This window comes from Methylobacterium sp. J-043 (assembly GCF_022829505.1).
Taxonomy (GTDB): domain Bacteria; phylum Pseudomonadota; class Alphaproteobacteria; order Rhizobiales; family Beijerinckiaceae; genus Methylobacterium; species Methylobacterium extorquens_A.
The window spans coordinates 1-56,165 of sequence record NZ_JAKSYB010000049.1 but is presented as its reverse complement, the minus strand read 5'-3'; the positions used below and the strand labels follow the sequence as shown (position 1 = coordinate 56,165).

The 56,165-nt window shown below is 68.0% G+C and carries 52 protein-coding genes (1 of these 52 running past the window's edge); 25 read left to right on the top strand and 27 right to left on the bottom strand.

Features of this window, described 5'->3' with window-relative positions; all coding sequences use genetic code 11:
- The 6 genes from MKK50_RS13445 to MKK50_RS13420 form a co-directional block, all read left to right on the top strand.
- A protein-coding gene (locus tag MKK50_RS13445; protein ID WP_253373887.1) for a ribonuclease J crosses the window boundary here: on the top strand, positions 1-295 show its 3' end. 1,379 nt of this gene lie to the left of the window's left edge; only the last 295 of its 1,674 coding nucleotides appear in the window; the start codon falls outside the window, past its left edge; its stop codon occupies positions 293-295.
- Positions 296-441: 146 nt separating this feature from the next.
- Positions 442-846, top strand: a complete 405-nt coding sequence (mce, locus tag MKK50_RS13440; protein ID WP_003598176.1) for a methylmalonyl-CoA epimerase — start codon at positions 442-444, stop codon at positions 844-846.
- Between the two features lie 62 nt (positions 847-908).
- Complete coding sequence (locus tag MKK50_RS13435) at positions 909-1,250, top strand: DUF1467 family protein (protein ID WP_015821650.1); 342 nt, start codon at positions 909-911, stop codon at positions 1,248-1,250.
- Positions 1,251-1,724: 474 nt separating this feature from the next.
- Positions 1,725-3,050, top strand: coding sequence for a proline--tRNA ligase (gene proS / locus MKK50_RS13430; protein WP_499022926.1), 1,326 nt, complete (start codon positions 1,725-1,727; stop codon positions 3,048-3,050).
- 12 nt (positions 3,051-3,062) lie between these two features.
- Positions 3,063-4,382, top strand: a complete 1,320-nt coding sequence (locus MKK50_RS13425; protein WP_499022924.1) for a lipoprotein-releasing ABC transporter permease subunit — start codon at positions 3,063-3,065, stop codon at positions 4,380-4,382.
- 15 nt (positions 4,383-4,397) lie between these two features.
- A complete protein-coding gene (locus MKK50_RS13420; protein WP_499022922.1) occupies positions 4,398-5,108 on the top strand; it encodes an ABC transporter ATP-binding protein in 711 nt (236 codons plus the stop codon).
- Positions 5,109-5,474: 366 nt separating this feature from the next.
- Here MKK50_RS13420 and MKK50_RS13415 read toward each other — a convergent pair whose 3' ends face one another.
- Positions 5,475-6,107 (bottom strand): exopolysaccharide biosynthesis protein, encoded by a 633-nt coding sequence (locus MKK50_RS13415; protein WP_301288639.1) that lies wholly within the window; start codon positions 6,105-6,107, stop codon positions 5,475-5,477.
- 251 nt (positions 6,108-6,358) lie between these two features.
- Between MKK50_RS13415 and bcsS the strand changes: the two genes are divergently transcribed.
- Positions 6,359-7,120, top strand: coding sequence for a cellulose biosynthesis protein BcsS (bcsS, locus tag MKK50_RS13410; protein ID WP_499022920.1), 762 nt, complete (start codon positions 6,359-6,361; stop codon positions 7,118-7,120).
- Positions 7,121-7,173: 53 nt separating this feature from the next.
- Here the strand turns inward: bcsS and MKK50_RS13405 are convergent, their stop codons facing one another.
- Positions 7,174-7,908 (bottom strand): SDR family NAD(P)-dependent oxidoreductase, encoded by a 735-nt coding sequence (locus tag MKK50_RS13405; protein WP_253374123.1) that lies wholly within the window; start codon positions 7,906-7,908, stop codon positions 7,174-7,176.
- A 166-nt stretch (positions 7,909-8,074) separates the two neighbouring features.
- Between MKK50_RS13405 and MKK50_RS13400 the strand changes: the two genes are divergently transcribed.
- The 5 genes from MKK50_RS13400 (at position 8,075) to MKK50_RS13380 (ending at position 14,887) form a co-directional block, all read left to right on the top strand.
- Entirely contained in the window at positions 8,075-8,941 is an 867-nt protein-coding gene (locus MKK50_RS13400; RefSeq protein WP_499022918.1) for a methionyl-tRNA formyltransferase, read from the top strand.
- A 323-nt stretch (positions 8,942-9,264) separates the two neighbouring features.
- A complete protein-coding gene (locus MKK50_RS13395; protein WP_499022915.1) occupies positions 9,265-10,716 on the top strand; it encodes a class I SAM-dependent DNA methyltransferase in 1,452 nt (483 codons plus the stop codon).
- The gene (locus MKK50_RS13390; protein ID WP_499022913.1) at positions 10,713-11,963 is read left to right on the top strand and encodes a restriction endonuclease subunit S; all 1,251 of its coding nucleotides are present in this window, start codon (positions 10,713-10,715) and stop codon (positions 11,961-11,963) included. Before MKK50_RS13395 ends, MKK50_RS13390 begins: the two co-directional genes overlap by 4 nt.
- Positions 11,960-14,290 carry an EcoAI/FtnUII family type I restriction enzme subunit R gene (gene hsdR / locus MKK50_RS13385; protein ID WP_499022911.1) on the top strand — a complete coding sequence of 777 codons (2,331 nt, stop codon included), beginning with the start codon at positions 11,960-11,962 and terminating at the stop codon, positions 14,288-14,290. The genes MKK50_RS13390 and hsdR overlap by 4 nt, the downstream gene beginning before the upstream one ends.
- Before the next feature lie 426 nt (positions 14,291-14,716).
- Positions 14,717-14,887 (top strand): DUF2256 domain-containing protein, encoded by a 171-nt coding sequence (locus tag MKK50_RS13380; protein ID WP_253373894.1) that lies wholly within the window; start codon positions 14,717-14,719, stop codon positions 14,885-14,887.
- Here MKK50_RS13380 and MKK50_RS13375 read toward each other — a convergent pair.
- The 4 genes from MKK50_RS13375 to MKK50_RS13360 all read right to left on the bottom strand — a co-directional run bounded on the left by MKK50_RS13375 (position 14,884) and on the right by MKK50_RS13360 (position 17,586).
- Positions 14,884-15,477: a nucleotidyltransferase family protein gene (locus MKK50_RS13375; RefSeq protein WP_499022909.1), complete on the bottom strand. Its 594-nt coding sequence runs from the start codon at positions 15,475-15,477 to the stop codon at positions 14,884-14,886. The genes MKK50_RS13380 and MKK50_RS13375 overlap by 4 nt on opposite strands.
- Complete coding sequence (locus MKK50_RS13370) at positions 15,464-16,474, bottom strand: molybdopterin-binding protein (RefSeq protein WP_499022908.1); 1,011 nt, start codon at positions 16,472-16,474, stop codon at positions 15,464-15,466. The genes MKK50_RS13375 and MKK50_RS13370 overlap by 14 nt, the downstream gene beginning before the upstream one ends.
- 4 nt (positions 16,475-16,478) lie before the next feature.
- Positions 16,479-17,195, bottom strand: a complete 717-nt coding sequence (locus MKK50_RS13365; protein WP_499022906.1) for an XdhC family protein — start codon at positions 17,193-17,195, stop codon at positions 16,479-16,481.
- Positions 17,196-17,262: 67 nt separating this feature from the next.
- A complete protein-coding gene (locus tag MKK50_RS13360) occupies positions 17,263-17,586 on the bottom strand; it encodes an XdhC family protein (RefSeq protein WP_499022905.1) in 324 nt (107 codons plus the stop codon).
- A 181-nt stretch (positions 17,587-17,767) separates the two neighbouring features.
- On the opposite strand from MKK50_RS13360, the gene MKK50_RS13355 reads away from it, so the two are divergent.
- Both MKK50_RS13355 and infA read left to right on the top strand, forming a co-directional pair.
- Positions 17,768-18,880, top strand: a complete 1,113-nt coding sequence (locus tag MKK50_RS13355; RefSeq protein WP_499022901.1) for a branched-chain amino acid ABC transporter substrate-binding protein — start codon at positions 17,768-17,770, stop codon at positions 18,878-18,880.
- Positions 18,881-19,206: 326 nt separating this feature from the next.
- Positions 19,207-19,482: a translation initiation factor IF-1 gene (gene infA / locus MKK50_RS13350; protein ID WP_003600463.1), complete on the top strand. Its 276-nt coding sequence runs from the start codon at positions 19,207-19,209 to the stop codon at positions 19,480-19,482.
- A 64-nt stretch (positions 19,483-19,546) separates the two neighbouring features.
- Here the strand turns inward: infA and parC are convergent, their stop codons facing one another.
- Entirely contained in the window at positions 19,547-21,793 is a 2,247-nt protein-coding gene (gene parC / locus MKK50_RS13345; RefSeq protein WP_499022899.1) for a DNA topoisomerase IV subunit A, read from the bottom strand.
- 121 nt (positions 21,794-21,914) lie between these two features.
- Entirely contained in the window at positions 21,915-22,655 is a 741-nt protein-coding gene (gene recO, locus MKK50_RS13340) for a DNA repair protein RecO (protein WP_499022898.1), read from the bottom strand.
- A 130-nt stretch (positions 22,656-22,785) separates the two neighbouring features.
- Here recO and MKK50_RS13335 point away from each other — a divergent pair, with 130 nt between their 5' ends.
- The gene (locus tag MKK50_RS13335) at positions 22,786-23,178 is read left to right on the top strand and encodes a hypothetical protein (RefSeq protein ID WP_499022897.1); all 393 of its coding nucleotides are present in this window, start codon (positions 22,786-22,788) and stop codon (positions 23,176-23,178) included.
- A 44-nt stretch (positions 23,179-23,222) separates the two neighbouring features.
- On the top strand, positions 23,223-23,924 hold the full coding sequence (locus MKK50_RS13330; protein ID WP_499022895.1) for a gamma-glutamylcyclotransferase: 702 nt from the start codon (positions 23,223-23,225) through the stop codon (positions 23,922-23,924).
- 69 nt (positions 23,925-23,993) lie between these two features.
- Here MKK50_RS13330 and MKK50_RS13325 read toward each other — a convergent pair whose 3' ends face one another.
- The 5 genes from MKK50_RS13325 to MKK50_RS13305 all read right to left on the bottom strand — a co-directional run bounded on the left by MKK50_RS13325 (position 23,994) and on the right by MKK50_RS13305 (position 31,039).
- On the bottom strand, positions 23,994-24,779 hold the full coding sequence (locus MKK50_RS13325) for a lytic murein transglycosylase (RefSeq protein WP_253373904.1): 786 nt from the start codon (positions 24,777-24,779) through the stop codon (positions 23,994-23,996).
- A 240-nt stretch (positions 24,780-25,019) separates the two neighbouring features.
- A complete protein-coding gene (gene dnaE / locus MKK50_RS13320) occupies positions 25,020-28,541 on the bottom strand; it encodes a DNA polymerase III subunit alpha (protein WP_499022894.1) in 3,522 nt (1,173 codons plus the stop codon).
- Between the two features lie 562 nt (positions 28,542-29,103).
- The gene (locus MKK50_RS13315; RefSeq protein WP_253373906.1) at positions 29,104-29,991 is read right to left on the bottom strand and encodes a metal ABC transporter permease; all 888 of its coding nucleotides are present in this window, start codon (positions 29,989-29,991) and stop codon (positions 29,104-29,106) included.
- On the bottom strand, positions 29,988-30,911 hold the full coding sequence (gene aztA / locus MKK50_RS13310) for a zinc ABC transporter ATP-binding protein AztA (RefSeq protein WP_499022892.1): 924 nt from the start codon (positions 30,909-30,911) through the stop codon (positions 29,988-29,990). The genes MKK50_RS13315 and aztA overlap by 4 nt, the downstream gene beginning before the upstream one ends.
- Positions 30,908-31,039: a hypothetical protein gene (locus tag MKK50_RS13305; RefSeq protein ID WP_003600450.1), complete on the bottom strand. Its 132-nt coding sequence runs from the start codon at positions 31,037-31,039 to the stop codon at positions 30,908-30,910. The genes aztA and MKK50_RS13305 overlap by 4 nt, the downstream gene beginning before the upstream one ends.
- A 218-nt stretch (positions 31,040-31,257) precedes the next feature.
- Here MKK50_RS13305 and MKK50_RS13300 point away from each other — a divergent pair, with 218 nt between their 5' ends.
- Positions 31,258-31,830 (top strand): Fur family transcriptional regulator, encoded by a 573-nt coding sequence (locus tag MKK50_RS13300; RefSeq protein WP_499022891.1) that lies wholly within the window; start codon positions 31,258-31,260, stop codon positions 31,828-31,830.
- Positions 31,831-31,833: 3 nt separating this feature from the next.
- Here MKK50_RS13300 and MKK50_RS13295 read toward each other — a convergent pair whose 3' ends face one another.
- Complete coding sequence (locus MKK50_RS13295) at positions 31,834-33,339, bottom strand: sugar transferase (RefSeq protein ID WP_499022889.1); 1,506 nt, start codon at positions 33,337-33,339, stop codon at positions 31,834-31,836.
- A gap of 429 nt (positions 33,340-33,768) precedes the next feature.
- On the opposite strand from MKK50_RS13295, the gene MKK50_RS13290 reads away from it, so the two are divergent.
- Positions 33,769-35,016: an MFS transporter gene (locus MKK50_RS13290; protein ID WP_499022887.1), complete on the top strand. Its 1,248-nt coding sequence runs from the start codon at positions 33,769-33,771 to the stop codon at positions 35,014-35,016.
- 141 nt (positions 35,017-35,157) lie between these two features.
- Here the strand turns inward: MKK50_RS13290 and hmuQ are convergent, their stop codons facing one another.
- On the bottom strand, positions 35,158-35,493 hold the full coding sequence (gene hmuQ / locus MKK50_RS13285) for a heme-degrading protein HmuQ (protein ID WP_499022885.1): 336 nt from the start codon (positions 35,491-35,493) through the stop codon (positions 35,158-35,160).
- A 451-nt stretch (positions 35,494-35,944) separates the two neighbouring features.
- Here hmuQ and MKK50_RS13280 point away from each other — a divergent pair, with 451 nt between their 5' ends.
- Positions 35,945-36,370 (top strand): helix-turn-helix domain-containing protein, encoded by a 426-nt coding sequence (locus MKK50_RS13280; RefSeq protein ID WP_253373910.1) that lies wholly within the window; start codon positions 35,945-35,947, stop codon positions 36,368-36,370.
- A gap of 32 nt (positions 36,371-36,402) precedes the next feature.
- On the opposite strand, the gene MKK50_RS13275 is transcribed toward MKK50_RS13280, so the two are convergent.
- The 3 genes from MKK50_RS13275 to MKK50_RS13265 form a co-directional block, all read right to left on the bottom strand.
- Positions 36,403-37,728, bottom strand: a complete 1,326-nt coding sequence (locus MKK50_RS13275; RefSeq protein ID WP_499022884.1) for a cobyrinic acid a,c-diamide synthase CobB — start codon at positions 37,726-37,728, stop codon at positions 36,403-36,405.
- Positions 37,725-38,525 carry a precorrin-4 C(11)-methyltransferase gene (cobM, locus tag MKK50_RS13270; RefSeq protein WP_499022883.1) on the bottom strand — a complete coding sequence of 267 codons (801 nt, stop codon included), beginning with the start codon at positions 38,523-38,525 and terminating at the stop codon, positions 37,725-37,727. The genes MKK50_RS13275 and cobM overlap by 4 nt, the downstream gene beginning before the upstream one ends.
- Before the next feature lie 77 nt (positions 38,526-38,602).
- On the bottom strand, positions 38,603-39,043 hold the full coding sequence (locus tag MKK50_RS13265) for a PACE efflux transporter (protein WP_499022882.1): 441 nt from the start codon (positions 39,041-39,043) through the stop codon (positions 38,603-38,605).
- Positions 39,044-39,132: 89 nt separating this feature from the next.
- Between MKK50_RS13265 and MKK50_RS13260 the strand changes: the two genes are divergently transcribed.
- Positions 39,133-40,041: a LysR family transcriptional regulator gene (locus MKK50_RS13260; protein ID WP_499022880.1), complete on the top strand. Its 909-nt coding sequence runs from the start codon at positions 39,133-39,135 to the stop codon at positions 40,039-40,041.
- Between the two features lie 68 nt (positions 40,042-40,109).
- Here MKK50_RS13260 and MKK50_RS13255 read toward each other — a convergent pair whose 3' ends face one another.
- From MKK50_RS13255 to MKK50_RS13225, 7 genes are all read right to left on the bottom strand, one after another.
- Positions 40,110-41,201, bottom strand: a complete 1,092-nt coding sequence (locus tag MKK50_RS13255) for a GGDEF domain-containing protein (RefSeq protein ID WP_499022879.1) — start codon at positions 41,199-41,201, stop codon at positions 40,110-40,112.
- A gap of 87 nt (positions 41,202-41,288) precedes the next feature.
- Entirely contained in the window at positions 41,289-41,708 is a 420-nt protein-coding gene (locus tag MKK50_RS13250; protein ID WP_499022876.1) for a cobalamin biosynthesis protein, read from the bottom strand.
- Positions 41,687-42,922, bottom strand: a complete 1,236-nt coding sequence (gene cbiE, locus MKK50_RS13245) for a precorrin-6y C5,15-methyltransferase (decarboxylating) subunit CbiE (protein WP_499022874.1) — start codon at positions 42,920-42,922, stop codon at positions 41,687-41,689. Before cbiE ends, MKK50_RS13250 begins: the two co-directional genes overlap by 22 nt.
- 118 nt (positions 42,923-43,040) lie before the next feature.
- A complete protein-coding gene (oxlT, locus tag MKK50_RS13240) occupies positions 43,041-44,333 on the bottom strand; it encodes an oxalate/formate MFS antiporter (RefSeq protein ID WP_253374125.1) in 1,293 nt (430 codons plus the stop codon).
- Positions 44,334-44,387: 54 nt separating this feature from the next.
- Positions 44,388-45,233, bottom strand: a complete 846-nt coding sequence (locus MKK50_RS13235) for a class I SAM-dependent methyltransferase (RefSeq protein WP_499022872.1) — start codon at positions 45,231-45,233, stop codon at positions 44,388-44,390.
- An 11-nt stretch (positions 45,234-45,244) separates the two neighbouring features.
- Entirely contained in the window at positions 45,245-46,882 is a 1,638-nt protein-coding gene (locus MKK50_RS13230) for a dihydroxyacetone kinase subunit DhaK (protein WP_499022870.1), read from the bottom strand.
- 87 nt (positions 46,883-46,969) lie between these two features.
- Positions 46,970-48,565, bottom strand: coding sequence for a gamma-glutamyltransferase family protein (locus tag MKK50_RS13225; RefSeq protein WP_499022868.1), 1,596 nt, complete (start codon positions 48,563-48,565; stop codon positions 46,970-46,972).
- 315 nt (positions 48,566-48,880) lie between these two features.
- Here MKK50_RS13225 and MKK50_RS13220 point away from each other — a divergent pair, with 315 nt between their 5' ends.
- On the top strand, positions 48,881-49,195 hold the full coding sequence (locus tag MKK50_RS13220) for a hypothetical protein (RefSeq protein WP_499023186.1): 315 nt from the start codon (positions 48,881-48,883) through the stop codon (positions 49,193-49,195).
- A 154-nt stretch (positions 49,196-49,349) separates the two neighbouring features.
- Positions 49,350-51,230 (top strand): molecular chaperone HtpG, encoded by a 1,881-nt coding sequence (gene htpG / locus MKK50_RS13215; protein ID WP_499022866.1) that lies wholly within the window; start codon positions 49,350-49,352, stop codon positions 51,228-51,230.
- A 22-nt stretch (positions 51,231-51,252) separates the two neighbouring features.
- Here htpG and MKK50_RS13210 read toward each other — a convergent pair whose 3' ends face one another.
- Positions 51,253-51,525 carry a hypothetical protein gene (locus MKK50_RS13210; RefSeq protein ID WP_253373923.1) on the bottom strand — a complete coding sequence of 91 codons (273 nt, stop codon included), beginning with the start codon at positions 51,523-51,525 and terminating at the stop codon, positions 51,253-51,255.
- Between the two features lie 169 nt (positions 51,526-51,694).
- Here MKK50_RS13210 and MKK50_RS13205 point away from each other — a divergent pair, with 169 nt between their 5' ends.
- From MKK50_RS13205 to MKK50_RS13195, 3 genes are all read left to right on the top strand, one after another.
- A complete protein-coding gene (locus MKK50_RS13205; protein ID WP_499022864.1) occupies positions 51,695-51,994 on the top strand; it encodes a hypothetical protein in 300 nt (99 codons plus the stop codon).
- 32 nt (positions 51,995-52,026) lie between these two features.
- Positions 52,027-52,917: a tRNA glutamyl-Q(34) synthetase GluQRS gene (gluQRS, locus tag MKK50_RS13200; RefSeq protein ID WP_499022863.1), complete on the top strand. Its 891-nt coding sequence runs from the start codon at positions 52,027-52,029 to the stop codon at positions 52,915-52,917.
- Positions 52,918-52,983: 66 nt separating this feature from the next.
- Positions 52,984-53,493, top strand: a complete 510-nt coding sequence (locus MKK50_RS13195; protein WP_499022861.1) for a lysozyme inhibitor LprI family protein — start codon at positions 52,984-52,986, stop codon at positions 53,491-53,493.
- Positions 53,494-53,523: 30 nt separating this feature from the next.
- Here the strand turns inward: MKK50_RS13195 and MKK50_RS13190 are convergent, their stop codons facing one another.
- Complete coding sequence (locus MKK50_RS13190; RefSeq protein WP_499022859.1) at positions 53,524-55,629, bottom strand: M23 family metallopeptidase; 2,106 nt, start codon at positions 55,627-55,629, stop codon at positions 53,524-53,526.
- Positions 55,630-56,165 lie beyond the last annotated feature (536 nt).

The following is a 56,165-nucleotide window of genomic DNA, read 5'->3' as shown; positions in this document are numbered from 1 at the left end:
GCGCAAGCTCTCGCAGACCGGCATCGTCTCGGTGGCCATCGCCATCGACGAGCGCGGCGAGGTGATCGGCGATCCGGCGGTCGACATCATGGGCCTGCCCAATCGCGGCCGGAGCGGCGAGCCGCTGCTCGACACCGTGGTCGATACGGTCAACCGCACCCTCAACGGTCTGTCGCGCGGCAAGATGAAGGACTCGGAAGCCGTCGAGAACGCGGTCGACCGCGCCGTGCGCTCCGCCGTCAACGAGGCCTGGGGCAAGAAGCCCGCCTGTCACGTGCAGGTGGTGGAGGTTTGATCGCCCCGCGCCCGCATCGCTACGGCGAGCGGGCGCGGGGCGCCTGAAGGCGCGACCGCTCCGCAGAGAGAGGCGCAGGATCCAGTCATCAGGCCCGGCAAGGATGGCCGGGCCTGGGGTTCGAGAAGACAGGGAGGGAGGCAGCAATGATCGGACGGCTCAACCACGTCGCCATCGCGGTGAAGGATCTCGATGCGGCGACGGCGGTCTACCGCGACACGCTCGGCGCCAAGGTGACCGAGCCGCTGCCGCAGCCGGAGCACGGCGTGACGGTGGTGTTCGTGGAACTGCCCAACAGCAAGGTCGAGCTGATGTCGCCGCTCGGCGAGAACTCGACGATCCAGGGCTTCGTCGACAAGAACCCGGCCGGCGGCATCCACCATGTCTGCTACGAGGTCGAGGACATCATCGCCGCCCGCGACCAGATGAAGGCGGCCGGCGCCCGCGTGCTCGGCACCGGCGAGCCGAGGATCGGCGCCCACGGCAAGCCGGTGATCTTCCTCCACCCCAAGGACTTCCTGGGAACGCTGGTGGAGCTGGAGCAGGTCTGAGGGACAGTCCTCCGATCTCGATCGGTCGGGCGCTGGCCCGGCCGCTTCATGCCGTTTTGAAAATGATGACCCGCTTGTCCCTTCGCACCCTGACCGCCTCGACCCCACTGACCCTTCTGACGGTGGCAGCGCTGACCGCGCTGTTCGCGACGGTGGCCGTGAAGGGGTTCGAACTGACGGTGTTCGGTGCGCTGGCGCTCTACTTCGTGCTGTGGTGGACCTTCCTGTTCGCGATCCTGCCGCTGGGCAATGCCGCCGAGGCCGATCCGCAGCGGCTGGTGCCGGGCCAGGATCCGGGGGCGCCCGCGAGCCCGCGCCTGCGTGAGAAGGCGTTGCTGACGACGCTCCTGGCCGCCATCGCGTTCTTCGCGGCGCTGCTGATCTTCCCGCTCGCCCGCCTGTAAGGGCGACGGGGCGCTCCGACTCTGGCGTAGAGGGCTACCGAGCCCAAGAAGAGGCTTAGTCCAAAAACAAAAAGCAAGGCACGAGGCCTTGCTTTGGATAACCGAAGTGTTTTTCAGCCTGATTTATGTCGCGCATTGCTTGCGGCGCGTTGGCTGATTGTTCCTCCCAAGACCCGGACCGTGCGCTGCCTCGTGGGCTGCGACCATCACGGCGCTGCTTATAGGAAGAACATTTCCCTTTGTCATCAGGGGAGAGACGGTTCGCGGCGCTTTTTTGCAAGCGGCGCGTCAAGCAGCCTCCGCCGATCATCGAGAACGCTGCGCGCCGCTGCTTCGCCGGCTTCGTTCCGCCGCATTGCCAGCCGACCCTGTGTTCGCAGGGCGCTTGTGTTTTGCGGGGGCAATGTGTTGTGTGCCCTCGCACGCTGGCCTAGCTCCTCTCCGGCTGCGCCCGCCCGCTTCCAAGGTCGAACGATGCGTCTCTCCCGCTACTTCCTGCCGATCCTGCGCGAGACGCCGAAGGAAGCGGAGATCGTTTCGCACCGCCTGATGCTGCGGGCCGGCATGATCCGACAGGAGGCGGCCGGCATCTATGCGTGGCTGCCGTTGGGACTGCGCGTCCTCAACAAGATCTGCGACGTCATCCGCGCCGAGCAGGACCGTGCGGGCGCTATCGAGATCCTGATGCCGACGATCCAGGCGGCCGACCTCTGGCGCGAATCCGGCCGCTACGAGGCCTACGGCAAGGAGATGCTGCGTCTGAAGGACCGCCACGAGCGCGACCTGCTCTACGGCCCGACGGCGGAAGAGGTCGTCACCGAAATCTTCCGGGCCAGCACCCGTTCCTACAAGGATCTGCCGAAGAACCTCTACCAGATCTCGTGGAAGTTCCGCGACGAGGTGCGCCCGCGTTTCGGCACCATGCGCTCGCGCGAGTTCCTGATGAAGGACGGCTACTCGTTCGATCTCGATCAGGCCGCGGCGCGCCACTCCTACAACAAGGTCTTCGTCTCCTACCTCCGCACCTTCGAAAGGCTTGGCCTCAGGGCGATCCCGATGCGCGCCGACACCGGCCCCATCGGCGGCGATCTCAGCCACGAGTTCATCATCCTCGCCAAGACCGGTGAGAGCGAAGTCTTCTGCGACCAAGCCTATCTCGACATGCCGGTGCCGCCCCCGTCCGTCGATTTCGACGACGTGGCCGGGCTGCAAGGCGTGGTCGATGCCTGGACTTCGCACTACGCCGCCACCGACGAGATGCACGACGAGGCGGTCTTCGCCGAGGTGCCGGAGGCCTCGCGTCTCTCCGCCCGCGGCATCGAGGTCGGCCATATCTTCTATTTCGGCACCAAGTACTCGACCCCGATGAAGGCGGTCGTCACCGGCCCCGACGGAAGCGAGCGCCCGGTCCATATGGGCTCCTACGGCATCGGCCCGAGCCGGCTCGTGGCTGCGACCATCGAGGCGAGCCACGACGAGGCCGGCATCATCTGGCCGGACGCGGTCGCCCCCTTCGACGTGGCGCTGATCAACCTCAAGGTCGGGGATGGTGCCTGCGACACCGCCTGCGCCGAGATCCAGGCGGCCTTGGAGACGGCGGGCCTGTCGGTCCTCTACGACGACCGCGACGAGCGGCCGGGCGCCAAGTTCGCCACCGCGGACCTGATCGGCCTGCCTTGGCAAGTGATCGTCGGCCCGAAGGGACTCGCCGAAGGCAAGATCGAGCTGAAGCGCCGCGCCAGCGGGGAGCGCGAGACCCTCGATCCCGTCGATCTCCCCGCCCGCATCCGGCGCCTCTGAGGACCGGCCGCGATGGCGCTTGCGTTGGGTAAGGCCGGTGTCTCCTTGAAGGGCATCCTCGCACGGCTGAAGAACGCCCGCGCGAGCGCCTCCACGCCGCCCTTCGCGGGGTTCGAGTGGATCATCGCCGGCCGTTACCTGCGGGCGCGCCGCCGGGGCGGCGGCGTCTCGGTGGTGGCCCTGTTCTCGGTGCTCGGCATCGCGGTGGGTGTGGCCACCCTCATCATCGTGCTCTCGGTGATGAACGGTTTCCGCTCCGAGTTGCGCTCCAAGATCATCGGGCTCAACGGCCACGTCTTCGCTGCGCCGATCGACCGGCTGTTCACCGACTACGTCGATCTCTCCGACCGGCTGGAAAAGGTCGCGGGCGTGCGCGCCGTGGTGCCGATGGTGCAGGGGCAGGCCTTCGCCTCCTCGCCCTATGGCGGCTCCGGGGTGCTCGTGCGCGGCGTGCGCGAGGCCGACCTGCCGAAGATCCCCGCCGTCTCCGGCGCGATCAAGGGCGGGACGCTGGAGAACTTCGACGACGGCCAGGGGGTGGCGCTCGGTAAGCGGCTCGCTGACGCCCTCGGTCTCCAGGCCGGCGATCAGGTGACGCTCTCGACGCCGAAGGGCGCGAGCACGCCGTTCGGCACCGCGCCGCGCACCAAGACCTACACCGTGAAAGCGATTTTCGAGATCGGCGTGACCGATTTCGACACCACCATGGCGTTCATGCCGCTGGCCGAGGCGCAAGCCTTCTTCAACCGCGACGGCGATGTCAGCGTGATTGAGATCTATCTCGACAACGCCGATGCGGTGGGCGAGATGCGCGAGCCCCTCGAGATGGCGGCCGAACGCCCGGTGTTGCTCACCGACTGGCGCCAGACCAACCGCACCTTCTTCGGTGCCCTGGAGGTGGAGCGGAACGTGATGTTCCTGATCCTCAACCTCATCGTGATCGTGGCGACCTTGAACATCATCTCCGGGCTGATCCTACTCGTGCGCGACAAGTCCTCGGACATCGCGATCCTGCGCACGATGGGGGCGACGCCGGGCACGATCATGCGGGTCTTCCTCATCAACGGAGCGCTGATCGGCCTCGTCGGCACGGCAATCGGGCTGATCGGCGGCGTGCTGTTCACCCTCAACATCAAGCCGATCCAGCGCACCCTGTTTCCCACCGCCTGGGATCCGACCGTGCGCTTCCTCGCCGAGATCCCGGCCGAGATGAACACGAGCGAGGTCGTCATCATCGTGATCACCTCGGTGCTGCTGTCGCTGGCGGCGACCCTCTATCCCTCCTGGCGCGCCGCCCGGCTCGATCCGGTGCAGGCCCTGCGCTACGGCTGACGGAACGCCCCCGATATGGCTCAGACGAATGCCGGCGGCGCCCAGCCCGTGCCGGCCCTGTTCTTCGCCGGCGTCCAGCGCCGCTACCATCAGGGCGAGGGGACGCTCGAAATTCTGCGCGGCACCGATCTCGCGATCTGGCCCGGAGAACTCGTCGCCCTGGTCGCGCCGTCGGGCGCGGGTAAATCGACCCTGCTCCACGTCGCCGGCCTCCTGGAGCGGCCGGACGGCGGCGAGGTCTATATCGGCGGCCAACCGACGGCCGGCATGTCGGATGGCGAGCGCACCCGCCTGCGGCGCGAGGAGATGGGCTTCGTCTACCAGTTCCACCACCTGCTGCCGGAGTTCTCGGCGCTGGAGAACGTGGTGCTGCCCCAACTCATCCGCGGGCTGGCCCGCAAGGAGGCGGAGGCGCGCGCTGCCGAACTCCTCGGCTTCCTCGGCCTGAAGGAGCGGCTGCCGCATCGCCCGGCCGAATTGTCGGGCGGCGAGCAGCAGCGCGTCGCCATCGCCCGCGCGGTCGCCAACGGGCCTCGGCTGCTGCTCGCCGACGAGCCGACCGGCAACCTCGACCCCCAGACCGCCGGCCGGGTCTTCAGCATCCTGCTCCAGCTCGTGCGCGCCTCCGGCCTCGCGGCTCTGATCGCGACCCACAACATGGAACTGGCCGCCCGCATGGACCGCCGCGTGACGATCCGCGACGGGATGATCGAGCAGTTGGCATAGGGAACATCGAGAGCGTCAGCGCAGCGGACGCATCAACGGGTATGATACGGTTTCCGGTTAATCGCTTCGGGTTTGGCCCCACGCCGTCATTGCGAGATGGAGCTGAAGCGATCCACGGCGCAACCTCTCCGGATGATGCGGAGGCCTGGATTGCAACGGCTTCGCCTCGCAACAACAGCGAACATCCAAAAGCGATCGAGCGGCTGCCGGACCGAGAACGGACCGAATGGGTCAACCGGAAACCGAATGATCCCGCTCCCGACAGTTCGCCCCGTGCCACCGCTTGGCTGATGCTCGCGGATCACGACAAGCGGTAGCATCCTGTTCAGAGGCGCGCGGCACCGTCCGGCGGCTTGGAGAGGCGCGCTACAGCCCGAGGCTGGGGATCGCCTGCGAGAGCCAGGCAAAGGCGCCCATGATGCTGGCGAACAGGGTGTAGACAAAGCCGATCGAGATCCCGACGCCGACACCGCCGATCAACAGGCCGATCAGCACCACGAATCCGTCGCGCTCCACCAGCCCGAGGCCGATCAGCGAGACCGCGAGCCCGAGCGGGATCTGGCCGAAGAAGGGCGGGGCGACGATAAGCGCCAGCGCCAGCGCCAGGATCAGCACGCCCATGCCGCGCATTCCGACGGCCCCGTCGAACACGGTCAGGCGCGGGCGCGACCAGCGCTCCAGCCGACGCAGCAGGGGTACCGCCCGGTTCACCGCCTTCTCCACTGTCGCGCGGGCGATCGACTGGTCGAGCAGACGCCGAGGCAGCCATGGGGATGACATCCCGGCCACGATCTGGATGGCGATGACGAGCAGGATCAGACCGCAAACCAGCGGGATCGGCGGCGGCATCGGCAGGCAATTGGGCAGGCCGAGCAGGACCACGAGCAGCGCGAAGGCGCGGTCCCGTAGCACGGCGACGATGTCGCCGACGGTCAGACGCTCGCTCTCCTGGCTCGCAAGCATGGTGAGAACGTCGGAAGTGCGCGCAGCGGAGGACAAACCGGCTCGGCCGTTGGATTTTTCGGTGAGCGCGGCTCTAGCCCAACCCGGCTCATCCGCCAAGCGCTCCGACCCATGCGCGCGTGCCGTGCCACACGGAAGCGACCCACGCTCAGGTTGCTTCAGCCGCCGGAATGCTTATTTCAAGTATGTCTTCACTGACAACTTAACGTGAGTTGTAAATTTCTCTTAACCACAGCCTTTTGGTGTGACAACCATTGGTCGTTCCGCCGACTTCTGCGCGACCTCCAATGTCGACACGCGCATTCTCCCATAATCGCTTGCGCCACCCGGCTCCGTCCCGGCGGGCCGTAAGTCGTCGCGCGCTCGCTGTCCTCGCCCTGGCCGTCTTCTTCGCCTGTGATCCGGCCCGCAGTGACGATGCCACCCTTCGGACCGTGCTGTTCGGCAGCATGGAAGCCGGCGCTTCGACTTTTTCCGCAGCCGGAGCGAAGCTCGTCTTCGATCGGTTCGACCGCGATGGCCCCGTCGCTCTGGTGACGGCCGGGGGCGGCGTTCGCCCGGAAGGCGGAGGCCGCGCGCCGGTCCTGATGCGCTTCACCGCGCTCGGGGCGGCGCTCGGCGGCTACCAGTTCATCCGCGAATGGGGAGCGGCGACGCTGTTCGCCGGCCCGGAAGCCTCGTGGGAGGCGCTGTCCGGCCCCGGCTTCGTGCAGGCGCTCCCCCTGCGGGCGGGCCTGCGCCTGCACGGCGAGGTCTGGGCGCGACCCAACGAGTCGACGCTGGCGACCGCGACGGTGATCCTCGGCTCCGCCCGCGGCGACGCCTATGCCCGGCTGTCCTGGGGCGCCGCCTTGTTCGGCGCGTATCTCGGCCCGGAGGCAGCGGTCTACGGCGACCGGACCGATTACCGGAAATGGAGCGTCGGGCTGCATGTCACTGACTACGCGATGGGCGGCTACCGCTTCCGCCTCTCCGCCGGAGGCCAGCTCGAGACGCCGCTCAACCAGTGGAGCCCCTACGTCTCCCTTGTGGTCTGGAGCACGCTTTAAGGCATCGTCCCGAAAGCCGGCGGCCACCTTTCGGGACGACGCGTGAGGGCGGCTTACCCCTTGGTGCGCAGCGAGGAGCGCCCGCCATCGACGCCGATGACCTGCCCCGTGACGTAGCCCGCTTCCGGGCCGACGAGGAAGGCGGCGAGTGCCGCGACATCCTCGGGCTCGCCGAGGCGCTGGAGCGCGTGCATCGACGCGATGCCGGAGGCCAGCGTCGCGTTGCGGGTAATGGATTCGGCAAGCGGCGTTCGCGTGAGCGAGGGGGCGACGACGTTCACCCGGATCGCGGGCGCGAGTTCCGCGGCCATCGAGAGGGCCAAGCCCTCGACCGCCCCCTTGGCCATGGCGACCGAGGCATGGTGCGAGAACCCCTGCGCGACGGCGACGGTGGAGAACAGCACCACGCCCGCGCTTGCCTCTCCCGCGCCGGCCTTGAGCGCGGGGGCCGCCGCTTGCACCGCCAGAAAGGCGCCGAGCGCGTTGATGCGGAAATCCGCCTCGATGCGTGCCGGGTCGAGCTTGGCCAAAGGCGCGAGCTGAATCGTGCCGACCGCGTAGACGAGGCCGCCGAGGCGCGGGCCCGCCTCCGAGGCGACGCGCGGGTACAGGGCCGGGTCGGTGACGTCGCCCGCGGTGAAGCCGGTCTCGCCGAGTTCGGAGGCCGCCCGTTCCAGGCGCTCCGGATCGCGGCCGACGAGGTGGAGGGCCGTGCCCCGTTCGCGCAGGGCTCGCGCCGTGGCAAGGCCGATGCCGCCGGTTCCGCCGTAGATCACCACCCGTTCCATGAAGCCCCCCTGTCGGGCGGCGTCCACCCAACGATTCCGCGCAAAGATTTCACCCATGCCTGAAATCCACTAGCTAAGGCGGAGTTGATCGGCGTGGAGCCGATCAAAGCCGCCGCCGCCCTGCGCCGAACGTCGCAGGGTCGCCAGCCACGGGACGTCTCTGCCCATGAAATTCGCCTTTGCCGGCATCGACTTCCTCGGCGGCGTGTTCGACGGGCTGATCGAGGCCGGTTGGACGCCGGTGAAGCTGTTCACCCGCCCTTGCGACGGCATCTACGATCACAACGAGGTCGTGGTGGCCCAGGCCCGGCGCCACCGCATCCCGATCCAGCTCTCGCGGTTGCTGCCCGACGACATCGAGCGGCTCGCGCACGAGCACGGCCGCGACGTGGTCCTCGTCGTCTCCGGCTATCCCTGGCTCGTGCGGGGCTGGCACGGGCGGGTGCGCTACGCCCTGAACCTCCATCCCTCGCCGCTGCCGACGGGGCGGGGGCCCTACCCGCTCTTCAAGGCGGTTCTCGATGGCTACGAGAGCTGGGGCGTCACCGCCCACGTCCTCGCCGAGCAGGGCTTCGACACCGGCGACATCCTCGCCCAGGACATCTTCCCCGTCGATCGCCACGAGACCCACGAGACGCTGCTCGCCAAGTGCCAGATGGCGGCCCGCCGCCTCGCCGTCGGGCCGATCGGGAAGGATCTTGCCGAGCACTGGCGCAAGGCGGAACCGCAGGGCGACGGCTCATACTGGCCGCGGGTGAACGACGCCGACCGCACCCTCGACTTCCGCAAGGACGTCGCCGAGGTGCTGCGTCGCGTGCGCGCCTTCGGCGCGATCGAGACCATCGCCCGTCTCGGCGACGCCCGCATCTTCGTCGCCGCCGCCGATGGCTGGCAGGAGGCCCACCGTCATGCCCCCGGCACCGTGGTGCACCGCTACCGCCGCCAGATCGTGGTGTCCGCCCGCGATGGCTATGTGCAGCTCACCCGCTGGAGCCCGGTGCCGCTCAACGAGGCCGGACAGATCGGGCGCTAGGGTCAAAACCCAATCAGCTTGACCGTGCGAAGGGCTGCTTGCGACCCCAAGCAGACCCTCAAGATGTCTGCTCCGTGGCAGTCCGGCTTGCTGGTCTGCTATGATTGGATCGGTTGAGAAAGTTCGCTTTGGATGGTCTCAGTGGGCATCCAAAACAGACCGATGGCCGGGGTTCGCCTGGACCATACTAAAAAAAACTGGCTTGCTGATGGTTTGGGTTAAATTCGAGGCCTGCAACCAGCAGTAGGTTCGGGCTGACGAAAACCTTGAAATTTGAAGAGACTTGTGGGCACTCTGCCCGCAACGTTAAGCTGGAAAACCGCATGTTCGAACAGACGTTTAAAAATATCGACGATGTTTTGTGGAAAGAGGCGGGGTGCACCACAGAGCTCGATTACACCGAGCAAACATCTTGGATCTTATTTTTAAAGTATTTGGACGACCTGGAACAAGGGCGAGCCATGGAGGCAGAGCTTGTCGGCAAGCCCTATGCATTCATCATTGATGATGACTACAGGTGGTCAAAGTGGGCTGCCCCAAAAAAGGCTGATGGGTCATTCGACCATGACACCGCTCTAACGGGCGACGACTTAATCGATTATGTGAACCGAAAGCTGTTCCCTTATCTGCAAGGCTTTAGGCAACGCGCCAGCGGTCCCGACACTATTGAATACAAGATCGGCGAAATTTTCAGTGAGATAAAAAATCGTTTCCAGAGTGGCTATTCGCTGCGCGACGCTCTCGAGCTGGTGGACGAGCTGCGCTTCCAGTCGCAGAAGGAGAAGCACGAGCTTTCTCATCTCTACGAAGCCAAAATCAAGAACATGGGCAACGCGGGCCGGAACGGCGGCGAGTATTACACGCCGCGCCCGCTCATTCGCGCCATGATCCAAGTGACGAAACCGAAAATCGGAGAGCGGATCTATGATGGCGCGCTTGGATCAGCGGGGTTCCTTTGCGAAGCCTATGAGCACCTACGCCAGGGCGAACTGACCACCAGCCAGCTCAAAACGCTGCAAACGCACACCTTCTACGGCAAGGAGAAAAAGAGCCTCGCCTACGTCATTGCTACCATGAACATGATCCTCCACGGCATCGACGCACCGAACATTGTCCATACTAATACGCTGTCCGAAAACCTGGCGGACGTTCAGGAAAGGGACCGCTTTGACGTGATTTTGGCTAACCCGCCTTTCGGTGGAAAGGAGCGGCCGGAAGTGCAGCAGAACTTCCCCATCAAGACGGGTGAAACCGCATTTCTCTTCCTGCAGCATTTCATTAAGCATCTGAAAGCGGGCGGCCGGGCAGCCATCGTAATCAAGAACACCTTCCTATCGAATTCGGACGGTGCGGCGCGGGCGCTCCGGCAGGAGCTGTTGGAAAGCTGCAATCTGCATACTGTGCTAGATTGCCCTGGCGGGACGTTCCTCGGGGCTGGCGTGAAGACTGTCGTACTGTTTTTTGAGAAGGGGTCACCGACCCGGAAAGTCTGGTATTACCAGCTCGATCCAGGTCGAAGCCTTGGGAAAACGACCGCACTAAATGACAATGATTTGAAGGAGTTTGTGGATTTGCAACTACGTTTCGCGGACTCAGCGAAGTCATGGACAGTCGATGTCGTGGGCATCAATCGGACGAACTTCGATCTTTCTGTGAGGAACCCCAACAAGCCAGAGGAAGAAGCCGCGCGCGAGCCGCAGGACATTATGGCGGAGATCATCACGCTTGATATCGAGAGCGCAGGTATCCTTGAGAACATCCGGGGGATGTTATGAGGGAAGGCTGGTATTCCGCCAAGTTAGGGGATCTCTGTGAATTTGAAAACGGCGATAGGGGTAAGAACTACCCTGGCCGCAAGGCATTCGTCGAGAGCGGGGTACCATTCATTAATGCCGGCCATTTGACAGAAGATGGTATCGATTTAGAAAACATGGATTACATCCCGAGAGAGCGCTTTGATTTGCTCAGCAACGGAAAAATCCGTGAGGGTGATCTACTATTTTGCCTACGCGGTTCTCTAGGTAAATTTTCGGTCGTGGAAGGTATCAACGAAGGAGCGATTGCTTCATCATTGATAATAGTGCGGCCAAAAGATAAACTAAATAAATATTATCTGGCCGCTTATTTTTCAAGCCATCTTTGCTCCGACATGATCGCGAAATTCGAGAATGGGGCAGCTCAGCCAAATCTTTCTGCTAAAAATCTTGCCTCATTCGAAATCCCTCTGCCGCCTATTCCGGACCAGAGACGTATCGTAGCCGTTCTCGATGAAGCGTTGGAGGCGATTGGCACAGCTGTTGCGAATGCCGAGAAGAACCTCGCCAACGCCCGCGAGCTGTTTGAGAGCTATCTAAATTCGATCTTCGCCCGAAAAGGCGACGGGTGGATTGAGAAAAAATTGGGTGAAGTCGCTGCATTCAAAAATGGTCTAAATTTTACTAAGAGTAGCAAAGGTGAGATCATAAAGATCGTTGGCGTCAAAGACTTTCAGCGTAACTTCTATGTGCCGACAGGCCAATTAGAGACAGTGCAAATCGATGGAAAGCTGAGCTCTGATTACGAATTACGCGCAGGGGATATTCTGACGGTTCGTTCAAATGGCAATAAGCAGTTGATTGGGCGTTGTATTCTTGCCAATGATGTCCCAGATAAGACGTCTCACTCGGGTTTTACGATAAGAATTCGTGCTATTTCTAAGGACGCACTTTCTATATACCTAAATTATTTTTTAAAATCGAAGGCTTCTCGGGATGCACTCATTGAGAGTGGAGATGGTGCGAATATCAGTAGCCTTAATCAGCAGGCGCTTTCAGCGCTCCCCGTAAGTCTTCCTCCAATCTCTGAGCAGCAGGTTCTCGCCGATAACATTCAGGCCTTAGAAGCGGAGACTAAAAGCCTGGAAATCCTCTATCGGCGGAAATTAGCTTGTCTCACAGAGCTTAAGCAGATCATTCTGCAAAAGGCATTTGCTGGCGAGCTGACTGCGCAGTCTGCCGAGGTAGTACAGGAGGCCGCCGAGTGAACGAGGCTGAAACCCGTGCCGAGCTGATCGACCCTGCCCTCAAGGCGGCGGGATGGGGCGTGGTGGGGGCCAGCCGGGTGCGGCGCGAGGTCATTACCCTCGGTCGGCTTCAGGGCGCCGGGCAGCGGGCCAATCAGGACATCGCGGACTACGTGCTGACCTACCGAAACCACAAGCTCGCCGTGATTGAGGCCAAGCGGCGCGACTTGCCCGACACCGAGGGGGTAGGCCAGGCCAAGAAATACGCGGAGAAGCTGCAGGCGCGCTTCGCTTATTCCACCAATGGCATCGGCATCTACCAGATCGATATGACGACTGGTGCCGAGCAGTACGTGGATGCCTATCCGACGCCAGACGAGCTTTGGAACCAGGTTTTCGCTGAGCAGAACGTCTGGCGCGACCGCTTTGCCGCCATTCCCTTCGAGGACAAAGGCGGCCAGTGGCAAGCGCGCTACTACCAGGACATTGCCATCCGGCGGGTGCTGGAGGCGATCGCGGCGGGGCAGGACCGCATCCTGCTCACCCTGGCGACCGGTACCGGCAAGACGTTTATAGCCTTTCAGCTCGCCTGGAAGCTCTTTCAGGCCCGGTGGAACCTCGGCGACTGGAAGGGTGGCGGCGAGCCGACCCGCCGGCCGCGCATTCTCTTCCTGGCCGACCGCAACATCCTTGCTGATCAGGCCTACAACTCGTTCTCCGCCTTCCAGGACGATGCGCTTGTGCGCATCGATCCTGATATTATTCGCAAGAACGGCCGCGTACCGAAAAACGGCAACGTGTTTTTCACGATCTTCCAGACTTTCATGACCGGACGCGATGCAGCAGGGCAGCCTGCGCCAAGCTTCGGTGACTATCCGCCGGACTTCTTCGATATCATCATCATTGATGAGTGCCATCGCGGCGGCGCGAACGACGAAGGCAACTGGCGCGCGATCCTGAATTACTTTGCACCAGCAGTGCAGCTAGGCCTGACGGCGACGCCGAAGCGCAAGGCGAACGTCGATACCTACGCCTATTTCGGCGAGCCGGTTTACACCTACTCTCTCAAGGACGGTATCAACGACGGTTTCCTGACGCCCTTCAAGGTCAAACAGATCGCCACGACGCTCGACGATTACGTTTACACGAGTGACGATGAGCTGATCGAGGGCCAAATCGAGGAAGGGCGGCGCTACACCGAGGCCGATTTCAACCGCATTATCGAAATCACGGCGCGCGAGCGATATCGCGTCAAGCTGTTCATGGATGCTATCGACCAGAGCCAGAAAACTCTGGTGTTCTGCGCGACCCAGGACCACGCGCTCGCCGTCCGCGATCTGGTGAACCAGATGAAGACGAGCAAGGAGCCGAACTACTGCGTCCGGGTTACAGCCAAGGACGGCGCGCTTGGCGAACAGTTCTTGCGTACCTTCCAGGACAACGAGAAGACCATCCCGACAATCTTGACCACTTCGCAGAAGCTTTCAACTGGCGTCGATGCGCGCAACGTGCGGAACATCGTCCTGATGCGCCTGGTCAATTCGATGATCGAGTTCAAGCAGATCATTGGTCGGGGAACGCGGCTGTTCGACGGCAAGGACTATTTCACGATCTATGACTTCGTGAAGGCATACGAGCATTTCAGCGATCCCGAATGGGACGGCGAGCCAGCCGAACCAGTTCCGCCCACCCCGAGAGGTGGCGAAGAACGAGAGCCGGAAGGCGGAGACGGCGGCAATACCAAGGGTGGCGAAGAAGAGCCGCCCCGTACACAGAAGCTCAAAATCAAACTTGCTGACGGTAAAGAGCGCGCCATTCAGCACATGATGGCGACGACGTTCTGGAGCGTCGATGGCAAGCCTATGTCAGCGGCCGAGTTTATCACGCGCCTGTTCGGTGAGCTGCCGACGCTGTTCAAGGATGAAGACGAGCTGCGCGCTCTGTGGAGCCAGCCGGACACCCGCAAGGCCCTCCTCGATAACCTCGCCGAAAAGGGATACGGGGCCGAGCAACTCCGCGAGATCGAACGCATGATCGACGCCGAGAAAAGCGACCTTTATGACGTTCTGGCCTATATCGCTTTCGCGCTTTCACCGATCACCCGACAGGAGCGAGCCGACGCGAGCTGGCCGGCAATATCTGCCCAGTATGATCCTAAGCTTCGAGCGTTCCTTGAATTTGTTTTGTTTCAATACGTCAAAGAGGGCGTGGGCGAACTCGATCAGACCAAACTGCCGCGTCTACTCGAATTGAAATACCGCGCAGTCAGCGACGCCGCTTCTGAGCTTGGCGGAGTAGCCAAAATAAGAGACGCTTTCGTGGGGTTCCAGCGTCATCTGTACAACTAATCGCTCGTCCATACTGGATAACGTGTTCACAGCGGATGTCGATCAAGGCACCCCACAGCCGCGCCCGCTGAATTTCTCTGCTACCTCCCTGTGAAGCGTGATCAGCATTCAAAAGGGCCCCACCGGCTTTCTCTTGACTCGAACTCTCAGCATGCCGATCGGCGTTCAGATTGCACTTGGGTTCACAGGTTCGTTGAAGGCGCTCCCAAACCAGACCAACCGCTGCTAGCTTGAACGTCCGGTTCCGGCCGCAGCGGCGAAGGCCGCTCACCACCCTCAGCTGCCCTTCCCACGGTCAACCTGATTGGGTTTTGCCCCGAGAGCATCGTCCTAGATATCGGATCCAGGACGATGCTCTCGCCTTTTGTTTTTGCATCATCTTCTTCAGAAAGCCGGTGGCCACCTTTCGGGACGATGCTCCAGCCAATGCCGCCGATGCGCCGTAAGGGCGATCTCCCTCAAAAGATCTGCGCCCAGTGCGGCCGCCCCTTCGCGTGGCGCAAGAAGTGGGAGCGGGTCTGGGACGAGGTGCGCTACTGCTCCGACCGCTGCCGGACGGAGGCGAAGCGCGAGGCGCGCAAAGAGCCGAAGACTTAGTCCCCCAGGGCCTCCGGGGTGTCGACGTCGAAGATCACCGCCGGATCGGCCGGCAGTTCCAGCACGTCGCTGCGCCGCTTCAGGATCGGCCCGGCACCGTTGTCGCCGGTCAGTGCGGCGAGGTCGGCACCGAGGCGGTCAAGGTCGAGCAGAACCGGGTTGCCCCGGCGCCCCTCGCTCACCGGCACCACGGCGGAGGGACGCGGCGTCGCGCCGGCATAGGCCGCGATCAGCGCATCGATATGCGCCGGCCCGATCCGCGGCATGTCGCCGAGCACCACCACCGCCGCCTCGGTGTCCGGTGGCAGAGCCGCGAGCCCGATCCGCAGCGAGGCCGAGAGGCCGTCGGCGGGGGCAGGGTTCTCGATGAGCCTCAGGTCCAGGCCGGCGAGCGCAGCCCTCACCGCCGCGGCATGGGCGCCGAGCACTGCGACGACGGGGCCGGCGCGCGAGGCCAGGGCGGCTTCGGCGGCGCGGCGCACCATCGGGCGGCCGGCATAGGGCGCGAGCATCTTCGCGCCCCCCCCGAAGCGGGAGCCGAGGCCGGCGGCGAGGATCACCGCGCCGATGCGCGGCTCAGACCCCGTCACCGCCCGACCTCGGCTGGCCGCGCAGCGGTATCTCGGTGAGCAGGCCGCCGACGCCGAGGCGCACGATGTCGGCCCGCGTCACCGCGAGGCCCGCGAGCAGGCGGTGCAGGACGAAGTCGAAGCCGTTCTCCTTTGGCGAGCGGGCGCAGCCCGGCGCACCGATCACCGGCACGGCGCCGAGAGCGCCGAGCAGCAGCAGGTTGCCGGGATCGACCGGCATGCCGAACTGCTCGACCCGGCCGCCCGCCGCTTCCAGCCCGGCGGGGATCACGTCGCGCCGGTCGGCGATGGCCGAGGCACCGAACACCACGACCAACTCCGCCCCCTCCGCCACCGCCCCGGCGATGGCGCCCGCGACCGCGCCGGCCTCATGCCGCACGCGGGTCTCGGCGACGATCCGCGCACCCGTCGGTGTCAGTCGCTCGGCCAGCACGCGCAAGGTCTTGGCGACGGTTGCCGTCTTCAGGCCGGGCAGCAGCGTCGAAACGACCCCGACCCGCGCGAGACGATAGGGCGCGAGCCGCATCGGCGGCGCGGCGGCGGCGGCGAGCGCACGCTCCAGCGGGGCGGCGGCGACGGCGTAGGGGATGATCTTCACCGTGGCGACCATCTCGCCTGCGGCGACCGGCCGGAAGGCCGGCAGGGTCGCCACCGTGATCGCCTCGTCCACGGCATTGACGGCGTCGATCCCAGCCGGCTCGACCACGAACAGGCCTGCGGCTTGCGCGAACAGGTTGCAGCGCCCGGTGAACGGCGGCTCGGCGCGCAGGCCCTCCCCGGCGAGATGCCCGGCGAGGCGGGCCGCCGCAGCATCCTCGCCGACATCGCCGGGATCGAGCCGGACGGCCAGAATCTCGGGGATTCCAGATTCGGCAAGGCGCAGGGCCTCCTCGGCGAGGATCGGCCGGCCCTTCTTCAGGCTGGCGCCATCGGCGCGCACGGTATGGGCGGCGATGAGCCCCGCGCTGTCGCGGGTCGCGACGGGTCCGAACTGCATGGGTTCAGCGTCCCGCCGCCGCGTCGGGGGCTTTGATGCGATCCTGGCGCAGGGTCGCGACGACCTGGGCGAGGATCGACAGCGCGATCTCGGCAGGCGAGACGGCGCCGATGTCGAGCCCGATCGGCGCGTGGATCCGGCCGATTGCCGCCTCGTCGAAGCCCGCCTCCTTCAACCTCTCGATGCGCCGGGCATGGGTCTTTCGCGAGCCCAGCGCGCCGATATAGGCGCAGTCCGCCCGCAGGGCCGCGACGAGGGCGGGATCGTCGATCTTGGGATCGTGGGTCAGCGCGGCCAACGCCGTGTAGGCGTCGAGCGGCCCGATCTCTTCGAGTGCCTTGTCCGGCCATTCGGCGATCAGGCGCACACCGGGAAAGCGCTCCGGGCTGGCGAAGGCGGTGCGCGGATCGATCACCGTGAGGTCGAGGCCGAGTTGGGCGGCGAGCGGTACCAGCGCCTGGGAGATGTGCACGGCGCCGACGACGACGAAGCGCACCGGCGGGGCGTGGACGGCGACGAAGACCGGGCGCCCGTCCGGCCCTTCGCCGAGGCCGCTGCGCCCGCTGCGCAGGCGCTCGCGCAGGAGGGGCCCAAGCGGGTCGGCGTCGATCTCGGCGGCGCGCACGAGGCGCTGGCCGCCGTCCTCGGGATCGGTGACGATCAGGACCGGGCGGCGCGCCGCGCGCTCCGCGTTGAGGGCCGACAGGGTGTCGAGGCGCATGGAATGGGTCGCTCGATGCGAGACGGGCCGCCGCTCGCGATGGGAGCGGCGGAGGTTTGACAAAAAATCAGTCGATGCGTTCGACGAAGACGCGGATGCGGCCGCCGCAGGAGAGGCCGGCCCGCCACGCGGTCTCGTCGGCGACGCCGAATTCCAGGGTGCGGGCGCGCCCGTCCTCGATCACGTCGAGGGCCTCGGTGATGACCTCGCCCTCGACACAGCCGCCGGAGACCGAGCCGAGGAAGCGGCTGTCGCCGTCGATGACGAGATGGCTGCCGACCGGGCGGGGCGCCGAGCCCCAGGTCTCGATCACGGTGGCGAGCGCGACCGCGCGCCCCTCGCGCCGCCAGCCCTCGGCGGCGCGCAGGATGTCGTCCTCGGTGGAGAGCATGGGGTTCACGTCCTGATATGCCGGTTCCGCCGCCCCCGACCGTCCCGTCACGGGAGAGGTAGGCAAGAGAGGTAGGCCTGCCGGCCCGTTCCGCAATGCGGCCAACGGTGGCGCTTGCCAGCCCACGGGGCAGACTTCATCAAGGTTTGGGGATTTTCCATTGGCCGGACGGGAGCTCGGTGTGGCGAAGCGGAGCGCGTTGGCAACCCTTCTCGCCCTCACCCTCGCAGGTCCCGCCAGCGCCGCCGAGCCGCTGAAGATCGGGCTCGCCGCGCCGTTGAGTGGGCCGGATGCCGGCTTCGGCCAGGGGGCGCGGCTCGGCGTCGAGCAGGCGGTCGCCGAGATCAACCGCGCAGGCGGGGTGCTGGGGCGCAAGCTCCAACTCGTGGTGCAGGACGACGCCGCCGATCCGAAACAGGCGGTGGCGGTCGCCCGCAAGTTCGCCGGCAGCGGCGTGCGCTTCGTCATCGGCCCGCTCACCTCGGGCGCGGCCGCCGCGGCGAGTCCGGTCTACGAGGAGGCCGGCATCGTCACGGTCACGCCCGGCGCGACCTGGGCTCCGCTGACGCGCCGGGGCGCCAGCCTGATGTTCCGGCTCTCGGGCAGCGACGCGCAGCAGGGTGCGCTCGGCGGCACGCTGCTCGCCGAGCGGTTCCGCGGCAAGCCGGTCGCCATCGTCCACGACAAGACCAGCTTCGGCCGCGGGCTCGCGGACGAGGCCGTTCGCGCCCTCAAGACCCGCGGCGGGGGAGAGCGCCTGTTCGAGGGCGTCTCCCGCGACGATCGCGAGATCGCGGCGCTCGTGGCCAAGCTGCGGGCACTCGGGATCGAGGCGATCTATTTCGGCGGCCTGTCCGCTCCGGCCGGAGCGCTGATCCGGGCGATGCGCGAGGCCGGTCTCACGACCACCGTGATCGGCAGCGACGGGCTGCTCGACCGGGACTTTTCGCAGGTCCCCGGCGCCGAAGGCACGCTGATGACGGTGGCGTCCACCCCGCCCCGCCTGCCCGAGCCGAGGGGCACGAGAACGCCGCGAAATCCGGAGGCCGAGATGTTCGCCGGCCCGGCCTACGCAGCGGTCGAGGTCGTGCGGCAGGGGATCGAGGGGGCGCGCTCGGTCGAGCCGGCCAAGGTCGCGGCTCACCTCCATGGCGGCGCCTCTCTGCGCACGGTGCTCGGCGAGGTGGCGTTCGACGCGGGCGGCGATCTCGTGAAGCCGCCGTTCTCGGTCCACGCGTGGCGCCGGCTTCCCGACGGGCGGCTCGACTTCGCCGGCAACGAAGTCTCGCCTTGAGACCGTCACGAGGCGGTGGAGGCTACGAAATTCCACTCGGCGTCGAGGTTCGGCGCTCATCGCGTGGCGGATATTCTTGCACAAAGCGCCTCCGACGCTTAAGTCGCAGGATTGGTGCCCTTCGCGAAACACCCGTCGTGCCGCTCGTCCGGCCGGAGGGAGGACTCCCCGATCCGGGAGTTTCGCGAAAGGCACCCGACGCCCGGCATCGCTGACGCCTCTCGTCCCGAGCGGATCGGACCCGCAGCGCCGCGCGTTTCGCACGACAGACCGATTTTGATTTTGCCGGAGCGCCCCGTGCAGGCAGCCCGGCCGGAGATAGATGTATGGCAAAAGAGGAATTGATGCAGTTCGACGGCTTGGTCGTCGAGATCCTGCCGGACGCGCGCTACCGCGTGCAGCTCGACCAGGGGCACGAGATCGTCGCCTACACGGCCGGCAAGATGAAGAAGAACCGCATCAAGACTCTGGCCGGCGACCGCGTCACCGTCGAGATGTCCCCCTACGATCTGGAGAAGGGCCGCCTCGTGTTCCGTCACAAGGACGAGCGCTCCGGTCCGCGTCCGCCCCAGCGCGGCGGCCAGCAGTTCCGTCGCCGTTAAAGGCGCCGGACCACCAAGCTGCCGAGCGGCGCCCCACAGGGCACCGCCCGAGAGTCCCGAAAACCTACTTCCCGAACCGCTCGAATTTCGGGAAGCTGCGGGTCATTAGGGCGCCCGCGTCGGAGCGGTGGCCCATGAACTTCTCCAGCATCGCCACCTGATAGAGCCGCGCCTGACCCGAGCCGTCGCGCCAGGGCAGGCCTTCCGCCAGGGTGAAGACGCAGGCATCCGCGAGCTGGCTCTGGCGGCAGCGCTGCAGGCGCACGCCTTTGCCGCGGCCGAGTTCCGTCACTTCGGAGGCCGGGAAAACCAACATCAGCTTGTCGGACGAGCAGACGGCGATGTGATCGCCCTCGGCCGGCACCAGCAGCACCGCGCGCGTCCCCTCGTCGAGGCCGAGGATCGCCTTGCCCTTGCGGGTGTTGGCGACCAGCGCGTCGGAGGGGGCGATGAAGCCGCGCCCGTCCGAGCCGGCGACGAGCAGCTTACTCTCCGGCTTGTAGGGCAAGGCCGCGACGATCTCGGTGCCATCGTCGAGATCGACCATCAGCCGCACCGGATCGCCGAAGCCGCGCCCGCCGGGCAGCTTCGAGGCTTCCAGAGTGAAGACCTTGCCGTTCGAGGCGAGCAGCAGGATTTTTGCTGTGGTCTCACTAAGGAAAGAGACCTTCAGGCTGTCGTCGCCTTTGAAGGTCACTGCCGACAGGTCGGCGACGTGCCCCTTGAGCGCGCGGATCCAGCCCTTCTCGGACAGGATCACCGTGATTGGCTCGCGCTCGACCATGGCGGCGGTGAAGTCGATCCCGGCGGTATCGGGCGGATTTTCCAGAGTGGTGCGGCGGCGGCCCAGCTTGGTCTCGGGCCCGAACGTCTTCTTCACCGCGCGGATCTGCTTGGTGATCTCCGTCCACTGAAGCTTCTCGGAGGCCAGCAATCCCTCGATCCCCTCCTTCTCCGCGGTCAGCGCCTCGAACTCGCGCTTCAGCTCCATCTCTTCGAGCTTGCGCAGGGAGCGCAGGCGGGTGTCGAGGATCGCGTTGGCCTGGACCTCGGTGAGTTCGAACCGGGCCATCAGCGCGGCCTTCGGCTCGTCCTCCTCGCGGATGATGCGGATCACCTCGTCGAGGTCGAGATAGACGATGAGCAGGCCGCCGAGGATTTCGAGGCGGCGCTCGATCTGGCCGAGGCGGTAGCTCGACCGGCGCTGGAGCACGACGCGGCGGTGATCGACCCATTCGCGCAGGCATTCGGCGAGACCGATGACGCGGGGCACGACGCCGCCGACGAGCACGTTGAGGTTCAGCGGAATCCGCGATTCCAGCTCGGAGAGCCGGAACAGCGATTCCATCAGCATCACCGGATCGACCGAGCGCGAGCGCGGCTCCAGCACGACGCGCACATCCTCCGCCGATTCGTCGCGCACGTCGGCGAGCAGCGGCAGTTTCTTCTCCTGAAGCAGGTCGGCGAGCTTTTCGATCAGCCGCGCCTTCGGCACGCCGTAGGGAATCTCGGTGACGACGATGTTCCAGGTGCCGCGGCCGAGATCCTCCTTGGCCCAGCGGGCCCGCACGCGAAAACCCCCGCGACCGGTGCGGTAGGCCTCGCGGATGGTCTCGGGCGTATCGATCAGGATGCCGCCGGTGGGGAAGTCCGGCCCCTGCACGAAGGTGCAGAGCTGCTCGGAGGTCGCCTCGCGGTTCTGGATCAGGTAGAGCGCCGCGTCGCAGAGTTCGGCGGCGTTGTGCGGGGGGATCGAGGTCGCCATGCCGACCGCGATGCCCTGGCTGCCGTTGGCGAGCAGGTTCGGGAAGGCCGCCGGTAGGACGATCGGCTCCTCCTTCTCGCCGTTGTAGGAGGCGCGGAAATCGACCGTGTCCTCGTCGATCCCGTCGAGCAGCAGGCGGGCGACTTCCGTGAGCCGCGCCTCGGTGTAGCGGTAGGCCGCCGGACCGTCGCCGTCGATGTTGCCGAAGTTCCCCTGGCCATCGACCAGCGGGTAGCGCTGGGCGAAGTCCTGGGAGAGGCGCACCAGCGCGTCGTAAATCGCTTGGTCGCCGTGCGGGTGGAAGTCACCCATCACGTCGCCGACGATCTTCGCGCACTTCTTGAACGCCGAGGTGGGGTCGAGCCGCAGGAGGCGCATGCCGTAGAGGATGCGCCGGTGCACCGGCTTCAGGCCGTCGCGGGCATCGGGCAGCGCGCGCTGCATGATCGTGGAGAGCGCATAGGCATAGTAGCGCTCCTCCAGCGCCGTCTTCAGCTCGACGCTCTCGATGCCGTCGCTCGGCGGCGGCAGGACGGGCTGGCCCATCACTCACTCCACATCGTCAGTTCAGTCCGGACGCCGACCCTGCGTCGACGTCCGCCACCGCTCCCCGTCCCGACGGGGTACGGCGCCTCTCGAAATGCGCCGGAACATAACACGAACACAGTCAACTCTGGCCAGTGCCGAGTGCGACGAATCGTGCGCGTTCCTCCGGCGTCGCCTGTGCCCGCGGGCGCCAGACATGCTGTTCGAGGAAATACCCCGTCAAGGTAAACCCCTCCCGAACGTCATGCACGTCGGGTGTGCGCCAGCCGCTGCCGGGCTGGTCGCGGTCGCGCAGGAAGGGCGGCAGAGCCAGCAGGCGGTCACGATAGGGCTCGCCCGCCGAGGCGCTGACCGCGCGCCCGCTCTTCGGGGACACGTAGACCAGGGCGTCGTTGGCGCCCGTGGCCGCGCAATGCGACAGGTCGAGGCCGAAGCCGAGCCCCGCGAGCAGCGCCAGTTCGAACCGCACCATCAGCGCGGGGGCGATCTCGGGATCGTCGAGATGAGTGAGCAGGATCTGCGCCGCCGCGTAGAGCGCCGGATGCGGGTCGCGTTCGGGCAGAAGCCGCAGCAGCGCCGAGAGATGCGTGACCCCGTAGAGCGCGAGGCCCGAATCCATCAGCCGCGAGGCGTTCAGGGTCAGCGGCTCGACCACGTAGGAGCCGAGCGCCCCGTCGAGCCGCGCCCGCCATGTCGCGCGGAGCGTGTTGCCGGGCTGGAGCATCGGCTGCATCCGCCGCGAGCGCCCGCCATGGACGAGCCCAAGATGGCGCCCGTGCTCCGGCGTCATCAGTTCGAGCACGACCCCGGTCTCGCCGTGCTTGCGCAGGCCGATCACCAGGCCATCGTCGATCCATTGCATGGGAGACAGATAGTCGCTTTTTCGCTGCATGGGAGCATGGTGAGCGGGAGGCCTGTCCCTTACGGACGATTGCCCCGTTTCGCGCCCTGCTCGAAACCGCTACGCTTTTCCCGCAACGGGAGATTTGGCGATGGTCGGGCGGCGCGGCGGGGTGATGCTGGCGATAGCCTTCGCGGTCGGCGGCTGCACCGCGACCGCCGCTCCGCCCCCGCCGTCGGCCTCCACCGGCACGGTCCGCGAGCGGATCGCCGCGTTGGCGCGCAATCAGGTCGCGTTCGGTTCGGTCTCACTGATCCCGGTGCGGTTCGCGCATAGCCGGATCGCCGGCCCGTTCGAGGATGGCGGGCGCCAGCTTTACTGCATCTCGACCCGGATGAGCGGACGCACCTTCGGCAAGCCGGAACGGCCCAAGCTGGTGGTGCGGGAGGAGGCCGGGGCGCTCACCGTCCTGCGGGACGAGGAGGAGACCTGCGAGGGGCATCGCAGCGAGCCGTTTTCGGAGCTGGACACGCCGGGGGGCTGAAGGGGGTTGCGCACGCGCGCCCAAAAATGGTCCGTTCCGGCCCGATGGCCTCTCGTTCCCTGTCGCTCTCCCTCGACCTCATCGCCCGTGCCCATCCCGAGACCGTCCCGGACGATGAGACCGCGCTGACGCTGCTCTCCGACGCCGACCTCGCGCCCGAACTCGCGGAGATGCTGACCCGTCGCGCCGCACCCGAGGGCGGGCTATGGGTGTTCGCCTATGGCTCGCTGCTGTGGAACCCGGAATTCGCCTTTACCGAGCAGCGGCTCGGCACCCTGCGGGGCTGGCATCGCCGGTTCTGCCTGTTGCAGCGGCGGTTTCGCGGCACGCCGGAGAATCCGGGCTTGGTGCTGGGGCTCGACCGGGGCGGGATCTGCCGCGGCGTCGCCTTCCGCCTGGACGAGGCCGACCCGCATGGCATCCTGATGCCGGTCTGGCGGCGGGAGATGAAGGGCAAGGGCTACGAGGGCCGCTGGGTCACCGTCGAGACGGAGACCGGGCCGGTCACGGCGCTGACCTTCATGGTGAACCGGCAGAGCGACCGCTACACCGGCCGCCTCTCCGACACCGAGATCGCGGACAAGATCGCCGCGGCCTGCGGCCATCTGGGCCCGAGCGCCGAGTATCTGTTCCGCACCGTGGAAGCCTGCGCCCGGCTCGGCATCTACGACCGTCACCTGTGGTCGCTCCAGGCGCTCGTGGCCGAGCGCCTGCGGGCGAGGCGGACAGTCTGCCCGCCGAAGTGATCCAGGGCGCGACCTTTCCGGAAAGGGCCGCGCCGTGGACGGCTTCGCTCCGCTCGCAGTGACGGAAGATTACTGCCCGTCGATCCGGGCGCCGAGGAGCGCGATGGCGCGCTGGTAGACGCCGGCGGCGTTCCAGCCCTGGATCGCGGCGAAGTTCGGCTCGCCGGGCTGGTAGCCCGCGCCGCGCTGCCAGCCGTGACCCTTCAGGAAGTTGGCGGTGGAGTTCAGTGCGACCGGCGCGCTGTCGAGGCTGCCGCCGACGCCGTAGGTCAGGACGTTCTTCGGCAGGAACTGGGTGTGGCCGACCTCGCCGTGGGCCGCACCGCGGGTGGCGGAGGTGAGCACGCCGCTGTCGACGAGCTTGAGCGCTGCGTAGAGCTGATCGGTGAAGTAGGCCGAGCGGCGGCAATCGTAGGCCAGCGTCGCCACCGCCGAGAGAGTGTTGACGTTGCCCTTCACCGCGCCGAAGCCGGTCTCCATGCCCCAGATCGCCAGAAGCGGGCCCGGCGGCACGCCGTAGCGCTGCTCGATCGAGGCGAAGAGCGCCGCGTTCTGAGCCTTGAGGGTGCGCCCGCGGGAGACGATGACGTTGCCGCCGCGCTTGGCCAGAAACTGGTCGAGGGAGAGCTTGAAGCTCTTCTGGCCGCGATCGGCCGAGATGGTCGCGGTGGAGTAGGAGGTGTTGGCGAGCGCCGCGAGGGAGGCCGGGCTCGCCCGGCCCTTGGCCTCGGCGGCGAACTCGTCCTTCCAGGCCTCGAAGCCGGCGGCGCTGTTGCCGCACTGCGCCGCCTGCGCCGTGCCGGCCAGCCCCATCAGGGCGGCAACCGCCACCAGTCTCAAACCGTGTCCGGTCATCCCACACTCCATCAGGCGGCGGCCACACGCGGCGCCGCGGCAATCACAGGGCTTCGGCCGCACGCGGAGCCGGGTGTGTTCCACCCACGGGAACGCACGCCCGGCATCGCATGCTTGGCCGAACCATACCTTGGCAGAATCACCGAGCTGTGGCGGCGGTGAGGCACGAAAGGTGCTGCAACGCCACTATCTTGCAGACGTGATCGGATTGGTTACCGGCGGATGAAGGGGGCGGCCCGCTCAGTTCACCTCGACCTGAACCACCCCCGGCACGGCGCGCAGCGCACCCGCGACCTGCGGGGTCGCCTGATAGCGGTCCTTCAGGCGCACCTCGACCTCGCGCTCGCCGCCGTCGAGGATGAGGATCAGCGAGACCTCGCCCTCGCCGCGCAGGGTCAGGCGCTGCTGCACCGAACTCAAGGCGCGGTCGTCGCGCAGGAAGATGCGCATGCCCTTCTGGTGGCGGGCGGCGGCCTGATCGAGCGGCTCGGCGGTGGTGATGCGGGCGCGCACGTCCTCACCCTCCAGGTTGGCCTGGATCGTCAGCACCAGCGGCCGGCCGGGTTCGAGGATGTCGCGGTACTGGTTGAGCCCCTCGGAGAAGATGATCGCCTCGAAATGCCCGGTCTGGTCCGAGAGGATGACGATGCCGAGCTTGTTGCCGCTCTTGGTGCGCCGCTCCGAGCGGTCGAGCACCGAGGCGGCGATGCGGCCCACGCTGGCCGTGCCCGCCCGCACCCCCCGGCAGAAATCGGCCCAGGACTGGACCCGCAGCTTTTCGAGGATCGGTCCGTACTCGTCGAGCGGATGGCCCGAGAGGAAGAAGCCGATGGCGTCGCATTCGCGCTTCAGCTTGTCGGTGTGGGTCCAGAACTCGTGGGCTGGGATGCGCAACGCCACATCCACCGAGGCGACGCCGCCGAACATGTCGGTGATGCCGGAGGTCTCGGCCTCGGCCGCGCCCTGGGCCATCTTCATCATCGGCTCGACCGCGGCCCAGGCCCGCGCCCGGTCCGGCTCGATGCAATCCAGCGCCCCGGCTGCGATCAGGTTCTCCAGCGTGCGCTTGTTGACGTGGCGCGGGTTCAAGCGCCGGGCGAAACAGGCGAGGTCCTTGAACGGTGTGTCGCCGCGGGCGGCGACGATCGATTCCACCGCAGCGCGGCCGACGCCCTTGATCGCGGCGAGCGCGTAGAGGATGCGCCCCTTATCCACGTCGAACACCACGCCGGAGGTGTTCACCGAGGGCGGCTCGACGGTGATCTTCAGGCGCTGCGCGTCCTGGCGGAATTCAGCGAGCTTGTCGGTGTTGTCGATGTCGAGCGTCATGGCCGCGGCCAGGAACTCGACCGGATGGTTCGCCTTGAGATAGGCGGTCTGGTAGGTCACCAGCGCGTAGGCCGCCGCGTGGGACTTGTTGAAGCCGTAATCCGCGAACTTCGCGAGCAGGTCGAAGATCTCGTTGGCCTTCGCCTGCGCGATTCCGCTGTCGAGGCAGCCCTTCACGAAGCGGTCGCGCTGGGCGTCCATCTCCGCCTTGATCTTCTTGCCCATGGCGCGGCGGAGCATGTCGGCCTCGCCCAGGGTGTAGCCGGCCAGAACCTTGGCGACCTCCATCACCTGCTCTTGGTAGACGATGATCCCGAAGGTCTCCTTCAGGATCGGCTCCAGCATCGGGTGCGAGTACCAAGAGGCCTCGTTGCCGGCGTCGCGCCCGAGCTTGCGCTCGCAATAGACCGGGATGTTGGCCATCGGGCCCGGCCGGTAGAGCGCCACCAGGGCGATGATGTCCTCCAGGCGGTCGGCCTGCATCTCGCAGAGCGCCTTGCGCATGCCGGCGGATTCCACCTGGAACACCGCAACGGTCTCGCCGCGCCCCATCGGCTCGTAAGTCTTTTTGTCATCCAGGGGGATCTGGGCGAGATCGACCTCGATGCCGCGCTGCTTCAAGAGGTCGGTGCAGCACCGCAGCATCGTCAGGGTCTTGAGGCCGAGGAAGTCGAACTTCACCAAGCCGGCTTGCTCGACCCACTTCATGTTGAACTGGGTCACCCGCATGCCCGTCTTCGGGTCTCGATAGAGCGGCACCAGCTCTTCGAGGGGCCGGTCGCCGATCACCACGCCGGCGGCGTGGGTCGAGGCGTGGCGGTGCAGGCCTTCGAGCTTCTTCGAGATCTCGACGAGGCGGGCGACGATCGGCTCCTCCTCGATCGCCTGCTGGAGCTTCGGCTCGCCCTCGATCGCCTGGGCCAGGGTCACGGGGTTGGCCGGGTTCTGCGGCACGAGCTTGGTCAGCTTGTCGACCTGCCCGTAGGGCATTTCCAGCACGCGGCCGACGTCGCGCAGCACGCCGCGGGCGAGCAGCGTACCGAAGGTGATGATCTGCCCGACCTGCCGCTCGCCGTAGCGCTGCTGCACGTAGCGGATCACCCGCTCGCGGCCCTCGACGCAGAAGTCGATGTCGAAGTCCGGCATCGAGACGCGCTCAGGATTGAGGAAGCGCTCGAACAGCAGGCCGAACCGAAGCGGATCGAGATCGGTGATGAGGAGCGACCACGCCACCAGGGAGCCCGCGCCCGAGCCGCGGCCGGGTCCGACGGGGATGTCGTGGTCCTTGGCCCACTTGATGAAGTCCGAGACGATCAGGAAGTAGCCCGGGAACTTCATCTTGACGATGACGTCGAGCTCAAACTTCAGCCGCGCGCGGTAATCCTCCTCGGAAAAACCCGGCGCGGTGCCGTGCTGCTTCAAGCGCAGCTCCAGACCGGCCTCGGCCTGACGGCACAACTCGGTCGGCTCGTCGGCGGCCACCGCCTGAACCGGCGCCTCGGCGGCCTCGGCCAGCACCTCGGCCATGGGCGGGGCCTCGCCCGCGGCGACGCTGGCGAAGTTCGGCAGGATGGGTTTGCGGGTGCGCGCCCGGACGGCGCAGCGCATGGCGATCTCGACGGAGGCCGCGAGCGCGTCCGGCAGATCGCGGAACAGCTCCATCATCGCGGCGCGCGTGGTGAAGGCGTGGCGCGGGGTGAGCCGGCGACGGCGCTCGTCGGAGACGAGGCGGCCCTCGGCGATGGCGAGCAGCGCGTCGTGGGCGTCGTAATCGCCGGGCTTGGCGAAGAACGGCTCGTTGGTCGCGACGATGCCGAGGCCGTTCGTGTCGGCGAGCCGCAGCAATTCGCGCTCGACCGCGCGTTCGTCGTCGAGGCCGTGGCGCTGGATCTCGACGTAGAGGCGCTCCTCGCCGAACGCCCCCTTCAGGATTTCCAGGCGGCGCGCGGCCTGATCGGCGCGGCCGGCGCGCAGGCTGGTGTCGAGCGGCCCCGTGAGCCCGCCGGTCAGGCCGATCAGGCCCTCGACGTTGCCCTCGAGTGCCGACACGGCGAGGTTGGGCGCGGCGCCGAGCGGACCGTCGAAATGGGCCCGGCTGCCGAGCCGCAGGAGGTTGCCGTAGCCGGTCTCGTCCTGGGCGAGCAGTACGATGTTGGCGCAGCCGGCCTGCGGCATCCGCGCCATCGGGTCCGGCGCCTCGAAGCAGACCGTGAGCTGGAGGCCGGCGATCGGCTGGATTCCGGCCTTGGCGGCGTATTCGGAGAATTCCAGCGCCCCGAACAGGTTGTTAGTGTCGGTGAGCGCGAGCGCGGGCTGCCGGTCGGCCGCGGCCGCCTTGACGAGATCGCCCGCCTTCACGCCGCCTTCGAGCAGCGAGTAGGACGAGTGGACATGGAGGTGGACGAAGCCGACCTCCTTCAGCACGCGCGTCATGAGGACTCGTTTCGACCAGCCAAGCTCCGGGTCGGGCAGGATCCGGAGTCCACTCCTAAGGGTCGATTAAAGCGCTAACGAACCGACGGCTTGGCACAATGGCTTCAAGGTTGCCGATAGTAAGGCGCATCAATTTACGCCTCCTCGCTGAGCCTCAAAGGATCCCCTGCTAAGCGGCTGTACCGATTGGAGATGTCGTGGGTTTTACTGCAGGATTTGACTGTTTCGAGTTCGGAAAATATTCCTGTGCATGAACTGCGGCCTCCGAGAACGAAATAGGATCGCTTAATGGATCGGCGCCAAGGCTACCGCCCAGAGCGCGACCGCTCCGAAGAGCAGGCCAAAGGCGGTGAACTCGACGAGGCTGGTGAAGAGCACACGCTTGGTCATCGCTTTCACTCCCTGTTGATGGAGTGATCTTTGTTCCTGTTTTGTTCTGTGTAAAGCCTCGGGACCGAACGACGCGATGGAATGGTGAACGATGTGTTGCCGGCGCCACGGTGGCCATCGGCGAATGGGCCCTTCAGGCGCCCTCACGCATCGGTTCGCTGCGCGATTCGCCTCACGCCTCCAAGTGACGCCGCCGTACGAGGCGGTGGAGCAGGCCGCCACGGGGGCCGACCAGCATCGAGACGAGGTAGAGCGCGCCCGCTGCCAGCACGATCGCCGGCCCGGTCGGGAGCCGGATGCCGGCATGGTAGGAGACGAGCAGACCGGTCACGCTGGAGAGCATCGAGACCAGCATCGCCACGGGGATCAGGCCCGACAGGTCGGCGGCCCAGAACCGGGCGGTGATCGCCGGCAGCAGCATCAGGCCGACCGCCAGCAGCGTGCCGAGCGCCTGGAACCCGCCGACGAGGTTGACCACCACCAGCGCGAGGAAGGCCGAGTGCACAGGGCCGCCGGCGCGGCTGACGGTGCGCAGGAACAGCGGATCGACGCACTCGATCACCAGCGGGCGGTAGAGCAGGGCGAGCGCGACCAGCGTGAGGCTACTGATACCGCCGAGCAGCGTGAGCGCGTCGTCGTCGAGCGCCAGCACGGTGCCGAAAAGGATGTGCAGCAGATCGACCTGCGAGCCGCGTAGCGACACGAGGAACACCCCGCCCGCCAGCGAGATCAGGTAGAAGGCGGCCAGACTCGCATCCTCCTTCAGCACGGTCGAGCGGGTGACGAGCCCGGCGGCCAAAGCCACCGCGAGTCCGGCCACGAGCCCGCCCAGCGTCATCGCCGGCAGCGACAGCCCGGCGACGAGGAAACCCGCGGCGGCGCCGGGCAGGATGGCGTGGCTCATCGCCTCGCTCATCAGGCTCATCCGGCGCAGCATCAGGAAGACGCCGAGCGGCGGCGCCGACAGCGACAGGGCGAGGCACCCGGCGAGCGCCCGGCGCATGAAGCCGAACTCGACGAAGGGGCCGATCAGGAAATCAAGCAGATCGGCAAGCGTCACGAGACGGCCCCGTGATGCGCGCGGCCATGGTCGTGATCATGATGGCCGTGCTCGTGATCATGATGGCCGTGCTCGTGATGATCGTGGCTGTGGCTGTGCCCCGGAGCCTGCGACTCCGCGGAGCCGCCGTGCTCCGTCCCATGATGCGCCTCGTGCGCGTCATGCTCGTGTGCGTCATGGCGGCAGATCGCGGCCGCCTCGTCCCAGGCTTCCGATAGGCGCAGCGCCCGGGCCAGCACCGGCGGCGTCAGCACCTCGCGCGTCGGCCCCCAGGCGATGGGACGGCGGGCCAGAACGAGGGTCGAGGCGAAATGCGCGCGCACCTGACCGAGGTCGTGCAGGGCTGCGACCACGGTCCGGCCCTCGCGGTGCCAGCCGCGGATCAGGGTGAGCAGGTCGGCGGTGGTGCGCTCGTCGATGCCCGTGAAGGGCTCGTCGAGCAGGATGATCCGCGCGTCCTGCAGGATCAGCCGGGCGAACAGGGCGCGCTGGAACTGCCCGCCGGAGAGGGTGCCGATCGGTCGGTCCTCGAAGCCGTTGAGCCCGACCGCCGCGAGCGCCTCGATCAGGCGGCTGCGCTGGCGAGTGAGGCTGCGCCACGCGCCGAGCGGGCGCCACAGCCCCATCGCCACGAGGTCGAGAACGCTCAAGGGGAAGCTGCGATCGATCTCGGCGGCCTGCGGCAGGTAGGCGATGGCGCCGGAGCGCGGCCCCGCCTCGACGCTCCCGTCGAGCGGGCGGATCTCGCCGACGATGCCCTTCAGCAGGGTCGACTTGCCGGCGCCGTTCGGTCCGACCACGGCGAGCAGGTCGCCGGGCGCGATGGTGCCGTCGAGATGGTGAACCGCCGGATGCCGGTCGTAGCCGAGCGTCAGGCCCCGGAACCGGATGGCGCCTGCGCGCACCGCCTCGCCGCTCACGATTTGGCCCACAGGATCACGGCCCAGAGCAGGCTCGACAGGATGAGGGCGGCCGCGAGACGAGGGCCGACCCCGCTGCGGAACAGCGAGCGGCGCGGGAGGCGGACGGTCCCGCCGGCACGGGTCATGGGATCTCCGAGGATGGACCGGCGCGGGCGGTGTCGCGGAGGCCGGGATGATGTAGCCCGTGCCGTTGCCCGCCTCGTTGCCCGATTGCGGCCGGACGCCTATCTTGGACGGGCTGATACACTGTAACATGGGCCGAGTTCAATCGGCCCGTGCCGAGTGTCGAGACGAGCGGCAACGATAAGCGGCGACACCGGGCGCCGAGACCGGGGAGGTCGGGATGCGCGGTCACGCGCAGCAGGAGCACGGCCAGGGCGACGGGGACGGGCACGCGCATGACCATCACGGTCATGGCGCATCCGGCTGCGGCGGGCCTGCCGTCTCGGTCGAGGACGTGATCGAGCGGGCTGAGCGGCTCTGCCAGGCGCGCGCCTTGCAGTTCACGCGTCTGCGGCGGGACGTGCTCGCGGCGGTGGCGGCGGAGCACAAGCCGCTGGGTGCCTACGACATCGCCGAGCGGATGAGCGCCCCCGGGCGCCGGGTCGCGGCGGTGTCGGTCTATCGCGCGCTCGATTTCCTCACCGAGCAGGGCTTGGTCCACCGCATCTCCAGCCGCAACGCCTTCGTCTCGTGCGGGCACGAGCACGGCGCGGGGGCGGGCCTCGTCTTCCTGATCTGCCGCACCTGCGGCGGCATCGACGAGATGACCGCCCCGGCCGTCGAGAGCGCTCTCGACCAGACGCTGGCTGGGGCCGGCTTCACCCCGACGAGCCGGATTCTAGAGGTCGAGGGGGAGTGCGGCGCCTGTCGCGGGCGCGGCGACGCGTTGCCGGACGAGGCGGGTCGCGCGTAGCGATCAGCACGCGTTGCGGTAGGCGCGCGGCGAGGCGATCGTCCGGAACAGGATCGTGATGTCGAGCCAGAGCGACCAGTTGTCGATGTAGTGCAGGTCGGCCTGGACGCGGTTCTCCATCGCGGCGTCGGTCGAGGTCTCGCCGCGAAAGCCGTTCACCTGCGCCCAACCGGTGATGCCCGGCTTCACGTTGTGGCGGCGGGCGTAGAGCGCGATGCGGCGCTCGAAGCTGCGGTCATGCGCCAGGGCGTGCGGCCGGGGGCCGACGAGCGACATGTCGCCCCGGATCACGTTCAGGAGCTGCGGCAGCTCGTCGAGATTGGTCCGGCGCAGCAGGGCGCCGACGCGGGTGATGCGATCGTCGTTGCGCGAGGCCTGCCGGAAGGGGGCGTCGGGGGCGGCCTTCATGCTACGGAACTTGAAGACGCCGAAGGCCTCTTGGTTGAAGCCGTAGCGCCGCTGCCGGAAGAAGACCGGTCCGGGACTGTCGAGCTTGATCAGGACCGCGAGCGCGATGAACAGGGGCGCGAGCATCAGCAGCCCGATCCCGGCCAGCGTCACGTCGCAGGCGCGCTTGAGCAGGATCTCGCCGACCGAGAGCGGACGTCGGCCGATATTGATGCCCGAGAGCCGGCCGACCCGGGCGACCTGCAGATCGGGGAAGCGGTCCATCATCGTGCCGGGCCGCAGATGCAGGGCGGCCGGCACCCGCAGGAAGGCATCGATGCAGCGCTCGATGTCGGCGGGCTCCGACCACGGCACCAGCACGAACACGTCGTCGGGCCGCAGGAACCGCACCACCGAGACCGCGAGGTCGAGATCCTCGGCGAGCAAGGTCTCCGCGTTCCCCATGCCGGATGTGGGCTCGGGGCGGCGCAGGTAGCTCGTCCCGACGATGCGCAATCCCAGCGCCTCGACATCGTTGTTGGCGTAGAAGTTCGTCACATCCTCCTCGTAGCCGACGAGGTGGACCCGGCTGGCGGAGGGCGAGCCGGAGGTGCTGCTGCGGCGCACCAGCGCCACCGTCGCCGCGCGGACGAGGATCGTGACCGGCAAGCCGGCGAGGAAGAAGGCGACCGAGGCGACGCGGGAGAAGTCCTGTGTCGTCTTCGTCGCGAAGCCGATCAGCAGGGCGACGGCCCAGGCCATGAGCCAGAGCGTCGCCCGGCGCTGCAGATGCGGCGTCTGCGACAGGCAGCGCTCGATGCTGTACTCGCCGCGGGCGAGGTTGGTCAGCACGACGATCAGGGACAGGAAGCCGGCCGTCTGAAGGTTCATGCTGTTGGCGAGCGGGATCAGTTCCCCGTCGCCGAGATAGGCGTGGTAGGTCGCATCCACCGCGAAGCCGACCGCGAAGATCGCCACGAGATCGGCCGCAAGCAGCGAGGCCGAGATGCCCACGCGTAGGGCCATGCGCCGCCGACGCGGCAGAAGCGAGGCCCAGACGGAGCGGCTCACCCCATCATCGGGCAGCCGCTGGTACTGCTGAGGGGGGCGCTCGTGAAACATGTGTCCCGCGTTGTACTGCCCTGGGGCTTTGAAGTGTCCCGACGCGGGACGTTTTCGGTCGCCGCGCCCGGTTCTGCGGCTCCCCGCGCAAGCCGCGCACCGGATGCGTGCCGGTGCCGTTGCTCGGGCCAAACGGGACTGACATACGAACCGACGAACGAAAGCTCGGCCTTCCGGATGACCGATCCTTGGACCGATTCTCCGGAAGGCCGGTCCCGTCACGGTGTGCGGGCCGAACGCGGAACGGCCCCCAATCGATCCCCTGGATACGATCGGCGGCCGATGTGGAACGAAAGACGGGTTTTCTACGAGGGAATCGGTGGCATCGCGCTGCGAGGCCTTGAAAGATCAGCACTTATTTTTTGAACAAATCAATGCGGAAGGGCCGTCCGGTCAGCACTGCGGACTGCCGTCCGGACGGAGTGCGGCATGAGAGCCGAAGCGATTGAGAATCCAGGATTGCCCGGCTCGCCCGAGGTCGCGGTGACGGCGCCGGCCCAGGCGCGCGCACAGGCCTCCCCGGCCCTGGCGGTGCTCCTCGGCCTCAGCCTCTCGCACCTCCTCAACGATCTCGTGCAGTCGCTTCTGCCGGCGCTCTATCCCCTGCTCAAGGCGGGCTTCCACCTCGATTTCGGGCAGATCGGCCTCATCACCTTCGTGTTCCAGGGGACGGCTTCGCTGCTTCAACCGGGCGTCGGTCTCTACACAGACCGGCGTCCGCTGCCCTACTCGCTGGCTGCCGGCATGGTGCTGTCCCTGGCCGGGCTCGCCCTTCTGTCGGTGGCCTCGGTCTACGGCGCCCTGCTCGCCGCCGCGGCGCTGATCGGGCTCGGCTCCGCCATCTTCCATCCCGAGGCGAGCCGGGTGGCGCGGCTCGCCTCGGGCGGCCGCTACGGTCTGGCGCAATCGGTCTTCCAGGTCGGCGGCAATGCCGGCACGGCGCTCGGGCCATTGCTCGCGGCTTTCATCGTGGTGCCGCATGGCCAGGGCAGCGTCGCGTGGTTCTGCCTCGCCGCGCTCGCCGGCATCCTCGTGCTCGGTACGGTCGGCCGCTGGTACGCGCAGCGGCTCGCCGCGACGCCGCGAACGGCCCGGAACGGCACGGGTGCCGCATCCGGCCGCCTCAACCGCGCGCGGATCGTCGCGACGATCGCGATCCTGCTGGGACTGGTCTTCTCCAAATACTTCTACATGGCGAGTTTTTCTTCCTATTACACGTTCTACTTGATCCACCGTTTCGGCGTGCCGGTGGCACTCGCGCAGGTCTACCTGTTCGTCTTCCTCGGTGCGGTGGCGGCGGGCACGATTCTCGGTGGACCCATTGGGGACCGCTTCGGGCGCAAGCTCGTGATCTGGCTCTCGATTCTCGGGGTGCTGCCGTTCTCGCTCGCCCTGCCGCACGTGAATCTGTTCTGGACGGTGGCCCTCTCGGTGCCGATCGGACTGATTCTGGCCTCCGCTATGCCGGCGATCCTCGTCTATGCACAGGACTTATTGCCGGGGCGGATCGGGCTCGTCGGCGGCCTGTTCTTCGGCTTCGCCTTCGGCATGGGCGGCCTCGGCGCCGCGCTGCTCGGGGAAATGGCCGATCATGTCGGCATCGAGCGGGTCTACGATCTCTGCGCCTTCCTCCCCGCACTCGGGCTGATGGCGGTGTTCCTGCCGCGGCTGCGGTAGGATCACGGCCGGGCGAGTGCGCATCCGCCCGGAGCATCGCCTCGCAACGCCCCCGGTCGATTTTCCTCACACCGGACGAGGGCAACGAATGAGCGCCTCGCCCCGGATCCGATCTCCGGGACGAGGCGCTCGGGATGGCGGTTAGGCGGCCTGCTCGTTCTGCGGACGAGCGAGGGTCTGGATCGACTCGAAGCCCTCGAATTGCGGGTGGCCGAGATAGAGCGGCTTAGTGCCGGGCACCCGGCCATGCGCCTTGCGGAACTGTTCCGAGCGGGTCCACGACTCGAAATCGGCGCGCGAGCGCCAGACCGTGTGCGAGGCGTAGAGGATGTGGTCCTCGGCCTCCGGCCCCTTGAGCATATGGAACTCCACGAAGCCTTCCATCTCGCCGAGGTGACTGTCGCGTCCGAGCCAAACCTGCTCGAAGTCCTCTGCCGATTCCTTGACGACCTTGAACCGGTTCATTGCGATGAACATGCCGTGACGCTCCCGATCTGGGCGAGCAGGCCTCAATGCGACCCCCCGCAGATGATAACTCTACGTAGTTCGGCTCGTAGCCTGAGGCGGGACCATCCGCGCCGACCAGGGTACGGATGGTCCCGCATCAGCGCATTCGTGTGAAATCCTACCAAACTCCGGACGGAGTTGCCGGTTTGGCCTCAGGAACGGCTGATGAACGTAAACTTGCCGGAAAACTGAAAACTTTCATCCGAAAACAGGTAGGCTCTTGCATTGTGTATGCACTTCATGGTGATGCTGCGGCTAGGCTAAAACCCTGCGATACGAGGGCATCCAAAACGCATCTGCCTGACCTGTTCCGGTAGTAGAAGCGTTTCGAGATGCCCGAAGACGCTGGCTGAGGCTCAAGCGCTGCCGACCTGAGGTCCTTGGGTCGGTCCGCGACATCGAACAGGGACCGTGCCGTAAGATGATGCCGAAACAGACAACCGATGTCGACCGCCTCGTCGGGCTCCGGATCACCGCGCTGCGCAAGGCGCGCGGACTGAGCCAGACCGCACTCGGGACCGCGGTGGGTGTGACCTTCCAGCAGGTCCAGAAATACGAGAAGGGCCAGAACCGCGTCGGCGCCGGGCGCCTGCGCGAGATCGCCCGTCTGCTCGAAGTTCCGGTCTCCGCCTTCTTCGAGGAAGGCGACGGCGCCGCCGCCCAGGAACAGACGGAGGTGTTCGGCTTCCTGCGCGCGCACGGGGCCGTCGATCTGCTGCGCGCCTTCGCGACGATCGAGGACGATCAGATGCGCCGCGAGGTTCTGGCGATCGTGCGCAGCGCCGCCCGCCTCGGCCGCAAGAAGGACCCGGAAGTCGTCGACGCCGTCGAGACGCGTCCGAGCTGAAGGCGTCGGGCCGGCATCGCCGCCGGCCCGCGTCACGTGTCCGCCGTTCCGGCGATCAGGTGGAAGAAGCTGCCCGTGACACGGCCCCGGCGGTGGCCGGCGAGGCCGAGCGGCACCCCTTCCGCATCCGTCACCCGCGCGAGTGCGAGATCGTCCCCCGGCGCGGGCGTGAGTTCGCTCGCGTAATGGAATTCGTGCCCGACGAGGCGCGTGCCGGCGATGCCGAGCAGCCCGTCGTCGAGGAGATGCGCGACGCGGTAGCCGAGATGGAGCTTGCGCCGCCGGTACGAGGTCGCGACCGGCAGCAGGCCGCACATCGGATGGGTGAGCCCGTCCGCATCCTCCAGGCTCTCGCCCAGAACCATGTAGCCGCCGCACTCTCCGTGGACCGGCCGGGTCTGCGCGAAGTCCCGTAGGCCGCCGAGGAAATGGCCTGCCGCCGCGAGCCGGCCCGCATGCAGCTCGGGGTAGCCGCCGGGCAGCCAGCAGGCGTCGCAGTCGGCCCCCGGCGCCTCGTCGGCCAGCGGCGAGAACGGCACGATCTCGGCCCCGGCCGCGCGCCAGCCAGCCAGCATGTGCGGATAGAGGAACGAGAAGGCGGCGTCCCGCGCCACCGCGATCCGCTGCGCCGGCGGCCTCGGCAGGCCCTCGGTGGCGACGGGGGCGTGCCCGCCGGCCACGGCCAGAATCGCGTCGAGGTCGAGGGAGGTTTCCGCGAGGTCGGCGAGCCGGTCGAGGCGGGCGTGAAGGTCGGCGGTCTCGCCGGCCTGGACGAGGCCGAGATGGCGTTCGGGCAGGACGAGATTCGCCTCGCGCGGGAAGGCGCCGAGCACCGGCAGCCCCACCCGCGACAGCCCCGCCTCGACCAGGCGGCGGTGGCGTGGGCTCGCGACCTTGTTGAGGATCACGCCCGCGATCCGGATCCGCGAATCGTAGGCCGCGCAGCCGAGCGCCACGGCCGCCGCCGATTGCGCGGCCCCCGACACGTCGAGCACGAGGACGACCGGCCAGCCGTAACGCGCGGCGATGTCGGCATTGGCGCCCGTGCGGCCTTCGCCCGCGACGATGCCGTCATGCAGGCCCATCGAGCCCTCGGCCACGACGAGATCGGCCTCAAGCGCGCTCAGGCCCGCGCAGGCATCGAGTAGCGCGTCCGGCATGGCGAAGCTGTCGAGGTTGAGGCTGGGCAGGCCCGTCGCCGCCTCGTGGAAGGCGGGATCGATGTAGTCCGGCCCGCATTTCGCGCCGCGGATCGCCACGCCGCGGCGGCGCAGAGCCCGCATCAGCGCGAGCGTCACCGTGGTCTTGCCGGAGCCGGAGCGCGGCGCCGCGACGAGGAGGCCGGGAGCGGGGGTCATGATGCGGCCTCGCTCGACGGTGTGCCGCGTACGCCGACCGCACCGCGGGGGCGGAAGCGGCGGTCGTAATCGGGGGCGTAGAGCGCGCTCTCGCGGAAGTCCGATGGGTCGAGCGCCGGCCCCACCAGGATCAGCGCGGTGCGCTCGATGTTTTCCGCACGCACCTGCTCGGGGAGGGTGGCCAGCGTCCCGGTCAGCACCCGCTCGTCGGGCCAAGTCGCGCGGAACACCACCGCCGCCGGGCAATCCGCTCCGTAGAACGGGACGAGGTCGGCGCAGGTCGGCTCGACCACGTGGATCGAGAGGTGAAGCGCGAGCGTCGCCCCGGTGGCCGCGAAGGCGGAGAGCTGTTCGCGCTCCGGCATCGGACTCGCCCGGCCCGAGGTGCGGGTGAGCACCACCGATTGCGTCAGACCCGGCACCGTCAGTTCGCGCCGCAGCAGGGCGGCGGCGGCGGCGAACGAGGGAACGCCCGGCGTGACGGTGTAGGGAATGCAAAGCGCGTCGAGCCGGCGGGTCTGCTCGGCCAGCGCGCTCCAGACCGAGAGATCGCCGGAATGCAGCCGCGCCACATCCTGGCCGGCGGCGTGCGCGCGCCCGATCTCATCCATGATCGCTTCGAGATCGAGCGGCGCGGTGTCGACGATGCGCGCGCCGTCCGGGCACCACGACAGGATCTCAGGCGCCACCAGCGAGCCCGCATAGAGGCAGACGGGGCAGGCGGCGATCCGGTCGCGGCCGCGCACGGTGATGAGGTCGGCAGCACCCGGCCCGGCGCCGATGAAATGGACGGTCATGACGCCCGCTTACAGCATCGGACCGGCCGTTGGGGAGAGACGATGATCGAGGTCGCCGCAAGGGACCGAGGAGCCGCTCAGCGGGACGCCGCCGCGGCCTCGCCCCAGCCCGGCAGCGGGAAGGCCCGATCGTAGGCCAGATTGAAGACGAAGGCGTAGGCCACATAGAAGGCGGCGATCGCGAGATCCATGACGAAGGCCTGGCCGAGGCTGATGCCGAGATACCAAGCGATCGGCGGCAGCAGGATCAGGAGCAGCCCCGCTTCGAACAGTACGGCGTGCCCCACCCGCAGAACGAGGCTCTTGCGCGTGTGCCCGGTCCACCGCTGCATCGCTCGATCGAAGCCGAGATTGTAGACGTAGTTCCACGCGGCCGCGGTGATGGCGCTGCCCACACCGATCACCCCCATGTCGGAGGCGTGCAGCCCGAACAGCACGGTGCCGAACGGGATGATGAGCGCAAGGCCGAACGCCTCGAACAGGAGGGCGTGGCGGATACGGTCGCGTGTGGTGCGCATGGTTTGGCTCGGACGATCTGGGTTGGTCCGCCGCCTTCTATCTGCGATACCAATGGGGCCAAGTTAGGAAATATCTGGAAAACAGATGGATGGCCGTCTCGCTCGACCAGCTTCAGGCCTTCGTGGCGGCGGCCGAGGCCGGGTCGTTCTCGGGCGCCGCCCGTGTTTTGCGGAAGGCGCAATCGGCCATCAGCACGCAAGTGGCCAACCTCGAGACCGATCTGGGGCTGGCGCTGTTCAGCCGGACGGGCCGGAACCCGGTGCTGACACCGGCAGGAGAGCGCCTGCTGTTGGAGGCGCGCGTGGTGCTCGACCGGCGCGAGCACCTGATCGGCGTGGCGAGCAGCCTGGAGCAGCGGGTCGAGAACCGGCTGGTCGTCGCCATCGACGAGCTCTACCCCGAGCACGCGCTCGGCGCCCTCTTCGCCGAGTTCGCTCAGGCCTTCCCCTTCGTGGAACTGGAACTGCTCTTCCCGCTGATGGAGGATGTCAGCCGCATGGTGCAGTCGGGCGCCGCCGACCTCGGCGTGATGTGGCGCCAGGAGGTCCTACCGACGGAACTCGGCTTCCAGACCATCGGCTGGGTGCCGCTCAAGCTCGTCTGCGGACGCGACCACCCCCTCGCCAAGGCGCGGGTGGAGTGGGAGGAGTTGAAGCGCCACCGCCAGATCCTTGTGGCCGCGCGCAGCGACGGACCGGAGAAGCGCCGTCTGCGGGTGGCGGCCGAGGTGTGGTGGGTCGAGAGCCACTGGGTGATCCTGGAGATGGTGAAGCACGGAATCGGCTGGGCTTTCGTCACCGATCACGTCATCGCCTCGTCCCTCACCGCACCTGATCTCGTCACGCCGGACCTGCAGTTCGACAAGGGCGACTGGCCCATCGCCCTCGAACTGGTCTGGCACAAGCAGCGGCCCTGCGGGCCTGCCGCCGCATGGCTCCGTGAGCGCTTCGCGGCGGAGAGGATCGGCAGCGTGTCACAAGGCGACCGGACAAGCTGAGGAGCGGGTTGCGGAGGCGGCGGAGGCGGTGAGCGGTGCCCGTTCTACGTTCCTTCGGGCCACCGCGCTTACGCGACCCGGACGCGGTTCCGGCCGTCGGACTTGGCGTCGTAGAGAGCCTTGTCGGCGCGCTCCAGGCTCTCGCTCAACGCCTCGCCGGCCCCGAGCATCGCGACGCCGATGCTTACCGTGATCGGAACGGCCGATCCATTCCAGGCGATGGGCGCGCCGCCGACCGCGCGGCGCAGACGTTCGGCGAGATAGGTCGTCGCGTTGTGATCGCGCCCCGGCAGCACGATTCCGAACTCCTCGCCGCCCAACCGCGCGAGATGGCCGCCCTCGGGCAGGAGCGCGGTCGCCCGCGCGGCGAAGTCGCGCAACACCGCGTCGCCCGCAGCATGTCCGAACCGGTCATTGATCGCTTTGAAGTGGTCGAGGTCCGCAACGATGATGCCGGCCTCCGACACGCTCCCGGTCTCGGACGCGAGGCCCTGCCGGTTCAGTGCGCCCGTCAAGGCATCCGTCCGCGCCATCCGCGCGACGGCGGCATAGGCCCGCTCCGCCTCCAGGGCGAGAATCGCCGTGGTGAGGAGGATGGAGGTGATGTGATCGACGATGAAGATGGCGATGACGGACAGGCGGACCGACGGCTCGGACACCGGGAGCAGGGGCAGGCAGATCACCAGCGCGATTGCGAGCAGGGCCCCGGCGACCAGGTGGCGCAGCGGGGATCGCCGCGGTGAACTTCGCAGGACATAAACGGCCGCCGCAGCCTCGTGGATGGCGTAGGCGATCGTGCTGCCAGCATTGACCGCGGTGGGGCTGGCGTCCGCGAGCGTGAGCCCGAGATGCGTGACCGTGGGGAGCAGGAACAGGCCGATCATCGGCCCCGTCACCGCCGGGCGTCCGTCGAAGAGCCGAAGCCCGATCCAGAAGGCCGCCCCGGCGAGCGACCAGCCGAACGGCGACCAGATGCTGCCGTAATAACCGAAATCCACGAACCACACGGCCATGGTCGCGCAGACTGCGTAACTCGCGCCGAAGCAGAGGAAGTAGGTCTTCTGCCGGTTCAGCAGCCACGCGCAGAGAAAGATCGCGGCACAGGCGCCGAAGACCAGGAAATCGGTGAACTGCAGGGTGGGAACCGACAAGTCCGTCATTGCCCGCGCCTCCCTGCTGTACAGTGCGGTTTTGGCTCAGGTCGCGTGAAAGGTTCCCTTCATCGGTCGGGCGTTGCGATTTTGCGGTTAAGAAAATCCTGACGGACTGAGCGCGAGGGCGCAGGTGGCGGCAGCGCTTGCGATGCGGGGCAAGACGAGGTGCGCCCCAGGGCCGGCGCAGGCCAGGGCCGCGGCCTCCGCCACCGAGCCGACCCCGCGGCTCGCCTCGATCCGCGCTGAGCGGGTCACGACCCGTGCATCGGCCCCCGTCAGCGTCGCCGCATCAAGCGCTGTTGGCGCGAGGCCGAAGGCAGCGGCGGCCTCGCGGATTGCCGGTTCGCCGGCCCGGTCCGCGGCGGTGGCGATGGCACTCAGCTGTTCGGATGCGAGCCCGGCCTCGGCAAGTGCCCGGTTCAGCAGCGCGACGATCTCCGCGGTCGTCGTGGCCCGGCGGAAACCGATGCCGGCGACGAGGCGGGGCGGCGTCACGGCTTCGTCCAGACCCACTGGGTGATCGGCATGGCCGGGCGCCAGCCGGTGAGGCCGCCGACCGGCACGGCATGGGCGACGGAGAGCCGCCGCAGGGCGCCGCCGGCTTGCGCGAAGGCCGCGAGCAGGGCGGCCTCGCCCTCCAGGGTGACGGCGTTGGCAACGCAGCGGCCGTCGTGCGGGAGCACATCGCGGCACGCGGCGAGCAGGCCGGGCTCGGCGACACCGCCGCCGACGAAGACCGCCCAAGGGGAGGGGAGGGTGGGCAGCGACGCGTGCGAGCCGCCGACGACGACCTGCACACGGGGGCCGACGCCGAGCGCCCGCGCGTTGCGGGCGATCCGCTCGGCCCGGTCCGGTCGGCGCTCGACCGCGACGGCGCGGTTGGCGGGATGGCGCAGGCACCACTCGATCGAGACCGAGCCGGCGCCGGCCCCGAGATCCCACAGGGTCTCGCCGGCCCGCGGGCGCAGGGCCGCGAGCGTCACCGCGCGGATCTCGGCCTTGGTGAGCTGGCCGTCATTCTCGAACCACGTGTCTGCGAGACCGGGGCTCAGCGGGACGATCCGGGCGCCGGGCGCCGCTTCCACCGCGACCGCGAGGGTGTTGAGGGCGGCGATCTCGCTCAAGGCGAAATTTTCCGCCCGCGCCTCGCGAACCCGCTCGTTCGGGCCGCTCATGGCTTCGAGCACGGTCAGTTGCGAACCACCGAGCCCGCGCTCGGCCAGGAGATGCGCGACCGCCGCGGGCGTCGCGCCGTCCCAGGACAGGGCGAGAATGCGGGCGCCGGGCTGGAGATGCGGCACGATGCCGAACAGGTCGCGCCCGTGCAGGGTGAGGCACGCCGTCTCGGGCAGCGACCAGCCGAGCCGGGCGGCGGCGAGGCTGAAGGCGGAGGGCTGCGGGAAGGCGCGGATCTCGTGCGCCGGCACCCGCCGGGCGAGTTCGGCGCCGATGCCGTAATGGAAGGGGTCGCCTGTGGCGAGGATGCAGGTCGGCCGGCCGCGCCGCGCCAGGATGCCGGGATAGGCCGTGTCGATCGGGCTCGGCCAGGGCCGGGTCTCGGCGGCCAGCGGCGCCGCCAGGGCGAGGTGGCGGCGCCCGCCATAGACCACCTCCGCCGCATCGATAGCGGCGGCGGCGGAAGGCGAGAGGCCCGCCCGCCCGTCCTCGCCGATGCCGACGATGGCGAGCCATGGTGCGTGATCAGGCTCACGGGACGGCGCCGTCATGGCAGCGGCTGCCACAGGGTCGATTGCATGCAAGAAGTCCGCGATGACGGGAGCCGTCTCGCGGACTTCGTTACGCGCCCCCGGCCTGAACGGCCAGGGGCTGGGAGCGGGCTGCGCCTCAGCCCGCCGCCGGACGGGCAGCGAGCGGCAGGGCGACGTCCGGCACGGCCGGTCCGGGCACGCCGAGATAGGCGCGGCGGGCGGGCTTGAGCACGAACCACGCGAGTGCCGCCACCACGAGGTCGAGGCCGATGGCGATGCCGAAGACCGGCACCCAGCTTCCGACCGCATCGTGGATCAGCGCGGCCACGGGACCGCCGAGCAGCGAGCCGACGCCCTGGGCCATGTAGAGGAAGCCGTAGTTCGTGGTGGCGTGCTTGGTGCCGAAGGTGTCGGTGAGGGTGGAGGGGAACAGCGAGAAGATTTCGCCCCAGGCGAAGAACACGACGCCCGAGAGCAGGGCGAAGGCGTAGGCGTTCTCACGGAACATCAGCAGCAGGCCGATGGCGACGGCTTCGAGCGCGAAGGCCACCGCCATGGTGTTCTCGCGGCCGACATGATCGGAGACCCAGCCGAAGAAGGGCCGCGTCAGGCCGTTGGTGATCCGGTCGAAGGTGAGTGCGAAAGGGAGGGCTGCAAAGCCGAACACCATCGCGTCGGCGACGCCGAATTCCTTGGCGAAGGCGGAGAACTGCGCGACCACCATCAGGCCGCCGGTCGACATCATCGCCATCATGGCGAACATCAGCCAGAACAGCGGGGTCTTCAGCATCTGGGCCGGGGCCACGTCGCGGGCGGCGCTCGCCACCTTGTCGGCGGGGATGGCGGGGGTCTCGCCGGCCTTGGGCGTGCGCAGGCCGAGCGCTGCCGCGACACCGATCACGGCCATGACCGCGCCGAACACGAAAAGCGTGTGGCGGTAGCCCGAGCCCGCGATCATGTCGGTGATGGGGAAGGTGGTGGCGATGGCGCCCATGCCGTAGCCCGCCGCCACGACGCCGGCCGCGAAGCCGCGCCGCTCAGGGAACCAGCGCACCATCAGGCCGACCACGCCGACATAGACGATGCCGGTGCCCAGCCCGCAGAGCAGGCCGTAGGTCGCGTAGAGGCCCCACAGCGTGTCGGTGTAGGAGGCCGCGACCCAGCCCAGCCCCGACAGGGCGGCGCCGAGCGCGATCATCGCCTTGGCGCTGAAGCGCTCGATCAGCCAGCCCTGCACCGGCGAGAAGAACGTCTGAAGCACGATCAGCATCGTGAAGGCGACCTGCACGGCGGCGAGGCTCGCGCCGGTGGTCGCCTGGAACGGCTTCACGAACAGCGTCCAGACATATTGCGGACTGGAGATCGTCATCATGACGAGGAGACCGAGCCCGAGCTGGATCCACCGCGTCCGATCGGAAATTGTATGCATCATTCACTCCCTTCCGGCACTGGGCCATGGCAAGGGGCGTGCCAAAGAAGAACCTCAGGTTCGCGCAGTGACGAGCCAGCAGGCGGCGCCGAGTTCCACCGGGCCGGACCCGAAGCGGCCTCGGAAAAGCTCCGTGATGATTTTCGAGGCAGCGTCCTTCACGGCCGGCTCCCGCTCGCGCAGCAAGCGAGCGATGGGGCCGCGGGTCGCCACGAAGTCGGCCGCTGCCTCAGGGGTATCGCCAACCCGCATCATCCGATCCACGGGCTCGCATTCGACGGCGTGAAAACCGGCTGCCTCAAGAAGAGGCAGAAGCGTCTCCGGCTCGGCGAAGCGGAAGGGGCCCGGCGCGCCCGGCTGCGGTGCCTCGGCCTCGGGCAGGATCGGCAGCACCGCATCCCGCGCAAGGGTGACCCAGGCGTTCGCCGCCATGCTTCGCCAGCACAGAAAGTTCATCCGTCCGCCCGGAGCAAGAGAATGGCGGATGTTGGCGAAGGCCGCAGCGGAATCCTCAAAAAACATGATGCCGAAGCGGGAGAGGGCGTGATCGAAGCGGGCGCCGAAGGCATGATCCTGGGCGTCGGCCCGAAGCCAATCGATCGGGGCGGCGCCCGGCGCCTCCCGCGCCGCCCGCTCGCGGCCGACGGCCAGCAGCGGCTCGGACAGGTCGGCGGCGGTGACGTGGCCGCCGCTCCCGACCTGCCTCGCCGCGTGGAGCGCGGTGTCGCCCGCCCCGCAGCCGATATCGAGCACGCGGATGTCGGGCGTGAGCGCGGCGCGGGCGAACAGGGCCTGGGTAAAGGGCGCGAAAGCCGTGTCGAGCGCCTCGTGGTAGAGGGCCCAGCGTTGCCCGACCTCGCCGTTCCAGTAGTCGCTCTGGTCCTGGTTCGGGGTGCTCATGGTCGCTCCACTCACGTGACGTCCGCAGCCAGTGCTTCGAAGGCGATCGCCACCGCAACCGCGCCGGGATCGGGGTGGCCCTTCAGGTCGCGGCCGGCGAGGTAGCTGGAGCGGCCGGTCCTGGCACGCTCCATCCCGGCGGTTGCCTCGGCGCCTGCGCGGGCGGCCCGCGCCGCTGCGCCGAGGCCGGAGGTTGCCAGCGCCTCGATCGCCGGAATCGCCGCGTCGAGCATCGTGCGGTCGCCGGGGCCGGCGCCGCCGATTTCGCGCACCCGCGCGACGTCGGCGGCGCAGGCTGCCGGCCAGTCAGCACCCTCGGCGAGCGCTGCGCCTGTGGCGGTGAAGAAGATCGAGAGCAGCACGCCGCTCGACCCGCCGGTAGCGCGTCCGAGGCGCTCGCCCAAAGCCCGGCACAGGGCGGCGGGCTCGGCCTGGGGCAGCCGGTCGAGACCGGCCAGCACGGCGCGCGCACCCTCGGCGAAGGTCGAGCCGGTGTCGCCGTCACCCACTCGCGCGTCGAGAGCGTTGAGCGAGGCCTCCGCCGCGATCAGCGCCTGGCCCACCGCCTCGATCCGCGCGGCGACGCTGGCATCCCGCGACGGGGCCGGTGCAGGCCCGCCGGCCAGCCCCTCCGGCAGCGGCCGGACGATCGGCTCGCGTAAGATTCGGGCGTTCGGCCAGGCGGCGACCGGTGTCTCGGAGAGAAGGGCGGCCTCGATGGTGTCGTCCAGCGCCAGGAAGGTGAGGGAGGCGCCGTGCATGTCGAGCGCGGTCATGGCCGGGGAGGAGCCGAGGAGCAGCCGCACCCGCCGTCCGAGGTCGGTCGCGAGCACCGCCTTCGTCAGCACCGCCATCTCCAGGGCCGTGGTCGCGCCGAGATTGTTGACGAGGAGCGCCAGCCTCTCGGCCCCCGCAATGGGGGCGGCAAAGCGCGCGGCCATGCGTTCGGCGAGGGCGTCGGCGCGGGGTAAATCAATGCGCTCGATGCCGGGCTCGCCGTGGATGCCGAGGCCGAGTTCCGCCTGGCCTTCGTTCAGGCGCGGCTCCGGTTTCGAGCCTGGTATCGTCGCGGTGGAGACGGCGATTCCGAGGGTGCGCACCGCGCCGGCCGTGCGCCGGGCCAAAGCCGCCACCTCGGCGAGCGGCGCGCCGGAGGCGGCAGCATGGCCCGCGGCCTTGTGGACGAGGAGCGTGCCGGCGAGCCCCCGCGGCTGGGCCGCGTCCGGCAGGGCGATGTCGTCGGCCACCAGCACGGTCTCGACCCGGCGGCCCAGCGCACGGGCGCGCTCGGCGGCGAGGCCGAAATTCAGGCGGTCGCCGGCATAGTTCTTCACGACGAGGACGCAGCCGGCCTCGCCCGTCACAGCCAGGATGCCGGCAAGCACCGCATCGACGGAAGGGGAGGCGAACACGTCGCCGCACACCGCCGCCGCGAGCAGCCCCGGCCCGACGAAGCCGGCATGGGCCGGTTCGTGCCCCGAGCCGCCGCCGGAGATTACGGCGACCTTGCCGGACTCGGGCTCGGCCCGCAGCACGACGCGGATCTCGGGGTAGCCGTCGAGCCGGGCCAGCGCACCGCCGCTGCCCGCGACCAGCCCGTCGATGGCGTCGGTGACGAGCCCGGCACGGTCGTTGATGAAGTGGGACAAGGCGGAGCCTCCCGTCGCGCCCGCTTGTCGGTCGGACTTCGGCGGGAGGGTAGCTTGCATTGTCAGCGGGGCAAGCCGCGTCTCAGCTCAAAGCCCCGCCGCGCCGCCGTCGGAGCGCGGATCGTGCGTCGCTTCGATCCGCCCGTTCTTGAGGTGGCGCACCAGCATGCCGGCATGACCCAGCGAGTCGATATAGGCGCCGCCCAGTTCCTCGATGTCGTGCCCCATCCGCTTGAGCGCCGCGATACAGGCCGGATCGAACCGGTCCTCGACCTTCACGCTCAGCGACTCTGCGCCCCAGGTGCGGCCGTAGAGCAGGCGCGGCGCGTCGACCGCATCGGCCACCGACATCCCGTAATCGGCGTAGCGGGTGAAGATCTGCGCCTGGAACTGCGGCTGCCCGTCGCCGCCCATGGAGCCGTAGGACATGACTCGGCCGTCGTCGAAGGCGGCCAAAGCCGGGATCAGGGTGTGGAACGGGCGCCGGCCCGGCTCCAGCGGGTTCACGGCGTTGGCATCGAGCGAGAACGACATGCCACGGTTCTGCCAGCAGATGCCGGTTCCCGGCAGCACCGTGCCGGAGCCGTATTCCCAGTAGACCGACTGGATGAAGGAGACGGCCATGCCCTCGTTGTCGATCGCGCCCATCCAGACGGTGTCGCCCTCGCCCGAGCGGACCGGGATGCTCGCCGCACGCCGCATGTCGATCAGCGCGGCCTCGCGGTCGAGGCGCTTCGGATCGAGGAAGGCGGCCGGGTCGCCCGTGAGGCGGTCGAAGTCGGTGACGAAGCGGTCGCGGATGGCGAAGGCGCGCTTCGTCGCCTCGATCAACCCGTGATAATGCGCGGTGCTCTCCGGCTCGGCGATCTTCAGCCGGTCGAAGATCCCGAGGATGATCAGCGCCGCGAGGCCCTGGGTCGGCGGCGGGAAGTTGTAGAGTGTGGCGTCGCGCCGCCGCAGCGTCAGGGGCGCCCGCTCCTTGGCGGCGTAGGCGGCGAGGTCGGCTCGGGTGACGGGGGCGCCGAGACGTTCCAAGTCGCTGGCGATCTCTCGGCCGATATCGCCCCGGTAGAAGTCGTCGAGCCCGGCATGGGCGAGCTGGGCCAGGGTGTCGGCGAGCTTCGGCTGCGCCCGGATCGCGCCCGCCGCGTAGGGCTTGCCGTCATCGAGATAGGTCGCGGCGAAATTCGGCGCGTCGTGGAGCGTGTCGAGCTCCTTCGGGACGTAGCGCGCCTCCGAGGCCGAGACCGGGCACCCCTGGCGGGCGTGGCGGATGGCGTCGGCGAGGATCGTGTCGAGGGGGAGCCGGCCGCCGAAGGCGTGCGCCATGTCGAGGGCGAGGCGCCAGCCTCCGATGGTGCCGGCCACCGTCACGGCCGCGTCGGGGCCGCGGGAGGGGATCGCCTCGAGCTCCTTCTCGCGGTAGCGGGCGCGGGTCGCGAGCCGGCCGGCCGGGCCGCAGGCCTCGATGCCGCGCACGCGGCCGTTCCGCTCGCGGATCAGCCAGAAGCCGTCGCCGCCGATGCCGTTCATGTGCGGGTAGACCACCGCGATGGCGGCGGCCATGGCGACCATCGCCTCGATGGCGTTGCCGCCCTGCGCCAGCACGTTCTGGCCGGCGGTCGCCGCCAGCGCGTGGGGGGCGGCGACGGCCGCATTGGCGAAGACGGGCGTGTCGGGCATGACGGACTCTGACGAAACCTGAGATCGGACGGGCCGAGAGGCCCGATCAGGACCACGCGTCGGCGTGAAGGGCAACTGCCGCGCGCGCCGCCACGGCGCACCCCCGGCATTCCCCGGCCGCGCGATCGGCTCTTGCAGGATCGCAGGTGGCTCCGGATGCGCGCTCAGGATGCGTCGGAGCCGAGCGGATTATCGAAACGCCGGAATGGTTCCGGGCTGCACCTCTGCCTTTCAGCAAATGTTGCAGAAAAGGAACTGCGCCGATGCGGGCGGGATGACATGATCGCCCTCGCGAATCGGCAGGTATCTCCGCACATGAAGCAGAACGAACGGGCGATCCTTCAGGATCGTGTGAGAACACTTGTCTTGCGCCATGCTCTGGAGGCCGCGCTTCAGCGTTTGTCTCATCTTTCCGGTGCGAGTGCCGAGGAAGAGCTGTTGCGGCTCGAGCATTCCATTGTCTTCGCGACGCGCCGCGTCGGCGAAGTTCCGGGCAATATGCAGCTCGCCGCTCTGGTCGCCGTCGAGGATGCGGTGACAGCGATCCGCACCGCGTTCGACACCGTGCACCAACGCATCGAGTCCGCGCCGGCCGTGAGCGCGGCATCGCCGACGGCTTTGGCGGCCTGAACCGCGACAATTTCGCCGCCGACATACGCCCGCGGCGATTGAATTGCCGTCTCGCCATGGGCATATCGCCCCCGCTTTTTCGCGTGTTCCACCGAACACCCGCCGCATCGGCGCGGGGGTTCCGGTGCGGCACGCCAGACGGGGAGAGTGGCCTTTGAGCGAGACGGTAGAGCGGCACGAATTCGGTGCCGAGGTCGGGCGCCTGTTGGACCTCGTCGTCCATGCGCTCTATTCCGACCGCGAGATTTTCCTGCGCGAGTTGGTGGCCAATGCCGCCGACGCGACCGACCGGCGCCGCTTCGAGGCGCTGACCAACGAGGCCCTGGCGCTCCCTTCCAATGCCCGGGTGCTGATCGCCCCCGACAAGGCGGCGCGCACGCTCACGATCTCGGACGCCGGGATCGGCATGAGCAAGGAGGATCTGGCGCAGAACCTCGGCACCATCGCCCGTTCGGGCACCCGCGCCTTCTCGCAGGCGCTCGGCGAGCGGGCGGCGGAAAGCGGCGAGGACCAGCGCCCGAGCCTGATCGGCCAGTTCGGCGTCGGCTTCTACTCCGCCTTCATGGTGGCCGACCGCGTCACCGTCACCTCGCGCCGGGCGGGCTCGGACGAGGCCTGGAGCTGGGCCTCCGACGGCAAGGGCAGCTACACGCTTGAGCCGGCGAGCCGCGAGCAGCCCGGCACCGACATCGTGCTCCACATGAAGGAGGACGCCGACGAGTATCTGGAGAGCTACCGGCTCGACCACGTCGTGCGCAAATGGGCCGACAACATCGCCGTGCCGATCGCGATCCGCGATGAAGAGGGCAAGGAGGAGGCGGCCAACCGCGGCACTGCGCTCTGGCGCAAGCCGAAATCCGAGATCACCGAGGAGCAGTACAAGGAGTTCTACCGCACCGTCAGCCACGGCTTCGACGAACCCTGGGCGACCCTGCACTGGCGGGCGGAGGGCGCGCTCGAATTCACCGGCCTCCTGTTCGTGCCGAGCATGAAGCCGTTCATGCCGGTGGAGGACGACCGGCGCTCGAAGGTGCGGCTGCACGTGCGGCGCATGTTCATCACCGACGAGGCCGAGTTGCTGCCGAACTGGCTGCGCTTCGTCCACGGCGTGGTCGATACCGACGACCTGCCGCTCAACGTCTCCCGCGAGATGCTGCAATCGACGCCGACGCTGCAGAAGATCCGCCGCGCCGTGACCACCCGCGTCATCAACGAGCTGTCGAGCCGCTCGAAGAACGCGGAGAAGGCGGACGAATACCAGAAGTTCTTCGAGAACTTCGGGCCGGTGCTGAAGGAAGGCATCTACGAGGATTTCGAGCGCCGCGCCGAGATCGCGCCGCTGCTGCGCTTCCGCTCCTCGACGGAAGGTGGCTGGACCTCGTTGCCCGACTACGTCTCGCGGATGAAGCCGGAGCAGGAGGCGATCTACTACCTTGCCGCCGACGACGTGGAGGCGCTCAAGAACTCCGCCCAGCTCGAAGGTTTTCGCGCCCGCGGCGTCGAGGTTCTGCTGCTCTCCGACCACGTCGATGCGTTCTGGCCGGAGCAGTTGGGCAAGTTCGAGGACAAGCCCCTGCGCTCGGTCACGCAGGGCTCGGCCGACCTCGCCAAGCTCAAGCCCGAGGGTGAGACGGCCGAGGAGGCGCCCGCGCTCGACACGCTCGTCGCCGCCCTCAAGCTCGCGCTGGAGCCGGACGTGTCCGACGTGCGGACCACCGACCGACTCGTCGACAGCGCCGTGGTGCTCGCCGCCTCCGGCATGGGGCCGGACCTCCAGATGCAGCGCCTGCTGCGCCGGGCCGGCCGCGGTTTCGGCGGTTCCGCCCCGATCCTGGAGATCAACCCGCGCCACGCCCTGATCCGTTCGCTCAACGAGCGGGCCGAGGCCGGCGCGGATCTGAAGGCCGAGGCCGGGACGTTGCTCGACCTCGCCCGCGTTCAGGACGGCGATACGCCGCGCGACCCGGTGGCCTTTGCCCGCGCCGTCGCGGCGGCGCTGGCGGGCACCGTCGCGAAGCCGGCCGAGCCGGCCTGAGACAAGAGCGGGATGCGGAGGATCAGATCCGCGTCCCGTCATCCCGCGGGGGCGAGCCGCAGCGGAAGCGGGCCACGCGCCAGCGGTCGCCGTGGGCGTTCTGCCACGCCGCCATTTGCGGCTGGGCCACCGACAGGCATTGCTGCGGGGTGACGATGTCTTCGTTGAAGCGGTGAACCCGCATGACGCAATGGGTCGGGTTCGCAACCATGCAGGTCAGGAAGTAGAGGCCGTAGAGCATGCGTAGGGGCTCCGTGCTGGCGTCGATCTCTCCTCCCCAGGGCCGCTTCTTCATGTTCCGCTCGACGGTATCGCAATGAGCGTGCCGGATGTTTCCGCCCTGGTTGCACGAAGCCGCAGTAACCTCTGCGTTTCAGGCCCGTTCAGGCTGGCACCGGCGGACTCCGCCTCCGTCTGAAGCGGCGGCGTTGACAGTCCCGCCGCATCCGCGCCAACACCGGGCCATGGCCGCAGACCCTATGATCGATCCGCAGACCGCCCGCCTCGATCGCCGAGTGACATGGAGCGTGATCGCTCTTGTGGCGGCAACCGTGCTGATCGGAACCCTGGCGCCACGCGCGGCCTACCCCCCCGCACCGACCGCCGTTCCGGCATCGGACCCGGCCCAGAATCAGAGCTGCGCCGAGTGGGGCGACGGCTGCAAGGTCTGTCGCCGAATCGGCGAGGAAACCGCCTGTTCGCTGCCGGGCATCGCCTGCACCTCCGGACCCGTGACCTGCCTGCGCAGCGCCGGGGAGCCGTAACGAGGGCTTGTCCCGGCGTGTCCGAAAACACGATGCAAGTCCCGGAACCCAGGCTCCGCTTCGCCCCGAGCCCGAATGGCCGCCTGCATCTCGGTCACGCCTATTCCGCCCTGCTGAACGCCCGCATCGCCCGGACACTCGGCGGACAGCTGCTCCTGCGCATCGAGGACATCGATCTCGGCCGCGCCCGGCCCGAATTCGTCGCGGGCATCCTGGCCGACCTCGATTGGCTCGGCCTTCGCTTCGATAGGCCGGTTCGCCGCCAATCCGAGCATTTTGCGGACTACGCTGCGGCCCGCGACGCGTTGGCGGCGAGGGACCTGATCTATCCCTGTTTCTGCTCACGGGGGCAGATCGCATCGGAAGTCGCGGCCCGCCAAGCGTGCGGCGCGCCGGTTGCGCGCGATCCCGATGGCGCCCCGCTCTATCCCGGCACCTGCCGCAGCCTGTCCACCGAGGAGCGGCGCGCTCGCATCGAGCGGAGCGAGCCGCATACCTGGCGCCTCGACATGCCGGCCGCGCTCCGAACGCTTTCCGATCCCCTCATGATCCGCCGCTTCTCGCCCGATGACGGCGCAGAAGAGGCGGTCGGGGCCGATCCGGCCCGCTGGGGCGATGCGGTGATCGTCCGGCGCGACGTGCCGACGAGCTACCACCTCTCCGTCGTCTGCGACGACGCTGTGCAGGGGATCACGCATGTCGTGCGCGGGCGGGATCTGGAAGCGGCGACCGACCTGCACGCCCTGCTCCAGCATCTTCTGCGCCGTCCGGCTCCGGCCTATCACCACCACGCGCTGATCCGGGCGGAGGACGGCGAAAAGCTCGCCAAGTCGAAGGGCTCCGCGTCGCTCGCGGACTGGCGCGCCCGGGGCGTGACCGCCGAAGATGTGCGGGCGCAGCTTGGGTTCTCACGGTTGTGTTGATCCTGCGTCTCACGGGGCTTGTGCCGCAGCGACCCATCGGGAATCCGTGAGGGGCGGCGAGCGACCATGAGGGGGCTGGGCACGATGCGATCGTTTCGCGCGATCCTGATTTTGTCGGCCTGGGCGCTCGCCGCGCCTTCCCTAGCGCAGGAAGCGGATCGCACCGCCTCGCCTGCGAAGGATGCAGCGACGATCGAGGCGTGCCTCAAGGGCAAGGAGACGTCCGCTAAACGGCGCACCTGCATCGGAAGCGTGGCTGGACCTTGTCGGGATACGCAGGATGGCGCCACCACGATGGGTATGAGCGCGTGCATCAGCCGAGAGCACGCGATTTGGGACAAGCTTTTGAACCGTACCTACCAGCAAGCGATAGTTGGCTTCGATGATGAAGGTAAGGCTTACTTGAAGGGTGCACAGCAGTCTTGGCTGAAATTTCGCAGCCAAACGTGTCAATGGTCTTATCACGTCTATCGGGGCGGAACCCTTGCCGGGCCGCTATCGAGCGAGTGCTTCATGGAGCAAACCGCACTCAGGACGTTCGACTTGATGGAGATCGTTGAGAATGGGGATCATTGACTTCTTTGCGGAGCGGTAAGGAAGGCCGCCTCACCGCATCGCGTCGCGCTGCGCCATCGCCGTGGCGGTCTTCGATTTCTGCATCGTCGCCTCGGTCTGGTCGCGCTGGCGCTTGAACTCGGTGAGCAGGCGGCCGTCGAGCTCGCGACCGCGCGGCACGCGGATCTTCATCGGGTCGACGAAGTGCCCGTTGATGATCACCTCGTAGTGCAGGTGCGCGCCTGTGGAGAGGCCGGTCGAGCCGACATAGCCGATCACCTGCCCCTGCCGGACGCGGCTGCCTGCGCTGACCCCGCGGGCGAACCGTGACATGTGGTTGTAAGTCGTGACGTAGCCGTTGATGTGCTGGACCTCGACCCGGCGGCCATAGCCCGAATCCCATTCCGCCTTGATCACCGTGCCGTTGCCGGCGGCCACGATCGGCGTGCCGATCGGGTTGGCCCAATCGACGCCTGTATGGAGCTTGGCATAGCCGAGGATCGGGTGGCGCCGGTAGCCGAAGCCCGAGCGCATGATGCCGTCGGCGATGGGTTTGCGGATCAGGAACTTCTTCAGCGAGCGGCCCTGCTCGTCGAGATAATCGATCGAGCCGTCATCCGGTGACTGGAAGCGGTAGACCTTGCGCGACTCGCCCCCGAGGTTGAGCGCGGCGTAGAGCAGTTCCGGCCGCTCCGCGGCGGCGGGGCCGGCCTCCTCGTCGTAGGTGTAGAACAGATCGATCCCGTCGCCCGAAGAGATACGGCGCTGGAAGTCGATGTCGTAGCTGAAGATCCGGATGATGTCCTCGATCGTCGGGCGCGGTACGTCGTGGCGTGCGCCGGTCTCGTAGAGGCTCTGGTAGAGCCGCGGGCCGCTGCCCTCGTCCTCCTCATCGTCGTCCGGCGCCTCGGCCTGCGCCTGCTCCCGGTTGCGCCCCCGCGACTCGTCCACCGGCGGTGCGACCGGTACGAACGCACCGTGATCGTTGATCGCTGCAATCGCCTGGACACCGCTCTCACCGAACAGCACCACCCGGGTCACTTGCCGCCCGTCACCGGGTTTCGGTCCGGGCGCGAATTGTGCGCGGAATTGCTGGCCCTCCGACAGAGCTGCAACCTTGGCCTTCCCGCCGAGCGCCGTGACGATGCCCGCGATCGCCGGATCGGAGACGTGCCCCGTCGCCTTGAGGACGCCGTCGAGGGTTTCCCCGCGCTTGAGCGCGAGGTCGCGTTCCTCGACCAGCGGGGCCTCGCCGGCGCGCAGCTCCACCTTGGCGAGCTTCGTCACGTTCTCGGGGACGACGAGCACCTCGATCGACTTGAAAGGGCTGTTGTCCTCACCGAGCTTGCCCTTCCCTTGGCCGCTCCCTTGGCCGTTGGCCTCGCCGAACCCAGCGAAGGCCGAGCCGTGCTGCAGGGTGCGCGAGAGCAGGATCTGGGGCGCCAGCGGCAGGGCGGTGCGCCGCCCGGCTTCCGCCGCGAGGCGCCGCTCCTCCTCGATCTGCGCGGTCACGTCCTCGTCCGAGAGCGCGGGCGCGCCCGGATCGACGGCGATCTCGGCAAGATCGCGTTTCACCACCGTGACCTCGGCGCCCGGCGCGTCCGCGGCACCGGGATCGGGCGCGCGCTCCTGCGGCTCGTCGGAGACGAACTTCATCGGGTCGAAGCGTGGGATATCGCTGGCGAACACGCCCGTCGACATCGACAGGTTGGACGAGATCCGGACGAAGGGACGGACCTTGATGATCTCCCGCTCGCCGAGGCGCACCGTCACCGGGGTGCGAAAGCTCTGCTTGGCCGAGGCGATCATCAGATTGCGGACGAGGCGGTCACCCTTGTGCGCGGAGGCGATCCCAGCCTCCTCGACGGCGGGTGCCTGCGTCTGCGGACGGAAACCGAGATTCGGCCGATCCGAGACGGCCGCAAGCGATGCATCGCCCTGAAGGGAGACGTGGATTGCCGCGCCCATCAGAAGCGCGCCGGTGATGCCGGTGAGAGCGCTGGCGCAGAGCCAGCGCAGATTGACGTCGCGCCGATCGATCTGCCGGGCATCCGCCCCAAGGAGGTTCAGCGGCGGTTCGACGCCTCGCGGCAGAGTCGGCGGGCGTTGCTTCGCCGCTGCCGCCGTTCCACCGATCTTCAGTCGCTCGCGCGTCACGGACTTCCTCTGCGTCGGCGCTTCGGACCGGTTGTCCCGCTCTGTCCTACCAGACTCGCGCTGGGCGAGCGACATGGGACTTCGCGGCACGACGCGCGGCCGACGGGACCGATGTCCGGGGCCAGCATGTCCAGATTGAGGCGGCGGGCTCCCTGCTGATGACGGCCCCCAAGGAGGCTGTCGTAAGGCTGTGATGTCCACGTGGTCGGATGTGGAACTTTTCTCGATTTGGCCGTTGACGCCGGATCGGTGACCCCATAGAAGCTGCCTCACCGACGGGGCGCCGCGGTCCACCGGTTGGTGGGTCGGGGGTCTTGTTGGTCTTCGGGATTGTTGGTGAGCGGAGCTGATCCGGGTGACTGGATCGGGCGATCGCTGTCATTCTGTTCCGGTGTGTCGGTCGATCCGGGCGCTGTGGCGCTGGTTTGGGTCGGTTGACAGAACGGTTCGCCGGCTCTAGACGCCGCGGACTGCCGGCGCCGGGTTGACCCGCGCTGCGGACTTCATCGCTGAGGGTGGGCTGACTGGGCCGGGCA

Excerpts from the sequence above, each read along its gene's own strand:
- MKK50_RS13255 (WP_499022879.1), bottom strand. The coding sequence starts at position 41,201 with ATGACGGACTTGTCGGTTCCCACCCTGCAGTTCACCGATTTCCTGGTC.
- MKK50_RS13205 (WP_499022864.1), top strand. The coding sequence starts at position 51,695 with ATGGCCGCAGACCCTATGATCGATCCGCAGACCGCCCGCCTCGATCGC.
- MKK50_RS13365 (WP_499022906.1), bottom strand. The coding sequence starts at position 17,195 with ATGCGCCTCGACACCCTGTCGGCCCTCAACGCGGAGCGCGCGGCGCGC.
- proS (WP_499022926.1), top strand. The coding sequence starts at position 1,725 with ATGCGTCTCTCCCGCTACTTCCTGCCGATCCTGCGCGAGACGCCGAAG.
- MKK50_RS13275 (WP_499022884.1), bottom strand. The coding sequence starts at position 37,728 with ATGACCCCCGCTCCCGGCCTCCTCGTCGCGGCGCCGCGCTCCGGCTCC.
- MKK50_RS13220 (WP_499023186.1), top strand. The coding sequence starts at position 48,881 with ATGAAGCAGAACGAACGGGCGATCCTTCAGGATCGTGTGAGAACACTT.
- MKK50_RS13395 (WP_499022915.1), top strand. The coding sequence starts at position 9,265 with ATGTTCGAACAGACGTTTAAAAATATCGACGATGTTTTGTGGAAAGAG.
- MKK50_RS13330 (WP_499022895.1), top strand. The coding sequence starts at position 23,223 with ATGGCCTCTCGTTCCCTGTCGCTCTCCCTCGACCTCATCGCCCGTGCC.
- cobM (WP_499022883.1), bottom strand. The coding sequence starts at position 38,525 with ATGACCGTCCATTTCATCGGCGCCGGGCCGGGTGCTGCCGACCTCATC.
- hmuQ (WP_499022885.1), bottom strand. The coding sequence starts at position 35,493 with ATGTTCATCGCAATGAACCGGTTCAAGGTCGTCAAGGAATCGGCAGAG.
- MKK50_RS13295 (WP_499022889.1), bottom strand. The coding sequence starts at position 33,339 with ATGTTTCACGAGCGCCCCCCTCAGCAGTACCAGCGGCTGCCCGATGAT.
- MKK50_RS13420 (WP_499022922.1), top strand. The coding sequence starts at position 4,398 with ATGGCTCAGACGAATGCCGGCGGCGCCCAGCCCGTGCCGGCCCTGTTC.
- MKK50_RS13235 (WP_499022872.1), bottom strand. The coding sequence starts at position 45,233 with ATGAGCACCCCGAACCAGGACCAGAGCGACTACTGGAACGGCGAGGTC.
- MKK50_RS13265 (WP_499022882.1), bottom strand. The coding sequence starts at position 39,043 with ATGCGCACCACACGCGACCGTATCCGCCACGCCCTCCTGTTCGAGGCG.
- MKK50_RS13335 (WP_499022897.1), top strand. The coding sequence starts at position 22,786 with ATGGTCGGGCGGCGCGGCGGGGTGATGCTGGCGATAGCCTTCGCGGTC.
- MKK50_RS13390 (WP_499022913.1), top strand. The coding sequence starts at position 10,713 with ATGAGGGAAGGCTGGTATTCCGCCAAGTTAGGGGATCTCTGTGAATTT.
- cbiE (WP_499022874.1), bottom strand. The coding sequence starts at position 42,922 with ATGACGGCGCCGTCCCGTGAGCCTGATCACGCACCATGGCTCGCCATC.
- MKK50_RS13370 (WP_499022908.1), bottom strand. The coding sequence starts at position 16,474 with ATGCAGTTCGGACCCGTCGCGACCCGCGACAGCGCGGGGCTCATCGCC.
- MKK50_RS13360 (WP_499022905.1), bottom strand. The coding sequence starts at position 17,586 with ATGCTCTCCACCGAGGACGACATCCTGCGCGCCGCCGAGGGCTGGCGG.
- MKK50_RS13400 (WP_499022918.1), top strand. The coding sequence starts at position 8,075 with ATGAAATTCGCCTTTGCCGGCATCGACTTCCTCGGCGGCGTGTTCGAC.
- infA (WP_003600463.1), top strand. The coding sequence starts at position 19,207 with ATGGCAAAAGAGGAATTGATGCAGTTCGACGGCTTGGTCGTCGAGATC.
- MKK50_RS13195 (WP_499022861.1), top strand. The coding sequence starts at position 52,984 with ATGAGGGGGCTGGGCACGATGCGATCGTTTCGCGCGATCCTGATTTTG.
- MKK50_RS13290 (WP_499022887.1), top strand. The coding sequence starts at position 33,769 with ATGAGAGCCGAAGCGATTGAGAATCCAGGATTGCCCGGCTCGCCCGAG.
- MKK50_RS13225 (WP_499022868.1), bottom strand. The coding sequence starts at position 48,565 with ATGCCCGACACGCCCGTCTTCGCCAATGCGGCCGTCGCCGCCCCCCAC.
- MKK50_RS13405 (WP_253374123.1), bottom strand. The coding sequence starts at position 7,908 with ATGGAACGGGTGGTGATCTACGGCGGAACCGGCGGCATCGGCCTTGCC.
- parC (WP_499022899.1), bottom strand. The coding sequence starts at position 21,793 with ATGGGCCAGCCCGTCCTGCCGCCGCCGAGCGACGGCATCGAGAGCGTC.
- MKK50_RS13380 (WP_253373894.1), top strand. The coding sequence starts at position 14,717 with ATGCCGCCGATGCGCCGTAAGGGCGATCTCCCTCAAAAGATCTGCGCC.
- MKK50_RS13300 (WP_499022891.1), top strand. The coding sequence starts at position 31,258 with ATGCGCGGTCACGCGCAGCAGGAGCACGGCCAGGGCGACGGGGACGGG.
- MKK50_RS13305 (WP_003600450.1), bottom strand. The coding sequence starts at position 31,039 with ATGACCCGTGCCGGCGGGACCGTCCGCCTCCCGCGCCGCTCGCTGTTC.
- oxlT (WP_253374125.1), bottom strand. The coding sequence starts at position 44,333 with ATGCATACAATTTCCGATCGGACGCGGTGGATCCAGCTCGGGCTCGGT.
- MKK50_RS13280 (WP_253373910.1), top strand. The coding sequence starts at position 35,945 with ATGATGCCGAAACAGACAACCGATGTCGACCGCCTCGTCGGGCTCCGG.
- MKK50_RS13325 (WP_253373904.1), bottom strand. The coding sequence starts at position 24,779 with ATGACCGGACACGGTTTGAGACTGGTGGCGGTTGCCGCCCTGATGGGG.
- MKK50_RS13260 (WP_499022880.1), top strand. The coding sequence starts at position 39,133 with ATGGCCGTCTCGCTCGACCAGCTTCAGGCCTTCGTGGCGGCGGCCGAG.
- recO (WP_499022898.1), bottom strand. The coding sequence starts at position 22,655 with ATGCAATGGATCGACGATGGCCTGGTGATCGGCCTGCGCAAGCACGGC.
- MKK50_RS13425 (WP_499022924.1), top strand. The coding sequence starts at position 3,063 with ATGGCGCTTGCGTTGGGTAAGGCCGGTGTCTCCTTGAAGGGCATCCTC.
- dnaE (WP_499022894.1), bottom strand. The coding sequence starts at position 28,541 with ATGACGCGCGTGCTGAAGGAGGTCGGCTTCGTCCACCTCCATGTCCAC.
- gluQRS (WP_499022863.1), top strand. The coding sequence starts at position 52,027 with ATGCAAGTCCCGGAACCCAGGCTCCGCTTCGCCCCGAGCCCGAATGGC.
- MKK50_RS13435 (WP_015821650.1), top strand. The coding sequence starts at position 909 with ATGATGACCCGCTTGTCCCTTCGCACCCTGACCGCCTCGACCCCACTG.
- bcsS (WP_499022920.1), top strand. The coding sequence starts at position 6,359 with ATGTCGACACGCGCATTCTCCCATAATCGCTTGCGCCACCCGGCTCCG.
- mce (WP_003598176.1), top strand. The coding sequence starts at position 442 with ATGATCGGACGGCTCAACCACGTCGCCATCGCGGTGAAGGATCTCGAT.
- MKK50_RS13210 (WP_253373923.1), bottom strand. The coding sequence starts at position 51,525 with ATGAAGAAGCGGCCCTGGGGAGGAGAGATCGACGCCAGCACGGAGCCC.